The sequence below is a fragment of the Halorubrum laminariae genome (assembly GCF_024494655.1).
GTDB lineage: Archaea > Halobacteriota > Halobacteria > Halobacteriales > Haloferacaceae > Halorubrum > Halorubrum laminariae.
On record NZ_JANHDL010000006.1, the window covers coordinates 1 to 56,007 of the forward strand.

General features: G+C 64.7%; 56 protein-coding genes and 3 pseudogenes (1 of these 59 only partly in view). 36 read left to right on the plus strand and 23 right to left on the minus strand.

The window, feature by feature from the left end; translation table 11 throughout:
• Positions 1 to 398 (minus strand): Fic/DOC family N-terminal domain-containing protein (locus NO887_RS11275; RefSeq protein WP_303652308.1); only part of this gene is annotated, 398 nt, incomplete at its 3' end.
• 170 nt (positions 399 to 568) lie between these two features.
• Positions 569 to 982 carry a hypothetical protein gene (locus NO887_RS11280; protein ID WP_256418395.1) on the minus strand — a complete coding sequence of 138 codons (414 nt, stop codon included), beginning with the start codon at positions 980 to 982 and terminating at the stop codon, positions 569 to 571.
• A gap of 169 nt (positions 983 to 1,151) precedes the next feature.
• On the opposite strand from NO887_RS11280, the pseudogene NO887_RS11285 reads away from it, so the two are divergent.
• Together NO887_RS11285 and sugE are read left to right on the plus strand one after the other, a co-directional pair.
• A pseudogene (locus NO887_RS11285) lies at positions 1,152 to 1,532 on the plus strand (transposase); the annotation flags it as partial.
• A gap of 116 nt (positions 1,533 to 1,648) precedes the next feature.
• Positions 1,649 to 1,972: a quaternary ammonium compound efflux SMR transporter SugE gene (gene sugE, locus NO887_RS11290; protein ID WP_256418578.1), complete on the plus strand. Its 324-nt coding sequence runs from the start codon at positions 1,649 to 1,651 to the stop codon at positions 1,970 to 1,972.
• Between the two features lie 284 nt (positions 1,973 to 2,256).
• Here the strand turns inward: sugE and NO887_RS11295 are convergent, their stop codons facing one another.
• Together NO887_RS11295 and NO887_RS11300 are read right to left on the minus strand one after the other, a co-directional pair.
• Positions 2,257 to 2,892, minus strand: coding sequence for a hypothetical protein (locus tag NO887_RS11295; RefSeq protein ID WP_256418396.1), 636 nt, complete (start codon positions 2,890 to 2,892; stop codon positions 2,257 to 2,259).
• A gap of 231 nt (positions 2,893 to 3,123) precedes the next feature.
• Entirely contained in the window at positions 3,124 to 4,116 is a 993-nt protein-coding gene (locus NO887_RS11300) for a DUF8137 family protein (protein WP_256418397.1), read from the minus strand.
• Positions 4,117 to 4,270: 154 nt separating this feature from the next.
• Between NO887_RS11300 and NO887_RS11305 the strand changes: the two are divergent.
• Positions 4,271 to 5,942: pseudogene (locus NO887_RS11305) on the plus strand (transposase).
• A gap of 253 nt (positions 5,943 to 6,195) precedes the next feature.
• On the opposite strand, the gene NO887_RS11310 reads toward NO887_RS11305, so the two are convergent.
• Together NO887_RS11310 and NO887_RS11315 are read right to left on the minus strand one after the other, a co-directional pair.
• On the minus strand, positions 6,196 to 8,694 hold the full coding sequence (locus NO887_RS11310; protein WP_256418398.1) for a heavy metal translocating P-type ATPase: 2,499 nt from the start codon (positions 8,692 to 8,694) through the stop codon (positions 6,196 to 6,198).
• Positions 8,687 to 9,250 carry a CPBP family intramembrane glutamic endopeptidase gene (locus NO887_RS11315; RefSeq protein WP_303652310.1) on the minus strand — a complete coding sequence of 188 codons (564 nt, stop codon included), beginning with the start codon at positions 9,248 to 9,250 and terminating at the stop codon, positions 8,687 to 8,689. The genes NO887_RS11310 and NO887_RS11315 overlap by 8 nt, the downstream gene beginning before the upstream one ends.
• On the opposite strand from NO887_RS11315, the pseudogene NO887_RS18660 reads away from it, so the two are divergent.
• A pseudogene (locus tag NO887_RS18660) lies at positions 9,143 to 9,394 on the plus strand (hypothetical protein); the annotation flags it as partial. The gene NO887_RS11315 and the pseudogene NO887_RS18660 overlap by 108 nt on opposite strands.
• A 45-nt stretch (positions 9,395 to 9,439) precedes the next feature.
• Here NO887_RS18660 and NO887_RS11325 read toward each other — a convergent pair.
• Positions 9,440 to 10,126 (minus strand): SCO family protein, encoded by a 687-nt coding sequence (locus NO887_RS11325; protein ID WP_256418399.1) that lies wholly within the window; start codon positions 10,124 to 10,126, stop codon positions 9,440 to 9,442.
• A gap of 103 nt (positions 10,127 to 10,229) precedes the next feature.
• Entirely contained in the window at positions 10,230 to 10,733 is a 504-nt protein-coding gene (locus tag NO887_RS11330) for a winged helix-turn-helix transcriptional regulator (protein ID WP_256418400.1), read from the minus strand.
• 167 nt (positions 10,734 to 10,900) lie between these two features.
• On the opposite strand from NO887_RS11330, the gene NO887_RS11335 reads away from it, so the two are divergent.
• Entirely contained in the window at positions 10,901 to 11,251 is a 351-nt protein-coding gene (locus NO887_RS11335) for a DUF7471 family protein (protein WP_303652311.1), read from the plus strand.
• Between the two features lie 40 nt (positions 11,252 to 11,291).
• Here the strand turns inward: NO887_RS11335 and NO887_RS11340 are convergent, their stop codons facing one another.
• The 3 genes from NO887_RS11340 to NO887_RS11350 are packed head-to-tail and all read right to left on the minus strand — an operon-like array spanning position 11,292 to position 15,012.
• On the minus strand, positions 11,292 to 12,158 hold the full coding sequence (locus tag NO887_RS11340) for an ABC transporter permease subunit (protein WP_256418402.1): 867 nt from the start codon (positions 12,156 to 12,158) through the stop codon (positions 11,292 to 11,294).
• On the minus strand, positions 12,155 to 12,970 hold the full coding sequence (locus tag NO887_RS11345; RefSeq protein ID WP_256418403.1) for an ABC transporter ATP-binding protein: 816 nt from the start codon (positions 12,968 to 12,970) through the stop codon (positions 12,155 to 12,157). Before NO887_RS11345 ends, NO887_RS11340 begins: the two co-directional genes overlap by 4 nt.
• A complete protein-coding gene (locus NO887_RS11350; RefSeq protein ID WP_256418404.1) occupies positions 12,967 to 15,012 on the minus strand; it encodes a right-handed parallel beta-helix repeat-containing protein in 2,046 nt (681 codons plus the stop codon). The genes NO887_RS11345 and NO887_RS11350 overlap by 4 nt, the downstream gene beginning before the upstream one ends.
• A gap of 170 nt (positions 15,013 to 15,182) precedes the next feature.
• On the opposite strand from NO887_RS11350, the gene NO887_RS11355 reads away from it, so the two are divergent.
• The 6 genes from NO887_RS11355 (at position 15,183) to NO887_RS11380 (ending at position 21,246) form a co-directional block, all read left to right on the plus strand.
• Positions 15,183 to 15,974 (plus strand): sulfite exporter TauE/SafE family protein, encoded by a 792-nt coding sequence (locus NO887_RS11355; RefSeq protein ID WP_256418405.1) that lies wholly within the window; start codon positions 15,183 to 15,185, stop codon positions 15,972 to 15,974.
• A 167-nt stretch (positions 15,975 to 16,141) separates the two neighbouring features.
• Complete coding sequence (locus tag NO887_RS11360) at positions 16,142 to 16,699, plus strand: nitrous oxide reductase accessory protein NosL (RefSeq protein ID WP_256418406.1); 558 nt, start codon at positions 16,142 to 16,144, stop codon at positions 16,697 to 16,699.
• 80 nt (positions 16,700 to 16,779) lie between these two features.
• Complete coding sequence (locus NO887_RS11365; protein ID WP_256418407.1) at positions 16,780 to 18,363, plus strand: transposase; 1,584 nt, start codon at positions 16,780 to 16,782, stop codon at positions 18,361 to 18,363.
• A gap of 321 nt (positions 18,364 to 18,684) precedes the next feature.
• Positions 18,685 to 19,080: an Htur_1727 family rSAM-partnered candidate RiPP gene (locus tag NO887_RS11370; RefSeq protein WP_256418408.1), complete on the plus strand. Its 396-nt coding sequence runs from the start codon at positions 18,685 to 18,687 to the stop codon at positions 19,078 to 19,080.
• On the plus strand, positions 19,077 to 20,300 hold the full coding sequence (locus NO887_RS11375; RefSeq protein WP_256418409.1) for a TIGR04347 family pseudo-SAM/SPASM protein: 1,224 nt from the start codon (positions 19,077 to 19,079) through the stop codon (positions 20,298 to 20,300). The genes NO887_RS11370 and NO887_RS11375 overlap by 4 nt, the downstream gene beginning before the upstream one ends.
• A gap of 112 nt (positions 20,301 to 20,412) precedes the next feature.
• On the plus strand, positions 20,413 to 21,246 hold the full coding sequence (locus NO887_RS11380) for a geranylgeranylglycerol-phosphate geranylgeranyltransferase (RefSeq protein WP_256418410.1): 834 nt from the start codon (positions 20,413 to 20,415) through the stop codon (positions 21,244 to 21,246).
• A gap of 123 nt (positions 21,247 to 21,369) precedes the next feature.
• Here the strand turns inward: NO887_RS11380 and yciH are convergent, their stop codons facing one another.
• Entirely contained in the window at positions 21,370 to 21,663 is a 294-nt protein-coding gene (gene yciH / locus NO887_RS11385; protein ID WP_004046732.1) for a stress response translation initiation inhibitor YciH, read from the minus strand.
• Between the two features lie 128 nt (positions 21,664 to 21,791).
• Positions 21,792 to 23,132 carry a dihydroorotase gene (locus NO887_RS11390; RefSeq protein ID WP_256418411.1) on the minus strand — a complete coding sequence of 447 codons (1,341 nt, stop codon included), beginning with the start codon at positions 23,130 to 23,132 and terminating at the stop codon, positions 21,792 to 21,794.
• 173 nt (positions 23,133 to 23,305) lie between these two features.
• Here NO887_RS11390 and NO887_RS11395 point away from each other — a divergent pair, with 173 nt between their 5' ends.
• Together NO887_RS11395 and serS are read left to right on the plus strand one after the other, a co-directional pair.
• On the plus strand, positions 23,306 to 23,794 hold the full coding sequence (locus NO887_RS11395; RefSeq protein ID WP_256418412.1) for a DUF8162 family protein: 489 nt from the start codon (positions 23,306 to 23,308) through the stop codon (positions 23,792 to 23,794).
• A gap of 76 nt (positions 23,795 to 23,870) precedes the next feature.
• Positions 23,871 to 25,238: a serine--tRNA ligase gene (serS, locus tag NO887_RS11400; RefSeq protein ID WP_256418413.1), complete on the plus strand. Its 1,368-nt coding sequence runs from the start codon at positions 23,871 to 23,873 to the stop codon at positions 25,236 to 25,238.
• Between the two features lie 13 nt (positions 25,239 to 25,251).
• Here the strand turns inward: serS and NO887_RS11405 are convergent, their stop codons facing one another.
• From NO887_RS11405 to endA, 3 genes are all read right to left on the minus strand, one after another.
• Positions 25,252 to 25,461 carry a hypothetical protein gene (locus NO887_RS11405; RefSeq protein WP_256418414.1) on the minus strand — a complete coding sequence of 70 codons (210 nt, stop codon included), beginning with the start codon at positions 25,459 to 25,461 and terminating at the stop codon, positions 25,252 to 25,254.
• A gap of 69 nt (positions 25,462 to 25,530) precedes the next feature.
• On the minus strand, positions 25,531 to 26,133 hold the full coding sequence (locus NO887_RS11410) for an LURP-one-related/scramblase family protein (protein ID WP_256418415.1): 603 nt from the start codon (positions 26,131 to 26,133) through the stop codon (positions 25,531 to 25,533).
• A gap of 61 nt (positions 26,134 to 26,194) precedes the next feature.
• Entirely contained in the window at positions 26,195 to 27,418 is a 1,224-nt protein-coding gene (endA, locus tag NO887_RS11415) for a tRNA-intron lyase (protein WP_256418416.1), read from the minus strand.
• 119 nt (positions 27,419 to 27,537) lie between these two features.
• On the opposite strand from endA, the gene NO887_RS11420 reads away from it, so the two are divergent.
• From NO887_RS11420 to NO887_RS11435, 4 genes are all read left to right on the plus strand, one after another.
• Positions 27,538 to 29,847 (plus strand): AAA family ATPase, encoded by a 2,310-nt coding sequence (locus NO887_RS11420; RefSeq protein WP_256418417.1) that lies wholly within the window; start codon positions 27,538 to 27,540, stop codon positions 29,845 to 29,847.
• Positions 29,848 to 29,954: 107 nt separating this feature from the next.
• The gene (locus NO887_RS11425) at positions 29,955 to 30,710 is read left to right on the plus strand and encodes a coenzyme F420-0:L-glutamate ligase (protein WP_256418418.1); all 756 of its coding nucleotides are present in this window, start codon (positions 29,955 to 29,957) and stop codon (positions 30,708 to 30,710) included.
• A 2-nt stretch (positions 30,711 to 30,712) separates the two neighbouring features.
• Positions 30,713 to 31,696, plus strand: a complete 984-nt coding sequence (locus tag NO887_RS11430) for a 5,10-methylenetetrahydromethanopterin reductase (protein ID WP_256418419.1) — start codon at positions 30,713 to 30,715, stop codon at positions 31,694 to 31,696.
• Between the two features lie 177 nt (positions 31,697 to 31,873).
• Positions 31,874 to 33,544, plus strand: a complete 1,671-nt coding sequence (locus NO887_RS11435; RefSeq protein ID WP_256418580.1) for a methyl-accepting chemotaxis protein — start codon at positions 31,874 to 31,876, stop codon at positions 33,542 to 33,544.
• Between the two features lie 40 nt (positions 33,545 to 33,584).
• Here NO887_RS11435 and NO887_RS11440 read toward each other — a convergent pair whose 3' ends face one another.
• Entirely contained in the window at positions 33,585 to 34,010 is a 426-nt protein-coding gene (locus tag NO887_RS11440; protein WP_256418420.1) for a hypothetical protein, read from the minus strand.
• An 89-nt stretch (positions 34,011 to 34,099) separates the two neighbouring features.
• On the minus strand, positions 34,100 to 34,339 hold the full coding sequence (locus NO887_RS11445) for a DUF8024 family protein (RefSeq protein WP_256418421.1): 240 nt from the start codon (positions 34,337 to 34,339) through the stop codon (positions 34,100 to 34,102).
• A 113-nt stretch (positions 34,340 to 34,452) separates the two neighbouring features.
• On the opposite strand from NO887_RS11445, the gene NO887_RS11450 reads away from it, so the two are divergent.
• The 4 genes from NO887_RS11450 to NO887_RS11465 all read left to right on the plus strand — a co-directional run bounded on the left by NO887_RS11450 (position 34,453) and on the right by NO887_RS11465 (position 39,184).
• Entirely contained in the window at positions 34,453 to 36,285 is a 1,833-nt protein-coding gene (locus tag NO887_RS11450; protein WP_256418422.1) for a site-2 protease family protein, read from the plus strand.
• A gap of 96 nt (positions 36,286 to 36,381) precedes the next feature.
• A complete protein-coding gene (locus NO887_RS11455; RefSeq protein ID WP_256418423.1) occupies positions 36,382 to 37,632 on the plus strand; it encodes an ornithine cyclodeaminase, nickel-pincer nucleotide-dependent in 1,251 nt (416 codons plus the stop codon).
• Between the two features lie 113 nt (positions 37,633 to 37,745).
• Positions 37,746 to 38,171 (plus strand): universal stress protein, encoded by a 426-nt coding sequence (locus tag NO887_RS11460; protein ID WP_256418424.1) that lies wholly within the window; start codon positions 37,746 to 37,748, stop codon positions 38,169 to 38,171.
• 140 nt (positions 38,172 to 38,311) lie between these two features.
• On the plus strand, positions 38,312 to 39,184 hold the full coding sequence (locus NO887_RS11465; RefSeq protein WP_256418425.1) for a sulfurtransferase: 873 nt from the start codon (positions 38,312 to 38,314) through the stop codon (positions 39,182 to 39,184).
• Positions 39,185 to 39,323: 139 nt separating this feature from the next.
• Here the strand turns inward: NO887_RS11465 and NO887_RS11470 are convergent, their stop codons facing one another.
• On the minus strand, positions 39,324 to 39,659 hold the full coding sequence (locus NO887_RS11470) for a DUF7113 family protein (RefSeq protein ID WP_256418426.1): 336 nt from the start codon (positions 39,657 to 39,659) through the stop codon (positions 39,324 to 39,326).
• Between the two features lie 101 nt (positions 39,660 to 39,760).
• Between NO887_RS11470 and NO887_RS11475 the strand changes: the two genes are divergently transcribed.
• The gene (locus tag NO887_RS11475; RefSeq protein WP_256418427.1) at positions 39,761 to 41,686 is read left to right on the plus strand and encodes an ATP-binding protein; all 1,926 of its coding nucleotides are present in this window, start codon (positions 39,761 to 39,763) and stop codon (positions 41,684 to 41,686) included.
• A gap of 66 nt (positions 41,687 to 41,752) precedes the next feature.
• A complete protein-coding gene (locus NO887_RS11480; RefSeq protein ID WP_256418428.1) occupies positions 41,753 to 42,202 on the plus strand; it encodes a universal stress protein in 450 nt (149 codons plus the stop codon).
• An 81-nt stretch (positions 42,203 to 42,283) separates the two neighbouring features.
• Here the strand turns inward: NO887_RS11480 and NO887_RS11485 are convergent, their stop codons facing one another.
• The 3 genes from NO887_RS11485 to NO887_RS11495 form a co-directional block, all read right to left on the minus strand.
• Positions 42,284 to 42,571, minus strand: coding sequence for a DUF8072 family protein (locus tag NO887_RS11485; RefSeq protein ID WP_256418429.1), 288 nt, complete (start codon positions 42,569 to 42,571; stop codon positions 42,284 to 42,286).
• A gap of 191 nt (positions 42,572 to 42,762) precedes the next feature.
• Positions 42,763 to 43,239 (minus strand): 50S ribosomal protein L11, encoded by a 477-nt coding sequence (locus NO887_RS11490; RefSeq protein WP_256418430.1) that lies wholly within the window; start codon positions 43,237 to 43,239, stop codon positions 42,763 to 42,765.
• Positions 43,240 to 43,441: 202 nt separating this feature from the next.
• Complete coding sequence (locus NO887_RS11495; protein ID WP_004046659.1) at positions 43,442 to 43,636, minus strand: cold-shock protein; 195 nt, start codon at positions 43,634 to 43,636, stop codon at positions 43,442 to 43,444.
• A 149-nt stretch (positions 43,637 to 43,785) separates the two neighbouring features.
• On the opposite strand from NO887_RS11495, the gene sdhC reads away from it, so the two are divergent.
• From sdhC to NO887_RS11525, 6 genes are all read left to right on the plus strand, one after another.
• Positions 43,786 to 44,211, plus strand: a complete 426-nt coding sequence (gene sdhC, locus NO887_RS11500; RefSeq protein WP_256418431.1) for a succinate dehydrogenase, cytochrome b556 subunit — start codon at positions 43,786 to 43,788, stop codon at positions 44,209 to 44,211.
• Position 44,212: 1 nt separating this feature from the next.
• The gene (locus NO887_RS11505; protein ID WP_256418432.1) at positions 44,213 to 44,587 is read left to right on the plus strand and encodes a succinate dehydrogenase/fumarate reductase transmembrane subunit; all 375 of its coding nucleotides are present in this window, start codon (positions 44,213 to 44,215) and stop codon (positions 44,585 to 44,587) included.
• Between the two features lie 4 nt (positions 44,588 to 44,591).
• Entirely contained in the window at positions 44,592 to 45,482 is an 891-nt protein-coding gene (locus tag NO887_RS11510; protein WP_256418433.1) for a succinate dehydrogenase/fumarate reductase iron-sulfur subunit, read from the plus strand.
• A 51-nt stretch (positions 45,483 to 45,533) separates the two neighbouring features.
• Positions 45,534 to 47,363: an FAD-binding protein gene (locus NO887_RS11515; protein ID WP_256418434.1), complete on the plus strand. Its 1,830-nt coding sequence runs from the start codon at positions 45,534 to 45,536 to the stop codon at positions 47,361 to 47,363.
• Positions 47,364 to 47,576: 213 nt separating this feature from the next.
• Positions 47,577 to 47,801, plus strand: coding sequence for a helix-turn-helix domain-containing protein (locus NO887_RS11520; protein ID WP_256418435.1), 225 nt, complete (start codon positions 47,577 to 47,579; stop codon positions 47,799 to 47,801).
• An 85-nt stretch (positions 47,802 to 47,886) separates the two neighbouring features.
• A complete protein-coding gene (locus NO887_RS11525; RefSeq protein WP_256418436.1) occupies positions 47,887 to 48,522 on the plus strand; it encodes a uracil-DNA glycosylase in 636 nt (211 codons plus the stop codon).
• Positions 48,523 to 48,528: 6 nt separating this feature from the next.
• Here NO887_RS11525 and NO887_RS11530 read toward each other — a convergent pair whose 3' ends face one another.
• Positions 48,529 to 49,740: an NAD-binding protein gene (locus NO887_RS11530; RefSeq protein WP_256418437.1), complete on the minus strand. Its 1,212-nt coding sequence runs from the start codon at positions 49,738 to 49,740 to the stop codon at positions 48,529 to 48,531.
• Between the two features lie 112 nt (positions 49,741 to 49,852).
• Here NO887_RS11530 and NO887_RS11535 point away from each other — a divergent pair, with 112 nt between their 5' ends.
• The 7 genes from NO887_RS11535 to NO887_RS11565 form a co-directional block, all read left to right on the plus strand.
• Positions 49,853 to 51,124, plus strand: a complete 1,272-nt coding sequence (locus NO887_RS11535; protein ID WP_256418438.1) for a potassium channel family protein — start codon at positions 49,853 to 49,855, stop codon at positions 51,122 to 51,124.
• The gene (locus NO887_RS11540; protein ID WP_256418439.1) at positions 51,121 to 52,458 is read left to right on the plus strand and encodes a cation:proton antiporter regulatory subunit; all 1,338 of its coding nucleotides are present in this window, start codon (positions 51,121 to 51,123) and stop codon (positions 52,456 to 52,458) included. The genes NO887_RS11535 and NO887_RS11540 overlap by 4 nt, the downstream gene beginning before the upstream one ends.
• A 22-nt stretch (positions 52,459 to 52,480) precedes the next feature.
• The gene (locus NO887_RS11545; protein WP_256418440.1) at positions 52,481 to 52,762 is read left to right on the plus strand and encodes a ubiquitin-like small modifier protein 1; all 282 of its coding nucleotides are present in this window, start codon (positions 52,481 to 52,483) and stop codon (positions 52,760 to 52,762) included.
• Positions 52,763 to 52,804: 42 nt separating this feature from the next.
• Positions 52,805 to 53,875, plus strand: a complete 1,071-nt coding sequence (locus NO887_RS11550) for a deoxyhypusine synthase (protein WP_256418441.1) — start codon at positions 52,805 to 52,807, stop codon at positions 53,873 to 53,875.
• A gap of 63 nt (positions 53,876 to 53,938) precedes the next feature.
• Positions 53,939 to 54,526, plus strand: coding sequence for a DUF655 domain-containing protein (locus NO887_RS11555; protein ID WP_256418442.1), 588 nt, complete (start codon positions 53,939 to 53,941; stop codon positions 54,524 to 54,526).
• A 110-nt stretch (positions 54,527 to 54,636) separates the two neighbouring features.
• A complete protein-coding gene (locus NO887_RS11560; RefSeq protein WP_256418443.1) occupies positions 54,637 to 55,545 on the plus strand; it encodes a 16S ribosomal RNA methyltransferase A in 909 nt (302 codons plus the stop codon).
• 6 nt (positions 55,546 to 55,551) lie between these two features.
• A protein-coding gene (locus tag NO887_RS11565) for a mechanosensitive ion channel family protein (RefSeq protein ID WP_256418444.1) crosses the window boundary here: on the plus strand, positions 55,552 to 56,007 show its beginning. The gene runs 750 nt beyond the window's last position; 456 of the gene's 1,206 nt are visible here — the first part of the coding sequence; it begins with the start codon at positions 55,552 to 55,554; its stop codon lies off the right edge, out of view.

Consider the following 56,007-nt stretch of genomic DNA (forward strand, 5'->3'; position numbering starts at 1 on the left):
TCGCCAGCTGTGATCGCATCCAATCCGTGTGTCAGCGCGTACAGATAGTTCACGACTTCTTGGGTACCCTGCTGTCTGTCTTCGTCGATGAGAGCCTCCTGTCCAGCCTCATAGGCGTAGATGTCTGAGAGGGTCGCATGTGTGCCTTCGATTTGCGAGGATTCCAGCGCTTCTTTTCGGATGAACGGCTCGATTAGGATCTCTCTTGAGCCGACACGTGGGCCGATACCATGGAGTCGACCAAGTGCCTGTGTCGCCTCCGCCAGCGGTGTGATGAGTTGCTCAGTACTAACTGAGGGGGGGAGCGGGTCAGGGCGGAACGCCGAATATGTCCCCTTCGGTGTCGTCGTGGGAACGATTTCACCGGGAGCCGTCTCGTCGAAGTTATCTCGCTCCATTAGTGGCATCCCGACAAATACGCTGGCTGCTATTGGTATTTTTGGTGCTAAATCAAAATAGTAGGATGGGTGATTGCACTGTCACAACTACTCAGAATCTCTGAGGATAGATTTGACCCACATATTCTATTCACTACTTTGCGCATGAAACACCCGCTAGAAAGGACTGCCTATCTAGCATCGTCGTCTTCGTCAACCCATGCTCCGATGAGTGTCTCTTCACCCTCCTGCCGCCACAGGATTTCCACAACGTTCGTTTCCCACAAGAGTTGGAGCCGTATTTTATCGCCATCAATCGTGTCGCTTGGCTCCATCTCATCATCTAACTCAGACCATGCGGTGGTGTCTGTCTCTCGGGACTCCCAATCAACAACAACCTCGCGGAAGTACACATCACCCGCTTGTAGGCTCTCTTGGCCACCCGTATGCTGAACATCTAATCTATTAGCCACATGGTCAGCACCCTGAAACTCAAAAGAAAAACAGGCTACCTCGTCGCATCTCGTTATCTCATAGTAACCAAGAGCCCCGAATCCGACCGTTGCCGCACCGCCCAAGAGAATGGCTCGCCGCTTCAAGGACATACCTGAAACCACATAGTAGTGATAATAGGCTTTTTGACTATTTGTCCTTGTTCCGGTAATTCATTTGATTTGGGCGTCGTTGGTAATTATACCACCTGTATTGACCGATCCGTGAATCTCCCGTGTTGATCGGAACCGGTAGAAATTATCAGTTTCTAAGGATTTCAACAGAGCCAACGCGATTATCGACGTACACGTAACGACGACACGAAAACACGATTCGCAGATTGCGCCGTCGCTCATCAAGCGAAACGCCAGAGAAGTAGCGGTTCTTCTTGGCGATAAGGGATACGACGACCAGAAGGTTCGCGCGTTGGCCCGTGAAGCTGGTGTTCGTCCGCTCATCAAACACCGCGAGTTCTCGTCACTCCACAAAGCGTGGAACGCTCGACTGGACGCCGACCTCTACGGTCAGCGCAGTCAGAACGAGACAGTAAATTCTCGCCTCAAGCGCAAGTACGGCGCATTCGTCCGCTCACGGTGCTGGTGGAAGCAGTTCCGTGAACTCGTTGTCGGTTGTCTCACTCACAACATCGACAAGACACTCTGAACGTTAGATATAGAGGAACTGCTTACCGGTGGATGAATTTGATTCCAACAAAATCGCCACCAGTTCGGTGGATAACGGAAGCTATAGACCGGTTGAAAAAGGAAATGAGAGTTGAGATGTCGTGGTATATTCTGATATTGGCCGCCTTGTTCGAGATTGGATGGGCAATCGGGCTGGAAGCATCAGACGGGTTCTCAAAACCCGTTCCGACACTTGGCACCGTCGTCGCTCTCGTCATTAGTATGGCACTGTTGGCACAAGCCGTCAAAGACCTCCCCATCGGTACGGCGTACGCTGTCTGGACAGGTATCGGGGCTGTTGGGACAGCTTCGCTGGGGATTATCCTGTTTGATGAACCTGCAACCCTTGCTCGGATAGCGTTCATCGGTGTGATTGTTGTCGGTATCGTCGGTCTCCATTCCGTTTCCGGAGCCCACTGAATCTCTGTTGGTGTTGAATGTCTTGTATAAATTCGAACACAGCTATGTTACATACGCACGAACAACCTAACGTCTGTTCCATCATATGAAGTGTCGAATCAATAGGGTTTCAACAGAGCCGTTCGTTCGTATTTTCGGCTGTACAGTTAGTTACGATTCCAGCGGGGGTAGTATACCTGTACAGGCGTTACAGCAAGGTTGGACTGGCATAAACCAATTGTGTGGCTCTGTTGAAATCCTTAGAAACTGATGATTTCTACCCAGTTCCGATCAACACTGGTGATCTACCTATCCTGACGTTCTCTTTCTATTATTTGTTCCAACTCTTTCTGAGTCATGACTGCCGAGAACAGATCAGGGTTTAACCGTTCACCAAGCTGTCGATATGCGCGTTCGGACAACCAATAATACTGTAAGGTGTCGTCAAAGCGTGCCGCAATCGCTTCACCTTCGCTATCTAAGAAGTAGACGTGTGTCAGACCAGGAATATACAACGACAGCACGGCTTCGACTACATCTGGGGTCGCAGCGCATCGCCCCTCAATCGTTCCATCATTGTACTCGCTCTCGACGTACGAGATTTCACTTTCTAGGAGCGTCTTGACGGCCTCTTCATTCCGATTCCGGAGAAATTCATCTATCCCTTGAACTCCGACTGTGGCTACTTTCCGAGGATTTACGTCCAGAACTGCTTCCGTCATCGTTCGTGCGAGTTCGTGGTATCGGTCCGACGGAAGTCCGTCTTTATGGAGGATGTATTTCGTTTCGTCGTCCGGTCCGTCAACGGATTCGTGGAAACCGCCCGCCTTCTTGATGGTCTCCATCCTGGCTTTGATAGCCTCCTCTAATTCGCTCATATCCACCTCTCCTAACACCTGAGCGAGTCGTTCACTTCCACTGGGCTTACTCCAGTTTGACATTATTAGATGCCCGCGTTCTTCACAGATAAGACTACTACCTTTAATCGATAGCGGGTCATTGCTCAGTACGCAGTTCTCATCGACCAGCATTTTCAGTCGAGAATATGTCTGAAGAAGAGGATTCCAACAGAGCCAGGAGTTCTTATTGCTTGAAGAGCACATGCTATGTGACGCTGAACGGCATTACCAGCCAGTATGTCGGGCGGCGGGGAAAGCGTACTGTTAATTCCCTCAAATACCGAGATCGCGGAACGTCCAGTCATTCGAGAGATCGGCATCGAAGCCCACCTCTTCGACGAGGTCTCGGATACGCTGTTCGACTGTCTCGTCGAGTTCGAAGGCGTAATCCAACTCATCGTACCAGTCGTAGTACCGTGGCATCCCCGGCCAGTGGCCGTCTGTTTTCAGTCCGTAGACGCAGTCGAGCAGGTAGCGACAATATGACAGATCGTCACGGGTGACGCGAGGGAGCGTCCCATTGATCGATTCGTCTCGTACCAACTGTCCGAGCAGGTCGACGGCAGCGTACTGGTCAGCGTAGAAGGCGTGTTCGACTGTTGGGTTGACCGAGAAGATGTCCTCCGTCGTACGGGCGTGGAGCTGGTCGACGACCGAGTGGTTTGGATGTCCGATTCCCCACCCATAGACATGTACTTCCTCGCGCGCGACGTCGTCGCTTTCGGGAGCGTTGACCGCGACAGTGTTCAGATATTCGAGTGCCTTGACCGGAATCGCCTCGACACCATCGGTTATCCGCGTTCGAATGAGATATCGCCCGACAGCGTTTGCTATTGTGGGCGTGACGAGCGGAAATTCGTCCTTCTCAGTGGGCTCATGCGCATCGATTACATCCGCAAGGAATGGCCAACCGTATACTTTCGCTGCATCGTCGAGTTCGTTGCTGACGCGCTCGTAGTATGGCCAGAACACGTCCCGAAACGTGTCTCCACTGCTGTCTTCCTCGACTGCAGTCGAGAGTGCTGCTTCGAATTCGACGACTGCGTAGTGTAGGGCATCCACGTCACCGTCAGAGAAACGATCAAGCAGGTTATCGAGTTCGGCAATCTCTTTGTTCCGTTTTTGGCTTGGAGATGAGTCAGATTTAGACCTCCCCGAATCGGTCGAGGTCGAGAACGTGTCCGATTGGACATCGCCACAGTCGTGAAGTCGGAGACGAGTGAGTGTCTCGAACGATTCCCCGCAATCGTCGCACTCGTGAGCCATAGTCCGACTAGAGGCATGTGGAGCAAATATGTTCCCTCTGGAGCCGGATTGCGGAATTAATCTCTCTCCCCTAGCGAGTACCGACCTTCCCCAATCTCGATGTCTCTTATCGAGATGGACGAGGACTTCTGCGTGTCCGAGTCAGTATCTCGTAGTGGCTTCGACTTCCGAGTCTCGTCGAACGATCTTTCGACGTATCGCTCAGCGATCGTACGTTGAGTGGCCGGCGTATGATTCGACACCACTGTATGACCGAACGTCGCTCGCGGGACTGGAATCAGATGTTCGGACGATTTCGGAGACGTGGTTCAGCCACGAGAGCCACAAATCGGTCGAAAAGTTCGTCTGTTCGCTGCCGCTCGCTTACTTCAAATTCGAGACCCATGACCGCTATGCGGGATCGACGAGCTACGAGATGGACACCCTCTTTCGAGTGTTCATGTTGAAAGAACTCCACGGATGGGACCACGAAACAGTACTCGTCGAATTCCTCGAGTGCCACCCTGAATTGCGTGAGCAACTCGGACTTGAGAGCGTTCCGAATCAGTCGACGCTCTGGCGTAGCTGGCACGAGCGCTTCCCGGGTGAGTTACGCGAGACGGTTGAGACGGCTGCCCGGACGGCCCTGATCAATGCCCAAAACGCGGGTGTGAGCGTTCCGCGTGACCCGGACAGGACGCCCCCTCACCGAGGAGACAGTACCGGAGACTCCGACCCGGACGAGCAGACCGTGCTGGAACAGGCGGGAACGATTACGGATCACGTCAGTTGCGTTGTCTTCCCGGCGTTCTCGATGGATCGCGGAGAGAGCTGTGAGATCCACGAGAATGCCTACTGGGACTTACAGACCTATCTCGGCCTCCGCGAGAACTTAGCTGCCAATGAGGGGGCTCGGAGCTTCATTTACGAGTCGACGCGTAGTCGGACACCTCTGGGGCACGCCCATCGTGATCAGATTCGTGACTTCTCGATAGCGGAGATTCGTGAGATGTACCGTCAGGCCGTGAAACGGCTACTGGATGAAGTCGCGGAGACAGAGAAGTTCTTCCGAGTCGGAATCGTGGCCATCGACATCACTGAAGCTGAACCCTTCACCGGTGATAGAACAGGTCACGAGGATAAGATCATCGGGACAAAAGAGAAGACCGACGAATACGCCTATCAGTGGGCGACCGTCCAGCTCGTCGGTAATGCGGTCCCGATTGTCTTAGACGCAAGGCCGGTGCGGCGTGGCGAGAGTCGGCTCGAAATCGTCGAGGATCTACTTGACTCGGCTGAGGACCTCGTCCACGTCGACAGCGTGCTGATGGACAGAGAATTCGACAGCCAACACGTCTTGGAGATGATTAGCCAACGCGGGCTCACGTACGTCGTTCCAAAGCGGATGCACACGAGCGAGAGAGCCCAGGCGAAACGGCTCTTGAAGAGTGAATCGATACGTGAACGACCGTAAGCTCCACTTGGGCAAGAATGAGTGGCACCAGACGGCGCTCGTGTACCGCCGAAGCGAGAATTCTGAGCACACTGACCACCGGCAGTATTCGGTGTTCATGTGAAATGGTAATGTGGGACTGCTGAGTGAGTACGGCTATCGCTGGGAGATCGAGAGCGGCTACCGGAGCATTAAGCGGTTCATGGCCGCGACAACCTCGAAGAACTTCGTACTGCGATTCTTCTATTTTGCGTTCGCCTGTCTGCTGTACTCAGTCTGGCGGGCCGTCGACCTCCTCGTGTAAGTTGAGTTGACGGGCGAGTACGAGCATTCTCCGATTGTGACTGCGGACAATACGCTCACACTGTTGAAGAAAGAAACTGGAGTCGGGTAATCGCTGATATTGAGCCAGTGAGAACAGGGGTAACGAGCGGCAGCGCTGTTCTGATCTCTTCAAATACGCAGTTCTAGCTGGGATACTAACTGGACGTGGTGTCCCGACCCGAGTGTGAACCGTGTCAAGTTCGGTGATTCGGCTGATATCGTGCATACCAGCGGTGCTATAGCCGCCGTAGTCTCAACTTCACGCTGTTCAACTACCAGAGACGGGACGTGCTCTACGCGATATGAAAACGCGAGAATTCGTTTCAGAAGAGGGTCCGAGACGAATTCACGCCGAGGAGTCCGCCACACACGGCGACTGCGGCCGCTGCTGTCACGGGGTTGAATAAGCCAACAATCGCGGCAGGGATCGCGACCGCATTGTACGCGAAGGCTAGTCCAACGTTCTGCCGAACGCGGCGCCGCGCTGTTTGAGCGAGTTCGAACGTGGTCTCAACAAGCGAGAGGTCATCGTCGACGATCGCGATGTCAGCCGCATCCGCAGCGAGTGCTGTTCCGCTGCCCAACGAGATCCCGAGGTCCGCTTGTGCCAAGGCAGGCGCGTCGTTGGTCCCGTCGCCGACCATCGCGACGCGCCGGTCGCGTTGGAACCGTCGGATCGCCTCTGTCTTTCCCTCGGGCGGTACGTCCGCGAACACGTATGAGACCGCATCTTGTTCCGTGAAGAAGTCTGTCGCCTCCTCGTCGTCGCCCGTGAGGACGGCAATTTCGATCCCGCGTTCATGGAGTCTGGTAACCGTGTCCAGCCACCCCTGACGAGGGTTGTCGCCGACCACGACGATCCCGTCTGCTCGCCCGTCACGGCCGATCACGACCGGAAGCCGGCCGAACCCACGAGCTTCACCCGCTTTTTCCTGAATCTCGGAATTGACCGTCCAGCCCTGTTCGGCGAACAGATCGAGGTTCCCCACGAGCACGTCGCGGCCGTCGACGGTTCCGGAGACGCCCGTCGCGTGCGTCTGGAAGTCACACACGTCGCGGCCGGCAGGCGTCGTCTCGGTGTCGTCATGGCAGCTACCGGTGTGGCCGCCGTCGGTATGAACCTCCTCTGCGTCGCCAGCCATCGACTCGACCGCGGAGACGATCGCGGCCGCGGCCGGATGCGCGGCGCGGCGTTCGAGCGCAACCGCGTCGGCCAGCGCCTCGTCCGATACATCGACGTCGATGACTTCCATCTCGCCCGTCGTGAGCGTTCCAGTCTTGTCAAACACGACCACATCGATATCGCGGAGTCGTTCAAAGATCGTATCGTCGAGCACGACGACGCCGCGCTTCATCGCGTCACGGATACTCGTGGCGACCGAAAGCGGTGTCGCGAGGCCGAGCGCCCACGGGGTCGCGACGAGCAGCGCGAGCAACACGCCCATGACGCCCGCAGACAGCGGTCCGCCACCGGCGACAGTCCAAACGCCGACTGTGACCGCGACGACGGCGACGAGGACGACGAGGCGATACGCGAGTTCGTCGGCGCGGCGCTGAATCCCGTGATCGGCGCTCTGGATCGACCATAAGGAGTCGGTGATACGGTCGACGCTGCTCGTCACCGGATCACCGACCTCGACGACTGCGGCGCCGTCAGTGACGACCGCGCCGCCGACGATCTCGTCGCCCGTTCGCTTCGCGACAGGAAGCGCCTCGCCGGTGACGACTGCCTCCTTGACGCTACAGTCGTCGCCGACCAGTATCCCGTCGACCGGGATCCGTTCACCCTCGTGGACGAGGATCCGATCGCCGGGAGCCAGAGAATCGACAGATACCTCCGTTGTGCCGTCGCCGTCGTTGAGCCGTCGGGCGCTGTTCGCCTGCGAGACGGTGAGTTCCGTAAGTCGTTCCAGCGCCCGCTGTTTGATCGAGGTCTCGTAAAACGAGACGCCAGAAACGACCGCTGCGACGACGAGCGTCAGATCGTAGAAGATGTTGTTGTCCCCGAGAAGTACTGCGCCCGTACCGTAGCAGAATGCGCTGACGACAGTGATTGCGACGAGAAGATCCGTCGTCGGGCGACGCATCTTCAGGCTGATGTACGCGCCGCGTAACACCGGCATTCCGGTGAAAAACAGCACGATTGCGGTCAACACGAAGTAGATACGTAAGAACAGGAAGCCGCTGCTTCCACTCAGTTGGAACGCACCTTCGAAGGCGTCGAGGAACGTGGCGTCGAGATATGGAGCCAGATGAGCCGGATACATGATAGCCACATACGGGACCATCAGGAACGCGCCGAATACGATCCCAGTCGCGTAGCGGAGACCGAGGACCTCGTCGCTCCGACGTTTCCGGAGGCCGTCCGCCTCCCGCGACCGACGCGTGCCGCTCGCGTCGCCGTCCGCGCTCGCGTCAAATCGGAGAAACGCGGTGTAGCCGGTCCTACTCAACGCGTCACGGAGGTCGTCTGCCGACACCGTGTCCGCGACGTGATCCACGCGAATCGTCTCGGTGACGTAACTCGCCTCTGCGGCGACCACTCCGGACTGCGTATCAGCAATGTGTTCGAGATACGCTTCACACGTCGGCGAGTACATCCCGTCGATTCGGAAGAATGTCCGCGTGACGCCATCAGGGAGCGAACGATCGGTATCCAACTCCGTCGCCGGACTGTCCGTCGTGTCGGTATCCCCGAGCAGTCGGTGAATGTCTCGACACCCGGTGCTACAGAACAAGCCATCGGAATCTCCCGTGATCGAGTCACCAGCGATCGGCTGGTGACAAACGTCGCACTCGCCGGTCGGACTGTCGTCACTCATTCAGACTCCTCACGGAAACAGTATCGATCGATTCTGAGAGCATGGAGACGGTTCGTTGAACACATTCGCTCTGTCGGTAGATCAGGACGATACCCGAAATACTTGCTAGGATCATGATCTCGATCCAGCCGCCGAGCGGGGTCTGTGAGGCTACGGTCGACGGGATGGAGTCAGTCGACGACATATAGATGAACGCGTACTGTACCGCGTTGTAGCCGCCGTGAGCGATCGCTGGAACGACGATACTACCAGTGTACTCGTAGAGGGTGCACAAAACGATGGCGAGAACGAACACCGTCGCGATATAGACCAATTTTCCGTCTCCTTGGAGTGAGGGAAGATGCATCCCAGCAAACACTGCGCTGGCGAGTACGGCTGCTTTCGCCGCCGAAAACTGGGTTCGAAGCGTTCCTTGTACGACGCCACGAAACAGGACTTCTTCACCGGGACCCACCAAGAGGAACGAAAGTGGGATCAACAACAAAAACGCGGTCGGATCTCGTCGTCCGAGTTCGACAACTCGGTTTGCGGCAGACTCGATCCCGATGGCAGTCATTACAACGCAGCGAAGAATATCGGTCTGAAATATCTCCGCGACCAGCAAAAGTCTGAGCGTGGAGGCGCACCCGTAGACGTGCGCTTGAACAGCGGGATGTTGAATGCGAACGGCGAGTATTCGTCTACTGCTCTCAGCAGTTAGAACGGGAGTCTACGCTGAATGCCACGCCCTTCAGGGCGTAGTAGCTTACTCGGTGGTGACCTGTTCGACATCGTTCACGAGCCGTTCGATGTCCGTTTGCGGCCCTCTCGGGTACGCGCGCTCGACGATCCCCTGCTTATTTGCGAGGAGGATCAGCCCATAGTGCGGGAATTGGTACTCAAGATTCTCGTACTGATCGGCCGGCGCCTTCTCAATCTTGAGCCCAAAATGCTTGTCTAACAGTTCCTGACCTCGTTCATAGTTTTCCGGGCGGAGGAAGTGCCAATTACTCGAATTGAGGTTCACTCCCTGCTGGCCGGCGTACTCACGGAGCGTTTCGGCGGTGTCGCGCTCGGGGTCGAACGTCTGTGCGAGGAATACTGCCTCATCGCCGTATCCATCTTCGGTAGCAGCTTCTTGTGCGCGACGAAGTCGGAGGATGAGCGCGGGACACACTCCGTCCGGGCAGTTCGTATAGAACGATGTCCAGAGGATGGCACGCTCACCCTCATACTCACTAATTGATATCTCTTCATTCGTGATCGGGTCCGGGACGGTGAAATGTGGCATTTCATCGCCGTAGCTCGGATGGGCAGCTTCGCTTAAATCCTGTTCGGGTGGACCGAGGATGGTTCCTTCAGCACCTCCGTCACCGAGCACGCCGAGACAACCGGCGGTACCGATGGTCGCACCGATTGCTCCAGTCGATTTACAAAACGTTCGTCGGTCCATACTCGATCGTGGTCGATCTGATGACTTGAGGTATTTGGTGTGATCCTCGAATGCGTGTTCCCGCATCCGATCTGTGCGTATTGTTAACTCGCGAAGACGGTCGTCACTCAAAGAGCTCGTCGACGGTCCGGACGAACCGATCGACGAGCCGGTCCGGTAGCGACGGCGACACTATCTCGATGAGTTCGGCCGTGCGGTCCGGACGGTTCAACGCGAGCGTCATCGGTCGATCGTCGGACTTCTCGACGATCCCGTTTTCCGCGAGCGTCGAGACGTGCCACGAGATCGTACTTCGTGCGAGGTCGAGATCGCTCGCGAGCGTTTTCGATCGCTTCGGGCCGTCGATACGAAGCCGGACGAGGATCTCCCGTGGGGTCTCTCGTCTGAGAAACGCGAGCGCCCGTCGTTCCCACGGATCGAACGACGGGTCGAAGTAGTGTGTGCGGCCGCCGATCCGCTCGACGGCGAGTTCGTCGTTACGGACGAGACGACGGAGATGGTACTGTACCTGTCCGGTCGCGATATCGAGGTCGCGACCGACCTGGTTGAAGTGGACACCGGGCGTGTCGCGAACGTGGCGTCGGATCCGCGTCCGGGTGTCCGACATCTGTGGTCAGCCATCGTAACCGGTACCCGAGTAAAACGTGTGCGTTCGTTATCTCTGCCTGGGAACGGACGAAACCGCGGCGTTAGCCGACAAATCGGGTCGGAACTACACGGAAGTCCCGATCGAAGGGTCGTTTTCTTATTCGTCCCCGTTCAAAGCCCGTTGTGATGCAGCCAATCGCCCTCCTGTTGTCCGCGATCGATGGGTGGTCCGTGGAGGGATCACTACTGCTGCTCGCGGCTGCACTCGTCGCCGGAATGGGTACGGGTATCCTCTTCGTCGTCAGCGTCGTCGCGTATCGTCGTCGTCAAGGGGCACAGTACCAGCTGATAGCTGTCGCGGTCAGCATGCTGTTGTTCCGATCGGTTGTGGGCACTGGAACGATCCTCGGTATCGTGCCGATGCCGGTCCACCACTTCCTCGGACACGGTCTCGACTTTCTGATCGCAGCGATCATCCTCTACACGGTGTACACGCATGCGCCGGGATCGGTCGGGAACGATACCGTCTCGGATTGAACGGCGATATTGCCGAAGCGACTGGGAATCGAATCCCGTCTCAGTGTTCTCCGAACCGCTCCCGGGCCCGCTCGACGACGACGGTAACCCGAGCGGCGTACGTGAGCGTCGTGACAGCGACCGTGATCCCGGCGAGGATCCAGCCGACGAGTGAACCGACCGCGCGACCGGTTTGAACGAACCTGCCATCAGGGGTGAAAGCGACGCCGATAACGTGTTCGAAGACCAGCCCGCGAAACGCTCCGTTCGGCGTCAGTGCGAGCGATCCGGCGATCTCGGCCGAAGACATACCGCCCGCCAGCGACCAGAGGATCGCGAGGTCGCCGCCGAGGACGCCGACGAGCAGTGCGAGGAGACCGAGTGCGATCGCGCTCCGTCGGCTCGACGCCAGCGCCGAGACCGCTGCCGACAGCGACAGGTACGCAGTCCCGAAGAGGAGGACAAACGCGAGGAACCTCACGAACAGAAGCGACGAGTCTACTCCGCTGTGCGTCGCGAAGATTCCTGTGTCCGGCGTCGCAGTTATCCAGATGTATAGCCCGACCAGCGCGAAGGGAAGACCCACGATCGCGACGAGCGCCGCGATACGCGCCAGTAACACGCCGAGAACGTAGCCGACGGTACTCACAGGATAGGTCCGAATCACAGCGAACTCGCCGCTCGTGCCGTCCGTGAGCAGCGCACGGTACCCGAGCACTATCGCGAGAAGCGGGACGAGTAGCTCTGTCGGGAGCAGAAGATCGACGACTGCCGGCACGAACCCGGTTCCCCCGCCACCACCGACCGCGACGAGTCCGCCAAGCACGATGAGAAGTCCGACCGCGAGGACGGCGTAGCCCGGAGTCCGTCGAACGGTTACCAGTTCGCGACGGAACACGGTCCCGATATCCACGAACAACTGACTCACCGGTCCGACACCCCAGTGACGTGGACGGACTCCGACGCGGTCTCATCCGCATCCTTCGGGCCGTCCTCGCCGTCTGTGCCGCCGGTGTCGATATCGCTCTCGGCGCTCGCCCTATTGCTGACGACCGCGCGGTACAGCCCCTTCACGTTGTCGACGCCGTAGTCATCGATCAGGCGATCGCGGGAACCCGCTGCGGCCACGCGACCGCGGTCGAGTATGACAACGTCGTCGGCGTACGCGTCGACGAGGTCGAGGTCGTGGGAGCTGACGACGACGGCAGTGTCGTCGCTCGCACGGGCCGCTGCGGCTCGGAACGCTCGCTCGCGCATCTCCGGATCGAGCCCGCTCGTCGGCTCGTCGAGCACCGCGACCGCCGGGCCGCCGAGCGTCGCCTGTGCGATCCCGAGGAGGCGTCGCATTCCCCCCGAGAGCGCCGAGACGCGCCTGTCACTTGCGTCGGCCAGTCCTACGTCCGCCAACGCCGCGTCGGGGTCGTCACCGACGAGCGACGCGTAGAAGCCGAGGGTTTCTCGGGCCGTGAACTCACCACGGAACGGGACCCGTTGCGGGAGATAGCCGATCCGCTTGTCACTCCCGTCGTCAGTACTGCCCTCGTGAGCGTACCGTACCGCTCCTGCGGCCGGCTCAACTGCTCCCGCGAGGACGCTGAGCAGCGTTGACTTCCCGGAGCCGTTCGGACCGACGACTGTGGTGATGCCGGAAGTGATCGAGAGCGAGACCTCGTCGAGAACCCGGATCCCGCCGTAGGACCGAGTCAGGTCGACGACCTCAGCGAGCGCGTACTCACTCATCTGTAATCACCCACTCTGGCGCTGTTCCGATTTGTCGTATTCTGGTTCGTCGTGTTCTCATGAGTCGTGTCTTGCTCGTCGATGAGCGAACCGAGTTCTGCTCTCCAGTCCGCGTGGATCGATCCTTCGCGTTCGGCATCGGGTCCAGTCACCGCGCCGATTCGTTCGGGATTGTATGGCTCAGACGCCGGTATCGGGTCAATAATGCTCCCGGAGCGGGCACCGGGTACGGTGCCGCGGAGTCGATCGAGTAGAACTGCCGCGGGCGACTCGCGCACGGTAACGGCCGATGCCTCGCGGTGGAGGGCGGAATCAACCGGTGAGGTCGGGCGATACGCTCGCTCGCCGAACGAATGCCGCCCAACATTCGCTCCCTCCCAGTAGTTACCGCGATCATCGTCAGCCCAGACGCGGAGCGCGCCCGCACCGGCGGCAGCGTGGTTTTCGTTGCCGACGAAGTCGTTTGCCACGACACGACTCGACGGGACGATCGTCGTCGCACGCGCGCCGAGTTCGTTGTCGACGACCACGTTGTGTTCGTACAGAGACCCGCGCGCACTCGTCGAGAACCCGAGTTCGTTACCGACGAGTGTGTTGTACCCGATGTACGTTCGCGTTCCCGACGACTGGATTCCCGCACTAGAGTTGCGCACGTCGTTGCCGACGATTGCGTTCCCTGAAGGACGGGTCATCACGGTGATCCCCGCGAACAGCTCGTTGCGGGCGGTATTGTCCGCGACTAGCGCGTCGCCGGTGAACATGAGATGGATGCCGTATCGGTTGTCCGTAAACGTCGAGTTCCGGATGATCGAGTCGTCTGCGCGGTGGAGGTAGATTCCGTCACGGCCACCGTCGAACCGGCTGTCAGTGACGGTCACGCGTGACTCCATCCCAGTAATCCCCATGAATCCGTCCTGCCAGGTGTCGGCTCCGTTGACACGGAGGTCACGGACGACCGCGTGCGACCCCTCGCGCAACAGAAGTCCGCTCGCGTTCGTTTCGATCACGACGTCGTCGACGACGAGCCCCGGCGCGTCGATCGCTCGGATCCCAGCGTCACCGTGACCGTACCCGTTCTGGATGTTCGCGTCCCACGCCTCGTCTTTGGAGGTCGGTGCCGCCTCCGCATCTCGCGTCCGGTTTCCGACACCGTCGATCCGGAGTCCCCGTATGGCGACATCGGCCGCGCGAACGGTGACGACCGATCCGTTGCCGTCGCCGCTGATCCGCGCGCCGTCGCCCGCGATAGTTACGGATTCGTTGACCGTCACCGTCTCACGATATACTCCCTCCGGGACGACGACCGTCGTGTTCGACGGTGCCTCCTCGACCGCCGCGTCGATCGTCGGCGCGTCATCGCCGACGACCACTGAAACGGGGCGGTCCGCAGTCCGCTCTGCCCTCGCGATCCGATCGTTGGCCTCCTGCCACCGACTCGGTGCGAGCGACCGCACCGTCGTTGCGGAGTCGACGTCGAACGAGCGGTTTCGGATCGACTTCCAGTCGACTACCGTTCCGCTGTGGTCGGCCGCGAACGACTCGGCCGCCTCTCGACTTCGGAAGGGGATCACGGCCTCGCCAGCCGGCATGCGGGCGTCGCTGTCGACAACGTAGTGCGCTTCCTCGGCTGGAGTCCACCCGCCGGCTCCGGTCGCCGTGAACAGCCCGTCGCTGGTCGTGTCCGGATTTTGGTGATCGAAGGTCTCGACGTACGCAACGAGCGGGTAGCCGAACTGACGCTCGGTCCGTCCATCCGACAGAGATGTCACGAACGAGCCGATCCCGTTGTATCCGACGACGTACTGTAGCTGCGAGTAGAACACCTGCGTCCGCGGGAGCGTTGCGTTTCCGGCCATCATCGCGTCAGTCTCCGACGAGAGCCCCAGTTCGGTGGTGTCGTCGTACGCCACCGGATCGGGAACCGACTCGGCCGGATCAACGACGAACGTGCCCGCAGTTACAACCACAGCGAGGGCCATGATCGCGGCGATCGCGAGGCGAATATGTCGCGACTGGTTGTCATCGGGAGCGAAAACTGCCACACGATAACGTCGATCTGCGGGGACTTATCGAATCTGGTGTGACTCTCGAATGTGGACGGTTGCGGGGTCCACAGAGTACCGATTCCCAACTGTCTTCGCAGCACTCGACCGGATCTGTTTGTCGAGGATCGCACCAGACGACACAAGCCGGTCGGTAATTGACACTACGTATGATCGAGTCGCTGTTCCGGATCGACGTCGCGCTGTTCGTTCTCATCGGCGTCCTCGGCGGCGCACACTGTATCGGAATGTGTGGTCCGCTCGTCACGATGTACTCGAAACAGATGACGCCGCAGCCGGACGGCGGCACCGCGACGGTCGACGACGGACGGGCCGGTCATCTCACGACCTACGAAGTTCGACAGCACTTCCTGTTCAACGTCGGCCGGGCGACGACGTACGCGATCCTCGGGGCCGCCTTCGGTGCGCTCGGGAGCGTCGTGTTCGTTACCGCCGACCAGCTGACGCCGGTCGCCGACGTCCTGCGAGGTACCGTCGGCCTCGCGGTGGGCGGGTTCATCGTGGCGACAGGGGTTCGGTACGTTATCGGGGGGAGCGGCGGCGATATTCGCATACCGGGCGTCCAGCGCGTGACATCGTGGCTCGCGGCGCGAGTCCACCGTTACGTGAACAGCCCGAGTATCGTCGGTCTCGGCGCTGTTCACGCGTTTCTCCCCTGTCCGATGCTGTATCCCGCGTACCTGTTTGCCTTCGCGAGCGGCTCCCCGACGACCGGCGGGATCGCTCTCGGTGCCCTCGGTGTCGGAACGATCCCGGCCGTCTTCCTCTACGGAACCGTCATCCAGTCGATCGACGTCGCCCACCGGCGTCGCGTCCATCGCCTGCTCGGTGTCGTGTTCGTCGTGCTGGGATACGTCTTGTTCGCACACGGACTGATGGCGCTCGGCGTCCATCTCCCGCACCCGATGTTCCCCCACTACCAGCCGCTCGGCGGGATGTGACACTGACACGTTCTGTGGGTCACTCGCCTCAGTAAGCAGCCGGCGTTCGACGGCCGCACCAGAATGGTATTCGGTGCGTGGCCGAACGGTGGCGTATGGATCTCAAATTTGGCCAGCGTTCGGTGTCGCGTCGACACGCTGTTCATGCGATCGGTACAGGAGTTGCGATGGGTCTCGCCGGCTGTCTCGGTAGCTCTGACGAGTCGGCCCCCGAACCGGTGGATCTGTCGGGGCAGAAAACGGACTACCAAGGCGGAATGGTGATCGGAGATCATGGTGGACCGAACGGACAGGTCTTCTACGCCGACGCACACCCGGAACCCAGACAGGGACCCGCCGAGGACGCTGAAGAGACAGCCCACCTCGCTTGGTTCCACACGCTCGCGCACGGGCTCTTTCCGTATCACTTCGACATGGTGGATGACGGTGCGGAGGCGACCGCGATCTACGTCACGGACTACTCGCGCGTCGACTGGGAGATCTCTAAAGGAACTGAACGGAAGAAGATGCCAGCGCCGACTACATCCGATACCTTCGCGGATGCGACTGATCTCACCTACGCCGTCGAAACGGACGTGATGGGGGGAATGGGTCCGGACCTACTGCCGTTCTCTGACAGTGATGAAGCCGAGACGTTCGCGAATAATCACGGTGGGCGCACTCTCGGGTACGACGATATCGACAGATCACTCGTCGAGGGGATCCAAATGACTGGGATGGAGTAGGTCAGCCTCTTCACCCTCATCTCCACCTCAGCAATGCTATGAACGGTTTTGATGGTCAGGCTTGTAGCGAGCACCCGCGAATGCACTCTTTGTGCGAAGCGTATCAACTCGGGATCGCCATCCGGAACGAACTCGGAGGATCGGACCTCGTCACTGCGTTCGAGACCCTCGACCACTCGATTGACGCGATCGAAGACGGGTATCCAGCGTGGCATCCTGCGCCACTCTCCTTTCGCGCGATGGTCTTTTCTTCTGTCTTCATGGAGATTACGGGTGATTCCTACGCAGAGTTCACTCGGCGACTCACACGGCAACCAGAAGTAGCCAGTATCCTCGGCTTCGGTCGAGTGCCAGACGAATCAGCCTTCTCGCGGGCGTGGCAGAACCGGTTCAACGACACAACCCACGAATATGTCCACGCCGCCGCCAACTTCGTTGTCAAAGAGGTCCACGATCGCAACATCCTAGCGCCCGAGGTTCGGCCAAAGGCAGAGATCGTCGACGATACTGAGGAATCCGCAGACTCAGGAGAAGACGAATCCTTCTCACAGGAGAAAATTGGCCAGATGACGCGCCTCGCACGCGACCACGCCTTCGGTCAGTTCAACTCTGACCGGGCCTCAAACGCCTCTTACGAGGACACACAATTCTTCGAGTTACAGACGTTCATGGGGATGGTTCGGTGCGGAACCGCGCAGGGAGCGACTCGCTTCCAATATCGCCGTGGCGAAGAGTACGGCCCTCACGGTGATACTCATCTCCGCGCGGTCAAACAGTTCGATCCCGAAGAGCTCGTGAGCGGATTTAACGAGACGACGGATCGCTTACTCTCCGTGATCGCCTCTGAAGCATCGTTCCGGCGACCAGTCACAGCCGCAATCGACATCACGACTATTCCCTATTACGGAGAAGTCGAAGGAATGCCGATGGTCAGCGGGACCAAGGACAGAGACGGGCGAGCGTTCAAATTCGCTACGCTCTCAATCATTGGACAGAATATCCCGCTCGTTCTCGCCGTTGAGCCGGTCCGAGAGAGCTCCGAGTGGGATGAGAACCCGTCGAATCAGATCCATCGTACTGTGCGGCGACTGGTTCGACGGGCGAAAGAGCTCGTCCCAATTGAGACGGTGCTCTGTGATCGGGAGTTCGATTCGATACGCGTGTTTCAGACGCTCTCAAACCTCGATGTGAACTACCTCATCCCGAAGCGGGTCTCCAGCTCCGAACGGGATGTACTCGAACAGATGGAGGAAGATGATCAAGAGGTTGCTGTTGAGTCGGCTTCTGTCCATGTGGAATCTGGATCGCATCCAATGCGGCTGCTGTACGTGCCGTCGACGAGCGGTGAGGGGACGGCCGTCTTTGCGACGAATCTCCGAGTCGGTCCGGAGGAAGCCGAGTCGTTCTGTCAGCGCTACAGCCGCCGGTGGCAGATCGAGAGTGAGTACAAGAGCATCAAGCACGATTTCCTAGCGAAGACATCGTCGAAAGACTACCGCGTTCGCTTGTTTTACTTCGTGTTCGCGGTACTCTTGTACAATATCTGGCGGCTCACCGACTTCTTGCTGAAAGCAGGTGTGGGGGGTGAGATGGACTACGCACCCGTACTTACCGCAGGTGAGTGTGTTGAACTCGTTGCCTCGGCGTTGATCCCGCACGACTGATCGGCTGAACCCCGCTGAGTCTGCCGATCGTGAGTGACAACCCTGTTCAGCAGCGTCAAAATCCACGCAATTTCGCACGTTCGCCTGATAGATGCGACCAAGAGAGCCCGACATCAGTACCTGATCGGTGAGAAGGTCCACGAATTGATGCCAATTCAAACCAAAACTGGCCTATCCTCCGAAACGGTGGGCCAAGTCTATTTTGATATTTTGTATACCGATATATTGTGTATATATTCGGGACGCCCACGTGTTCGGTCGCGTTGCACGACCGTGAGAACCTGCGAAACGTCGTTTGGGTGGTCGGTCGTACACGGGCGTATGGTCGAGAAGACGGACCGGACCCCTGAGGACGGATCGCGTTCGACGGACGGCCGGCGGTTCGAGATCTTCGTCCGGGAGGAGGAAGCCGATCCGCTCCGGCACGTCGGGAGCGTCGCGGCATCCACGCCGGACGCCGCCCACGAGGAGGCGAGCGCGCTCTTCGCGTGGTTCGCCCGCGACGTCTGGGTGTGTCCCGCCGAGGAGACGCACCGGTACTCCGCCGAGTCGCTCGCGGACGAGCGCGGTCGCGACGGCGACTCGACGGGTGACGAGAGCGGCGACGGCGACGCGGACGCCGCGAGCGACGGTGAACCGCGCGTGTACGAGGAGACCGAGGGAACGCCGGCCGTTGGGGACGGTCCGCGGGCGAGCGACGCGGAGGGGTCGCGATGATCTCCGTCAGCAAACTGCTGTGCGGACTCGACGCCGAAAGCGACGGGCTCAGGTACGACGCGGCGGACGGCTCGAAGGAACCACAGATCACCGAGAAGAAACAGCGCCGGCCGGTCGTCGTCTGGAACACCACGAAGCAGTGTAACCTCTACTGCGAGCACTGCTACGCGGGCGCGGACTGTCAGGGGGCGAAAAACGAGCTGTCGACCGCCGAAGGGAAGGCGCTCATCGACGATCTCGCTGACTTCGGCGCTCCCGTTCTCCTGTTTTCCGGCGGCGAACCGCTGGTTCGCGAGGACCTCGCCGAGCTGATCGCCTACGCCGACGACGCCGGGATCCGCCCGGTTCTCTCGACGAACGGCACGCTGCTCACTTGCGAGCGCGCCCGCGAACTGAAGCGGGCGGGACTGCAGTACGCGGGCGTCTCCGTCGACGGGCTCCCCGAGCGCAACGACCGCATTCGCGGGGAAGAGGGCGCGTTCGACGCCGCGGTCAGCGGGATCGAGGCGTGTCTCGACGTCGGGCTCAAGACGGGGCTCCGGTACACGATCACCGAGCACAATGTCGCTGACTTGGCCGGCGTCGTCGACCTCCTCGTCGACGTTGGCATCGACCGATTCTGCTTTTACCACCTCGATTACGGCGGTCGCGGCGCGGACATCTCGGACGTGGATCTCTCGCCCGAGGCGACCCGGCAGGCGGTCGCCGACCTGTGCGACCTCACCCGCGAGTACCACGACGCGGGCGAGGAGATAGAGACCCTGCTCGTGGGCAACTACGCCGACGCGGGATACCTCGTCGAGTACGCCGACCGCGAACTGGGGACCGGCCGCGCGCGACTGATCTACCGCTACCTCGAACGCAACGGCGGAGACCCGACCGGCGAGCGCGTCGCCGACGTCGACCCCGTCGGAAACGTCCACCTCACGCAGTTCTGGCAGGGGTACTCGCCCGGAAACGTTAGAGACCGCTCATTCGGCGCGATCTGGTCCGACGAGTCGAATCCGCTCTTGGCCGGGCTCCGCGATCGCGAGGACCACCTCTCCGGGCGCTGTGCCGACTGCGCGTATCAGTCGATCTGTCGCGGCGGATCGCGTCTGCGGGCGCTCGCCGCACACGGGGACCCGTTCGCGCCCGATCCGAAGTGCTACCTGACGGAACGCGAACGCGAGGGCGCGGCGGCCGCGAGCCGGCTCGGCGGAGAGTCGCTGGCGGACTAAGGGTCGCCGGCAGACTAAGGGTCACCGGCGGATTAATCGACACCGGTGAACGGTGCCGGCGCGGTCGGATCCCGGGTCGTTTATGTGGTGGCCGGCGGTGGACGGAGACGACGTGCACGACACAGCGCGCGGGATCGTCGAGCTCGCACGCCCGGGAAACTGCGTCGCGGCCGCGGTCCTCACGGGGACGGGCGCGTTCGTCGCTGGGATCGACGCGGCCGTCGGACCGACCGCGGTCGCGATGGTCGTCACCGCGGTCGCCGTCGCCGCGGGCAACGCGATCAACGACTACTTCGACCGCGAGATCGACGCCATCAACCGCCCGGATCGACCAATACCACGCGGCGCGGTGTCACCGCGAGGCGCGCTCGCCGTCTCGGCGGGGTGGTTCGCACTCGCCGTCGCGCTCGCGGCGCTGCTCCCGCCGCTTTCGATCGTCATCGCCGCCGTCAACCTCGTCGCACTCGTCACGTACACGACCGTGTTCAAGGGGACGCCGGGGCTCGGAAACGTCCTCGTCTCGTATCTCGTCGGATCGACGTTCCTGTTCGGCGGCGCGGCGGTCGGCAGGCCGACCGCGGTCGTCGTGCTCGCGCTGCTGGCCGGATTGTCGACGTTCGTCCGCGAGGTCATCAAAGATGTCGAGGACATCGCGGGCGACCGCAAGGAGGGGCTCTCGACGCTCCCGATCGCGATCGGCGAGCGGCGGGCACTGTGGCTCGCGGCCGTCGCGCTCGGCGTTGCGGTCGCCGTCAGCCCCGTCCCGTATCTCACGGGAACGTTCGGCAGGATCTACCTCGTCGGCGTCGCCGCCGCCGACGCGGTCATGCTTTTCGCCTGTTACGAGAGCTTCGACGATCCCGCGACCGCACAGCGGCGGTTCAAGTACGGAACGTTCCTCGCGACCGTCGCGTTCGTCGCCGGTCGCGCAGTGGTGCTGGTCTGAACCGGCGGCGGCAGTGGTTCTGATCCGATCGACGATATCCGACGGCACCCTTACAGTGACGGCGCAGCGGCTCTGCGGACAGGTCGCGAGAAAAACGCTCGACGGCGGACGGTTAGGTGACGGTCACGCGACGTTGAAGCCCTTGTCGCGGAGGAAGTCCTCCACGCGACCCGAGTGATTGCCCTGCAGTTCGATGGCACCGTCTTCGACGGTACCGCCGCAGGCGAACTTCGACTTGAGGTCCGACGAGAGCGAACTCATGTCGACGTCTTTCGGGTCGAATCCTTCGATGACCGTTACCTCCTTACCGTACCTGCGCTCGTCGATGCGGATGCTGATCTGCTGGGACTCCTTCGCGACGTCTTCGCAGACGCAGAGTTCCTGGGGCAGTCCGCACGTCGAGCAGACTTCCGACATTACGGTCGAAGGTACATGGTGCCCGTATTAAATAGTGTCGGGAGGGTCACCACGGTGGACGGCCTATCGCGGATCACGCCCCACTCACGCGTCGCGGACGTTGTGTCCGATCGGAAATCACGCTCCGGTCACTCGCCGCGGACGTTGCGGCCGACCGGCTCGCCGAACGACTCTGCACCCGTGATCGGGTCGCGCTCGTAGACCACCGATCCACGGACGACGGTCAGTTCCGGAAACACGCCCTGAAGCCCCTCGAACGGCGTCCAGCCGCAGGCGCTGTGGAGTGCGCCGGCCTCGATCTCCCGCGGATCGGTCAGGTCGACCAACACGAGGTCGGCGTCGGCCCCCTCGACGATCCGCCCCTTGGCGGGGAGCCCGAAGATCGATGCGGGGTTGGCGGCGGCCACGTCGCGAACCCGCTCCATCGACAGCTCGCCGTTGCGGACCGATTCGAGGAGCAGCGGGTACAGCGTCTCTACCCCGGGGACACCGCTCGGCGCGTCCGTGAGGCCCTGTCGCTTCTCCGCGACGGTGTGCGGCGCGTGGTCGGTCGCGACCACGTCCACGTCGCCGTCGCGGAGCCGTTCGAAGGCCGCAGATCGCCGCGCCTCGGAACGGAGCGGCGGGTTCATCCGACCGAACGTCCCGAGGCGGCCGGCGTTCTCTCGCGATAAGAAGAGGTGGTGCGGCGTGACCTCACAGGTCGCCGCGGCGTCGGCAGCGTCGCTGGCGGCACGGGCCTCGGTGACCGCGTCGATCGCCTCCGGCGTCGACGTGTGCGCGATGTGAACTTGCGCGTCGGTCCCGGCCGCGGCGTCAAGCGCGCGCTCGACGGCCGCGACCTCGGCGTCGGCGGCCCGGTAGGCCGACCACGCGTCGGCGGTTGCGGCGGTCCCTGCGCCGCCGAGATCCCCGTCGAGGGCCGCCGAATCGAACAGCGCCTCGTCTTCGGCGTGGACCGTGACGGGAACGTCGCGGGCGGCGGCCTCGGCGAGCGCGTCTTCGAAGAGGCCCACGGCGATCCCCATGTCGCCGGTCGAGTCCGCGAGGAACACCTCGCCGAGCGCGAACAGCGGGCGGTCGAACAGGCTATCGGGGTCCCACTCCGCGGTGACGCCACCGTTTATGCCGTAGTCGACGAGGGAGGCGTCCGCGAGCGCGCGCTTCTCGTCGAAGGCGTTGCCGTCGATGGTCGGCGGCGAGGTGTTCGGCTGGTCGACGACGCAGGTGACGCCGCCCGCGGCGGCACTCTCCGAACCCGACCGCCAAGTTTCCTTGTGGTTCGCGCCCGGCTCGCGGAAGTGCACGTGCACGTCGATCGCGCCGGGGAGGAGGTGACGGCCGCGGGCCTCGACGATCCGCTCGCCGGCCGCGGCGTCGAGTCCCGTCGCGACCCGCTTGATCGTTCCGTCTCGGATCCGGATGTCGCGCACCCGTCCGTCCGCCAGCTCCGCGCCCGTGATGAGCATGCGTACGCGCTCGCATCGCCGTACATAAACCGTGGCGGTTCGGGACCGAAATCGGATCGACTCGCCACTTCGGCTGCGTCCGCCAGCGTCCACCGGCGTCTACCGGCAAGTCTCCGGCAAGCACGTCGACGCGCACCCAAAACGGTTTGTCGCGCGCGGATCCCTTGGTGGACATGTTCCCTCCCGTCCTCGCTGTCGACACCGCCGTCGGTTGGATCTCCACGCTCGCGCTACTGGCGACGCCCGGTGTCGTCGCCGCGGTCCTCTGGTTGCCGTTCCTGCTTTCGGCGCGGTTCAGGGCGCTGTTCCGGGCGCTGCCGCCCGCGGGCCGACCGGCCGTCTCGTACGTCGCCGTCGCGCTCGGGCTCTCCGTCCCCTACCTCGTCGGCGTCCTGCTCACGGTCAGCTTGGTCGACCCGTCGGGAGCGGACTGGAGCAACGCGCTGATCGAGACCGCGTTGGTCGGCGGGCTCTGCACCGGTTTCGTCGCTCCCGTAGTCGCGATAGTCGGCCTCCCCCGGCTCGGGATCGACTGGGACCCGACCGGATACGGACCGTCGACGTGGGCGATCGCGGTGGCCGCCGGGCTCTGGTACGCGCTCGTCGCCGCGATCCCGCTGTTCGCGCTTGCGATCGTCTTCGCGCTTCCGGGTGGGTACTGATGTCCACGTTCGCTCCGTGTCGACCGCTGCCGACGCTCCGATACGGTTTTGGGTCGCCCGGCGGAACCCCAGACAAATGCTGTCTCGACAGTTCGTCCGGGAGAATCCCGAGGTCGTCCGCGAGACGCTCGACAACAAGGGCGTCAACGTGGACCTCGACCGGATACTCGACATCGACGAGGAGTGGCGGGAACTGAAAGGGTGCGGGGACGACCTGCGACACGAGCGCAACGAGGTCTCTTCGACGATCGGCGAGTTGAAACAGGCCGGCAAAGACGAGGAAGCCCAAGAGGCGATCGAGCGCTCACAGGACCTCAAGACGGAACTGCAGGAGATCGAGGAACGCGCCGACGAGCTGGAGGCCGAACTGGAAGAGTCCCTGCTCGAACTCCCGCAGATCCCCCAAGAGTCGGTCCCCGTCGGCGAGGACGAATCGGAAAACGTCGAGGTACGTCGCGAGGGGTTCGACGACCTGCGCTCGCTCCCGGCCGAGGTGGAGCCGCACTACGACCTCGGTGAGGAGTTGGAGATCCTCGACTTCGAGCGCGGCGCGAAGGTCGCCGGCGGCGGCTTCTACGTCGCGAAGGGCGACGGCGCGCGCTTGGAGCACGCGCTGATCCAGTTCATGCTCGACGTGCACCGCGAGCAGGGGTACGAGGACGTGTTCCCGCCAATACCGGTCAACTCCGCCTCGATGCGCGGCACCGGACAGCTCCCGAAGTTCACCGAAGACGCCTACCGCGTCGAGGGGTCGAACGCCGATGAGTACGACGACGACGACCTCTGGCTGCTCCCAACCGCCGAGGTCCCCGTCACGAACCTCCACCGCGACGAGATCCTGCTGGGCGAGGACCTTCCCCTGAAATATCAGGCGTACACGCCGAACTTCCGACAGGAGGCGGGCGAACACGGCACTGAGACCCGCGGAATCGTCCGCGTCCACCAGTTCAACAAAGTGGAGATGGTGAATTTCGTCCGACCAGACGAGAGCGACGAGCGTTTCCACGGGCTCGTCGACGAGGCCGAGGAGGTGCTCCGCCGCCTCGAACTCCCCCACCGTATCTTGGAAATGTGCACCGGCGATCTTGGATTCACGCAGGCGAAGAAGTACGATATCGAGGTGTGGGCTCCCGCGGACGACATGGATGAGGGGCCGGCAGAGGGGGGACGCTGGCTGGAGGTCTCCTCCGTCTCGAACTTCGAGGACTTTCAGGCGCGGCGCGCGGGAATTCGGTACCGCGAGGAGCACCACGAGTCGGCAGACCATCTCCACACGCTCAACGGCTCGGGACTCGCGGTCCCGCGGGTCGTCGTCGCAATCTTGGAGTACTACCAGAACGACGACGGGACCGTCACCGTCCCGGAAGCGCTACGCCCGTACATGGGCGGGACCGAGGTGATAGAGGGTCACGACTCCGTCGGCGAGACGAAGCTCGGGGACTGAGCGTAGCTCCGAGTCACTCGTCGGCGTCTGGAACGCCGAGTTCTCCCGTCACCGCGTAGAAGACGATAATGACCACCGCCATGATACCGCCGGTAGCGACGCCGAGGAGGACGCTCCCGCCGATGGCGTACGTCACTATCGCGAAGACCGCACAGAACGCCACGAGGTACACGAGCGCCTGTCGAGCCGCCAGCGATCGATCGAACGTCTCCGGCAACACCATGAGCGAACGCTCGTCTCGTCTCTGTTTAGCTCTTTCCTCTCTTGACGTGGCTGCGTCAGTGGACGCTCGCTACTTGTTCTCTAAGGCGTCGAGGATACACGCAGCCGCGACAACCGCCTCTTTCGGGACATCGGTCGCGTCGTCGATGGTGACCGTGTAGGCGTCCCGGAGCGAGAACTTCCCTTCGATACTGCCGACGTGGTCGCCGTCGGCGTCAGCGATCTCGTACTTGTTCGGGACGAGGTTCGCGAGGCCGACGAGGTGTCGGAGCGCCGAGAGCAGTTTGTTCTTCGACCGGATGGTCGCCAGCGGCGCTCCGGTTTCGGGGTCGCGAACCGTCCAGTTCTCGACGAAAAGCGAGAAGTCTTCGTCGAGGACGACGACTTCCTCTCCGGTGCCCGCGTCCCTGATCGCGTAGTTCCCCGCAACGTCCATGATTCCGCCCGCCTTCACCGTGAACGCGTCCCCGCCGTCGCCGGTGACGAACGGGAACTCCTCTTTCAGCTTGAACATCTTCTGTTTCCCGCGCAGGACGACGGTGCCGTCGCCGTCGCGGACGGTGTACTTGTTTCGGATCACCGACTGTTTCACCTCGTATCGGTCGCCGTCGAGCGCGACCGTGGAGATGTCGTAGGCGGCCGATGTCGAATCGAACGTGGGGGACTCTGTCACGGACAACAAGAGACGCAGGCGTCAGAAAACGGTTCCGTTCGCCGTACGAACGGTCGCCGACTCACGGCGTCAACCGACCGACCGAGAGCCACTCCACGTCGGCGTCTGTGCGTCCACGGCTGTCGGTTCCGGCCCAGCCGCCGGCTCCATCCGTTCCATCGCCGACTCCCGTCAGCGCGAACACCATCTCCTTGCGGACGCCGCCGGCGAGCCGCACGTCGAGCGAGAGTTCCCGAGGCGAAAAGCGGTGGTCCGGCTCGACGACGCGCACGAGGTGTTCTGAGTGCGGCAGGTCGTCGACGGTCTCCACGTCGAGATAGGTCCGGAAGTCGGCCCCGAACTTGAAGCCGGTCTTCGGGACCGCGTCGGCCTCGCGCAGCGATCGGTACACCGCGAGCCGGCGGTCGAATCGCTCGCCCTCCACGGCGCGCCCCCGAGCGACGATCGCGGCCGCCGGGCCGTCAGGGGTCGTCTCGTCGGCGGTGCCGTCTGATTCCGCGCCTCCCCGTCCGGCGGCGTCGACGGACGCCGACAGCGACAGTCGTCCGTCGGCCGCGAGCGCCGCGGCTTCGACGAGCGAGAGCTGAAGCGCGCCGTCGACCGCGGCCGCGCGGCCCGTGAGCGGCTGGCCGTAGAAGCCGCGCTCGTAGAGGTCTGCGGGCGCGTCCCAGACGACGACGCGGTCGGCGAGGAGCACGCCGGTCGTCTGAGCTGGCGGTTCGTACGCCGTGTCGCCCTCGATCGCGCCGTCGTCGGCGGCGAAGTAGGTGATGTCCGACTCCTCGTCGACGACCGCGAGGGTGCGTCCCGCGAGCCCCGCCGCCGGGACGGACTCGCGCTCGCCGACGACCTGGACGGGGTACTTCACGTCACCGGTGTCGGGCGTCGATCCGCGCTCGTAGGCGACGAAGTCGACCGCGTCGGCGACGGCGGCGTCGCCGCCGGGCCACGGCTCGCGGGCGGGCGAGAGGTAAAAGCCCCGGTCGCGCAGATCGCTGTAGACGAGGTACCGGACCGCGAACCGATCTGCGGCGGCCGCGCTCTCGACGAAGAAGCGCTCGAAGCCGACCTCGCGGTCGTCGCCGGAGGTCGCGTCAGTCTCCTCCCCGTCGAGGACGACCCCGGACAGGTCGCCGCGAAAGAGCAGGTGCGCGGCCTCGACGCGAGAGAGCGCTATCTCGTCGCCCGAGAGCGGTCGACCGTACCCTCGGGAGTCGTAGAATCGCTGGCGGGCGTCGCCCGCGACGCGGACGAAATCGCCGCGGAGGTGCCCTGTCGGTTGCATGCCCGACATCGGGAGGGGACGAGGGAAGGGGGTTGCGGTCGGCGGTCGCGGTGGGGAGTCGCGGTCGCTTGCCGGCCTCACCGGACAGAGTAAAGGGTGCGGCGACCGCAGCGACTGGCATGAACGAGACAGGCGGACTCCGACTCACCGTCCGCGCCGCGGAGAAGCGCGACGCGGGTCGGGGTATCGCTCGGCTCCCCGAATCCGCCCGGCAGCGGCTCGGCCTCCTCAGCGGCGACACCGTCGAGATACGCGGCGACCGCACCGCCGTCGCGAAGGTGTGGCCCGGCGGTCCGGACGCCGCCGACGGCTCGGTCCTCATCGACGCGGACACCCGTGCGAACGCGGGCGTGAAGGTCGGTGACACCGTCACTGTGGGGGCCGTCGATGTCGACGACGCCCGTCGCGTCGTGCTCGCCGCGCCGGCCGAACTCGCCGACGCTGACGTGAGCCGAGAGGTCGTCGAGCGCGCCCTCGCACGCGACCTCCGCGACCGCCCCGTCACCGCCGGCGAGGCCGTCCACGTCGAGCGGCTCGGGGGGATACGGTTCGTCGTCGACGAGACGGAGCCCGCGGGGACGGTGCGCGTGACGGACCGCACGACCGTCTCGGTGGCGTACGCCGACGACGAGGCCGGAGAAGCGTCGGACTCCGGCGGGCCGTCAGACTTCGAGGATGGGTCTGACTTCGGCGAGGGGTCCGACTCTGACGCGCGCCGCGGCCGCGTCGATTCAGGCCGCACTGGCTCGGACGGTCCCGGGGGTATGGCCCCCCGATCCGACGCCGGAGCCGACGATGGGAGGAGAGACGCGCCGCCGGAGGCGCACACCGCGGGCGCGACCTACGAGGACATCGGCGGGCTCGACGAGGAGTTGGAGCTGGTCCGCGAGACGATCGAGCTGCCGCTCTCGGATCCGGAGGTGTTCACCCGGCTCGGCGTCGACCCGCCGAAGGGCGTCCTGCTGCACGGGCCGCCGGGAACCGGGAAGACCCTCATCGCGCGCGCGGTGGCCAACGAGGTCGACGCGACGTTCATCACGGTCGACGGACCGGAGATCATGTCGAAGTACAAAGGTGAATCGGAAGAGCGGCTCCGAGAGGTGTTCGATCGCGCGAGCGAGGACGCCCCGGCGATCATCTTCTTCGATGAGATCGACTCGATCGCGGGAAAACGCGACGACGGCGGCGACGTGGAGAACCGCGTCGTCGGCCAGCTGCTCTCGCTCATGGACGGGCTCGACGCCCGCGGCGACGTGATCGTCATCGGCGCGACGAACCGCGTCGACACGCTCGATCCCGCGCTCCGTCGCGGGGGCCGGTTCGACCGCGAGATCGAGGTCGGTGTCCCCGGCGAGGCCGGTCGCCGGCAGATCCTCGATGTCCACACCCGCCGGATGCCGCTCGCAGACGACGTGGACCTCGACCGGATCGCGAGCCGGACGCACGGATTCGTCGGGGCCGACATCGAAAGCCTCGCGCAGGAGGCGGCGATGACCGCGCTGCGGCGCGCCCGGACCGCGGACGCGGCCGCGCTCGACGACGTGACCGTCACGAAGGCGGACTTCGAGGCGGCCCACGCCGCGGTCGAACCGAGCGCGATGCGCGAGTACGTCGCAGAGCAACCGACGACCGACTTCTCCGATGTCGGCGGGCTCGACGACGCCAAGGAGAAACTGGAGCGCGCGGTGACGTGGCCGCTCACGTACGCCCCGCTGTTCGAGGCGGCTGACGCCGACCCGCCGACCGGCGTCCTGCTTCACGGCCCGCCGGGGACCGGGAAGACGCTGCTCGCGCGGGCGATCGCGGGCGAGAGCGGCGTCAACTTCATTCAGGTCGCCGGGCCCGAACTGCTCGACCGGTACGTCGGCGAGTCAGAGAAGGCCGTTCGCGACCTCTTCGACCGCGCGCGACAGGCGGCACCCGCGATCGTGTTCTTCGACGAGATCGACGCGATAGCGGCCGACCGCGACGGTGCCGGCGGGGACGGCTCCGGGGTCGGCGAGCGCGTGGTATCACAGCTTCTCACGGAACTGGACCGCGCGAGCGACAACCCGAACCTCGTCGTGCTCGCGGCGACGAACCGACGGAACGCGCTCGACCCGGCGCTTCTTCGACCGGGACGGCTGGAGACGCACGTCGAGGTGCCCGCCCCCGACCGTGACGCGCGCCGGAAGATACTCGCGGTTCACACCGACTCGAAGCCGATCATCGACGGTGTCGACCTCGACGCCCTCGCCGACGAGACCGAGGGCTACTCCGGTGCGGAGATCGCGGCGCTCTGTCGGGAGGCGGCCCTCGTCGCCATCGAGCGCGTCGCCGACGAACACGGCGCGGCCGCGAACGACCACGCCGACGAGGTCGCGATCACGCACGAGGACTTCACGGCCGCGCTGGCGTCGGTCCGCCCGGCCGCCGACACGCGGTCGTGACGGCCGCGAATAACGTCTCTCTCGACGACGGCGATCGGCTTCCGCGAGTACTGTCAAACCGTCCCGGTACCGGCGGGGTTTTTCGTCGCCGACACGCAGTGAGGCGTATGGAGCTGTTCGCGGTGCCTGACCTCCCGGAGATTCGGGAGGGAGACGATATCGCAGCCATGATCGGCGAGCGCGTCGACCTCCGCGCGGACGACGTGGTCGTCGTCGCAAGCACCGTCGTCTCCAAGGCCGAAGGTCGCGTCTTTGACCTCGACGACTTCCCGGCGAGCCCGCGCGCCCGAGAGGTTGCGGACCACCTCTCCGAGATTGCAGATGAGGAGAAGGACCCGCGGTTCGCGCAGGCCGTCATCGAGGAGTCGACCGAACTGATCACGGAGGCTCCGTTCCTCCTCACGGCGACTCGCTTCGGACATATCGGCGTCAACGCCGGTATCGACCGGTCGAACGTCCCCGACGGCGACCTGCTGCTGCTCCCCGAACGGCCCTCGGAGAGCGCGGCGCGGATCCGCGAGGGGCTGGTGGCCGACCGCGTCGTCGTCAGCGACACCTGTGGACGCCCCTTCAGACACGGCCAGCGCGGCGTCGCGATCGGCTGGGCGGGGATGCCGGCGAGCCGTGACTGGCGCGGCGAGCGCGACCGCGACGGCCGTGAGATGGGCGTCACCGTGCAGAACGTGATCGACGAGTTGGCGGCGGCTGCCAACCTCGTCGCCGGCGAGGGTGCGGGCGGCACGCCGGTCGTCGTCGTTCGCGACTGGACGTTCGGCGACCACGACGGCTCGGACAGCCACTTCCGCGCGGTCGACGGCGACTTCGTGCGGCAGGCCCTCCGGCAGTGGACCTTCGACGAATAACCATGCTCGGAATCGAACTCACCCCCGAACACGACCTGCACCGCCTCGTCGACCTCGGCGTCCGCGCCGAGGCGGCCGGCTACGACGCCGTCTACTCGACGTGTCACTACAACAACCGCGACCCGTGGGCGTTCCTCTCGCAGCTCGCGACCGCCACGGACTCCGTCCGACTCGGACCGGGCGTCGCCAACCCCTACGAGACTCACCCCGTCACGCTCGCCTCGCGGGTCGCCACTCTCGACGAGCTGTCGGAGGGCCGCGCCGTCTTCGGGCTCGGCCCCGGCGACCCCTCGACGCTCCGGAACCTCGGGCTCGAAGACCAGCGGGGTCTTCGACCCGTGTTAGAGGCGTTCAAGACGGCGCAGGCGCTGTGGACCGGCGAGCGCGTCGACCACGAGGGGACCTTCGACGCCAGCGAGGCCGGTCTCAACTACGAGCCGCCGCAGGGCCCGTCGATTCCGGTCCACGTGGGCGGCGAGGGGCCGCACATGTGCCGGATGGCGGCGAAACACGCCGACGGCCTGCTGTACAACGGCTCGCACCCGAAGGACCTCGCGTGGGCCCGCGAGCAGGTCGACGACGGGCTCGACGACAGACCGGATCACCGGGGGGACTTCGATCTCATCGCCTACGCCGCGGTGTCGATCGACGAGGACGAGGCGGCCGCCCGCGAGGCCGCCCGGCCGCCGGTCGCGTTCATCGCCGGCGGCGCGGCCCCGCCGGTGTTGGATCGCCACGGGATCGACGCCGACGCGGCCGCGGCCATCGGCGATCACGTTTCGGCGGGCGAGTTCTCCGCCGCCTTCGAGCGCGTGACGCCCGCGATGATCGACGCGTTCTGTCTGGCCGGCGCTCCGGATACGGTCCGCGAACGCGCCGCGGCGCTCGCCGACCACGCCGACGGGCTCGTCGTCGGGTCGCCGCTCGGTCCGGATCTGGAGGCCGCCGTCGACCTCGCCGCCGAGGCGGTCGACGGTCTCTTCTGATTCGGGTCGGGACCGCGCTCACCACCGCGGTTTCTCACCGCTCGGGAATCGAGAATCGATCCTGAGAACTTCGCCACGACATTCATTACCCGCGTTCGCGGAGGTCGCGGTATGTCGACCACACGACAGCGACGCTCGGGGCTCCGCGGGCGGTACGAGTCCGCGCTGTGGCGGACGATGGACCTCCTCGGCGTCGACGAGTCGATAGAGCGGAAGGTCGTCGCGGCGGTCGGGATCCAGTTCCTCGTCACCGTCGGGATCTTCCTCGCGCCGTTCGCGCTCTCCGGGACCGCCCTGTACGTCGTCTCCGGCGGGCTCTTCGTGGGCGCGGTCGTCGCGATCTACAACACGCTCCTCATCGTTCGGCGCGATTTCGTCGCGCCGATACGACGCCTCGAAGCCGGGGCCGACGCGATCGCGGCGGGCGACGTACACGCGCTTGAATCGGAGGCCACCGACGGCGACGGGGAGGGCCTCGCGCTCGTCGGCGGCGACCAGCCGGACGAGATCGGCAGCCTCGTGGGTTCCTTTTCGGCGGTGCAGGCGTATCTCACGACCGTCTCGGCGCAGGCGGAGGCGCTCGCCGCGCAGTCGTTCGACGACCCGGCGCTCTCCGAGGACGTGCCCGGGGCCTTCGGCGAGTCGCTCGCGCTCATGGCGACGAACCTCGAATCGTACACGACGGAGTTGGAGTCGGTCGTCGACGCCTTCGACGACGCCACCGAGCGCGCGCGGGACGGCGACCTCACGGCGACGATCGACGCCGACGGGCTGGCGACCGACGAGGACCGCTACCTCGAACTCGTCGACAACTACAACCGGCTCGTCACCACCCTCGGCGGCACCGTCGGCGAGGTCCAGTCGTTCACGGGCGACGTGGCGGCCGCGAGCGACGAGGTGCGCGCGAGCATGGACGAAGTCGACGGCGCGAGCGAGGAGGTTGCGCGCTCGGTCCAGGAAATATCAGACGGCGCGGCCGACCAGACGGCGCAGGTGGAGTCCGTCTCCGGCGAGATGAGCACCCTCTCGGCGACGGTCGAAGAGATCGCGGCGTCCGCCGACGACGCCGCGCGCACCGCCCGAAACGCCGCCGAGCGCGGACAGGCGGGCCGCGAGGAGGCGGCCGAGGCGATCGCGGAGCTGGAGACGCTCGAAGCCCGGATCGGCGAGACCGCGACGGCGGTGGACGACCTCGTGGAGCGGGTCGCCGAGATCGACGAGATCGCCGCCGTGATCGACGACATCGCCGAGGAGACCAATCTGCTCGCGCTGAACGCGAGCATCGAGGCCGCCCGGGCCGACGGCTCCGGCGACGGCTTCGCGGTCGTCGCGGACGAGGTGAAGGCGCTCGCGGAGGAGACTCGCGCCGAGGCGGCGGAGATCTCCGGACGAATCGACGAGGTACAGGAGGCGTCGGCGGGGACCGCCCGCGACGTGGACGCGATGGAGTCGCAGGTGTCGGCGTCCGTGGAGACGATAGAGGAGACGCTCCGCGAGTTCGAGGAAGTCGTCGAAGACGTGACGACCGTCGACGAGACGGTCCAGGAGATAAGCGACGCGACCGACGACCAGGCGCGCACGACGCAGGAGGTCGTCGACATGGTCGACGAGATCGCGGCCGTGAGCCGCCAGACCGCGACCGAGTCGGAGAACGTGGCCGCGGCCGCGCAAGAACAGACCGCGACCGTCTCGGAGGTGACCCGTCGCGTCCACGCGCTCTCTGATCAGTCCGACGAGCTGCGGGCGACGCTCGACGAGTTCGAGGTACCGGCGGCGACAGATGCGGACGGTGGGAGTCCGTCCGCGACCGCGCCCGCCGGATCGGCAGCCGCGGACGCCGACGACTGACATCGGGTACCGGCCGTCGCCGACGATCGCTGTCGAGTCGTCACCGTGTTGAGGAACCACCGGCAGCGGTACCAGCCCACTCGTGGAGCGCGACACCGCCGCTGATCGCCGCGATCGCGAACAGCGGCAGGAACCCCTCGAACCACCCCGACGCACGATACACGTACAGCCCGACCCCGATCAGCGCCACGCCGACGACCGGCTTGCCGATCTCGTAATACAGGGGGAGCGCGAAGACCACCGCGGCACCCAAGGCGACGATTGCGACGAACGCGAACAGTACGAACGCAAGCGCCGCGAACCCGGCCGCGTCGCCCTGGTCGGATCCGATCCGGGCGGCGGCGACGATCCCGACGATAGCGACGGCGAACGACCCGACGGTGTACGCCGCGGTCAAGCCGACGAGCAGCTTCCACGACGCCCGCCACGACCCGCTCGTGAACGCTGTCCACGCTCTCTGGAGCATCCCCTGTTGCGCATCACCGCGGCGGGTGATATAGCACGGGGCCGGAATTCACCGGAAACTCACCTGTCTGCCGGAACTCCGTATCCCGTCTACTCCGCCGGGCCGCGGCCGCCGAGCGACGGGAGCGTGACGCCGATCTCGCCGAGGAGTGCGCCCACCGCGGCGTATCCGAGCACGGCCACCGACGCGATGAGGAGCACCTGTCCGACGACGACGAGCAGCGCCGAGACCGGGTCGCCGGCACCCAAGATCAGGTCGTTCAGGAAGATGTCCACGAACCGCCCGACATCGCCGACGAGCCGAGAGACGAAGTCAACGAGCGCTATCATGGGCGGTCGTTGTGCCGCCGGGTACTTGGGTGTTGAGTTCGCGGCCGAATCTCGTCGCTCCCGGGTTACGCTAACCGAACGCCTTACACCCGACCGACACGGAACACCTCGGCATGAACACGCTGTTTTGGATCCTCACGGGGATCCTCGCGTACTCCGCGGCCATGTTGTGGCTCGACAACCGCGGGTCCCTCCCCGACTCGGTCCGTGTTTCCGGCCCGGTACTGACGCTTCGCACCCTTCGCGGGCGGATCTTCCTCGACCGGCTCGCCCGGCCGAAGCGGCTCTGGCGAGCGGTCGCGAACCTCGGGCTCGGCGGGGCGCTCGTCGCCATGGTCGGCTCGTTCGTTCTCATCATTAACTCCGCGCGCACGACGCTCGACACCGCCCAGCCGGCCGCGATCCAACAGCCGCAGAACTTCCTCATCATCCCCGGCGTCAACGAGTTCCTCCCGCTGTCGGTCGCCTTGGAGATCGTCGGTGGCCTCGCGATCGCGATGGTCGTCCACGAGGGCGCACACGGGCTCCTCTGCCGCGTCGAGGGGATCGACATCGAGTCGATGGGGCTCGTGTTCTTCGCGCTGCTGCCCGTCGGCGCGTTCGTCGAGCCGGACGAGGAGGCGACGCAGGACGCCTCCCGAGGCGCTCGCGCGCGGATGTTCGCCGCGGGCGTCACCGCCAACACGGTCGTGACGATCCTCGCGTTCGCGCTGCTTTTCGGTCCCGTGGTCGGTGCCGTCTCGCCGGCTCCCGGCTATGCCGTCGGCGAGGTGAATCCCGGATCGCCGGCCGCAGCGGCCGACATCACGCAGGGCGACCGGCTCGTCGAGGTCGCCGGGACACCGGTCGACACCGCCGACGAGTTCGAGACCGCAATCGCCGACGCTGGCGAGACAGTGACGGTGACCGCGGACGACGGCGACGGCGAGCGGACCGTCGAGGTGGATCGAGACCTCCAGATCGTCGGCACCGCCGGCGAGAATCCGCTCGGAGTCACCGTCGAGAGCGAGCCGCTTTCGGTCGACTCGGTGAACGGACAGTCGGTGGCGACCGAGCGCGAGTTCGTCGAGGCGGTCGGCGACGCAGAGCGCGCGACGGTGACGGTTTCCGGCGACGACGAGAACGGCTCCGTGACCGCCGAGATCCCCGTCGGCGCGTACGCTCTCGGTGTGCAACCGGACGGTCCCCTCGACGCGGCGGGCGCGACCGCCGGCGAGCCCCTGACGATCGTCTCCATCGACGGCGAACGAATCCACGACGACCGCGCGCTCTCGGCGGTGCTCTCGGAGCGCGACGCCGGTTCGACCGTCGAGGTCGTCGCGTACGACGCCGACCGCGAGCGCGAACCGTACGATGTCGAACTCGATCCCCATCCGAACCGCGAGGGGGGCTTCGTCGGCGTCTCGGTGTTCCCGGGCGCGAGCGGACTCGCGCTCGACGACTTCGGCGTCTCCGAGTACCCGGCGGGCGCGTACCTCGAACTGCTCGGCGGCGACGGCGGCGAGGCCGGATCCGACGGCGTCCCCATCGGCGCGCTGGGCAGCTCGCCACTCGGGCTCGCGTTCGTCGCGCTGCTGCTCCCGCTCGGGAGCCTGTTCGGACTCCCGTACAACTTCGCCGGCTTCACCGGCCACGTGACCAACTTCTACGTCGTCGACGGGGCGTTCGCGGTCCTCGGCGGCGGAACGTTCCTGCTCGCGAACCTGCTGTTCTGGACCGGCTGGATCAACGTCCAGCTCGCGCTGTTCAACTGCCTGCCGGCGTTCCCCCTCGACGGCGGCCGGATCCTCCGGATGGTCGCCGAGGCTGTCGTCAGCCGGACACCCGTCTCGAACCGCCACGCCGCGGTTCGAACGATCACGGTCTCCTCGGGGCTGGTGATGCTCGCCGGACTGGTGGCGATGATCTTCGGCAACCAGATCCTCACGGCGCTCGGGTTGGCCTGAGGGGGGCGCGGTTCCGGCGCGCGTCGCAGCCGGCGGCGACACCACCGCTAGCTCCGACGGGGAAACCGGTTTCTCTCCGGGGCGAAACGAGAGAGTATGACTCACTCGCGAACCGTCGAACTGGAGGGCCACATCATCGACAGTGGAACGCTCCAGCGCTGCTTCGGCGCGGTGATGGATCTCGGCGGCTCCTTCGACGTCGAGCGGTTCGACGTGGGAAAACACGAGACGGAGGAGTCGTACTGCCGGCTGACCGTCACGGCCGACGACGCCGAGACGCTGCGGGCCATCCTCCACGAACTGCACCAGAACGGTGCGGTCCTCGAAGATCCGAGCGATGTCGAACTCGTCGCCGCACCTGCCGACAGGGTCGTCCCGCCGAACTTCTACTCCACGACGAACCACCCGACTGAGGTGCTGTACGACGGCGAGTGGATCGAGGTCGAACGCATCGAGATGGACTGCGCGCTGGTCGTCGACCCCGGCGGCGGCTCCGACGATCGACCGCGCGCGTACACGAAGGTGCTCAACGCGGTCGAGGCGGGCGACCTCGTCGCGACCGACCAGTCCGGAATTCGCGTTCGACCGCCCGAACGACCGCGAAGCGGCGGCGGCGCGTTCGGGTTCATGCAGGGCGGCGTCTCCGCCGAACGCCCCTCGCAGTCCACGATCCGGGAGGTCGCGGCGGAACTGCGGGAGGTGAGCGAGACCGGCGGAAACGTGATGGTCGTCGCCGGACCGGCGGTCATCCACTCGGGCGCGGGCGACGCGCTCGCAGACCTCGTCGAGGCCGGCCACGTCGACGCGCTCTCGGCCGGCAACGGCTTCGCCACGCACGACCTGGAGCGGTCGCTGTACGGCACCTCGCTCGGGATGGACGTCGAGACGCTCGAACACCCCCGGAAGGGACACAAACACCACATCTGGACGATCTCCGAGATCATCCGCGCCGGCGGTATCGAGGCCGCCGTCGACGAGGGGATCGTCACGGACGGCGTGATGTACCAGTGCGTCGAGAACGACGTCGACGTGGTTCTCGCGGGCTCGATCCGCGACGACGGGCCGCTCCCGGACACGATCACCGACGCGATCGAGGCGCAGGACGCCATCCGCGACCAGGCCCACGAGGCCGACATCGTGCTCATGCTCGCCACCCTCCTGCACTCCGTCGCTGTCGGGAACTGCCTCCCGTCGACGACCAAGACCGTCTGCGTCGACATTAACCCCGCGACCGTCACGCAGCTCCTCGACCGGGGCTCGGCGCAGGCGGTCGGGATGGTAACCGACATCGGAACGTTCGTCCCGGCCCTCACGGAGTTCGTGCTGGAGGGCGCGGAAGACGCCTGAGCGTCGCTCGCCGCGCTCGGGTCACCGTCGACGCTTCGAGATCCACCCACGGAGTCCCCGCGGCGCGAGAACGCTCGACAGGTGTTATGTGGTCCCCGGATCTACCTTCTCGCATGAGCTATCTAGTCGCGACCGACGGATCGACGGAGAGCGACGAGGCCGTCAGATACGCGGCCCGGCAGGCGGTCGCGTTCTACGAGACGTTAGAGATCGTCCACGTGTTGACGCCGGAGTCGGAGCTCGTCGACGGGACGATCGTCCTCCCCGGCGAGGAGGCGGCCGTCGAGTCCGGAGAAGCCGTTCTCGACACCGCCCGATCGATCGCGGCGGAGGCCGTCGGCGACGAATCGATCGACATCGAGACGCAACTGCTCACCGGACGGCCGGCAACCGCGCTCACCGAGTACGCCGACGAAAACCCGGTCGAGGCGATCTACGTCGGTCACCGGGGCCTCACAGAGGAGCGCGAGCAGGTCGTCGGCAGCGTCGCAAAAAGCGTCGTCGACAAGGCTGATGTTCCCGTGACGGTGATTCGATAGCAATCTCCGACGAAACTGGCCGTAGAGGTCTTGAAATGTACTTCATTGGGACATACAGCGCCGAGAAAGTGCGTCACAGCCGGCGGCAACGACCGCCATGACCGGTCGTTCAAAGGTCGTGGAGTCTGTAGGATAAGTCGATGACAGAGGACGCACTCGTTACGGCGGACTGGGTAGAAGACAACCTGGACGCGTTCCAGGACGACGACTCGGACCTCCGACTGGCCGAGATCAACAACCCGACAGTCACGGACGACTCGGACTATACCCCCTACGAAGAGGGACACATCCCCGGCGCGATCAACTTCCCGTGGGACGAGGTCTTCACCGACCCGACCGAGCGCGACATCGTCTCGAAGGAGAACTTCGCCGAGCGAAACGGCGAGGCCGGCATCGACGCCGACACGACAGTCGTCGTGTACGGCGGCGGCCGCGTTCCGAACTGGTTCGCGCTGTTCGGCTACTGGATCTACAAGTACTACGGTCACGAGGACGTACGCGTGATCGACGGCGGGAAGGGCTACTGGGTCGACAACGATTACCCCCTCTCGACCGAGGAACCCGACTTCACGCCGCGCGACTACGAGGCTCGCGGTCCCTTCGAGAGCGTCCGCGCGTACAAAGACGACATCGACAACGCGATCGAAGACGGACTCCCGATGGTCGACGTTCGCTCGCCTGAGGAGTTCTCCGGCGAAGTCATCGCGCCCGAGGGCCTCATGGAGACGGCCCAGCGTGGCGGTCACATCCCCGGTGCCAGCAGCGTTCCCATCGGCACCACCCTGAACGAGGACGGCACGTTCAAGAGCGCCGACGAACTGCGCGAGCTGTACGCTGACGCCGGCGTCGACGGGAACGAGTCGACGATCACCTACTGCCGCGTCGGCGAGCGCTCGTCGATCGAGTGGTTCCTCCTGAGCGAACTGCTCGGCTACGACGACGTTCGAAACTACGACGGTTCGTGGACCGAGTGGGGCAACCTCGTCGGCGCGCCGATCGAGACGGGCGAGTAACCCCGATCCGATCGCGTACCGTTCGGTACGCGACTCGCTTCACCGACACAATTTTTCGCGCTCGTCGATCTCGAAGCGCCTGCGATCCTCATGTGAACAGCCGAGCGGGGCGAGGTCGATCGATGACCGCGCGTTGCTCTCAGGCCGGATCGGCTTTCGTCACTTCGACCGTGACGGTTTCGGGATCGACGCCGATCCGGGCGAACTGCGTCCTGACATGGTCTTTCGCGGCGTCGATCGCCGCGGACTTGGTGTCGAACCCGCGCGGCATCGGTTCCTCGAAGGCGACGCGGATCTCCTCGCCGTCGACGCGCAGCGCTGACCCGCCGCTTTCGACCTGATAAAAGGAGTCACACACCCAGACGTACGGTGCGTCCTCGTCGGGGGCCCCTTTGTAGGTAGGCGGATCCTCGCCGCGCTCGAACACCGTCCCGGTGAGATCGGTCCCACCACCGCTGCCGCGAACGAGTATCATGTCATCGATACGGTCCCAACACTGAAAAGGAGTCCGCGGCTCGAGGCCGCGGCAGCGCTGGCAGGGGAAACGCTTTCGGTGTGGACGGCGGTGGATATCACATGACGCTGGAGGATTTTACCGAGTTCGGCGAAGACGCCGCGGATGCCGACGATTTCGACGATGCCGACGGGTCGGTGTCCTCGGACCGCGACGACACCGACTCGTCGGCAGGCGTCGGCGACACCGCTGTCGACCCGAACGCAGAGGCTGCCGACTCGAACGTGGAGACCGCCGCCGACCCGGATCTCGACACCGACACGACTTCCGACGCGGACACCGAGTCGTTCGCGGCCTACGACGTGGAGCCCGCCGGCGACGACAGGGGGCTCGGCGTCGTCTCCGTCTCGCAGGGCCTGCGAGTCGCCGAGGAAGCCGACGAAACGACGCTGAAGGCGTTCGTTACGACGGGGAACCGAGAGGCCGTCAGGCTCGGGACGTATCTGTTGGTCCCGTATCCTGACGGCGAGCGTCTCTTTTGCCGGATCACGGGATTGGAGTACGCTCAAGAGTTTCAGTCGGACGACGCCACGGAGATCCACGCCCGGCGGCAGATGCGTCGGGACGACTTCGCCGAGCGCGACTACAAGTTCATGGCCGAACTGGAGCCGATGTCGGTGATATACGGCGACGGCGACGACATGAAACGTCGGATGACGGACCGGGTGCCGAAGCCGGGCGCGGTCGTCGAGGAGGCGGCTGACGACGCCGAGATCAAGACGGGGCTCAAGATTCCCGACGAGGGCGTCTTCCTCGGGCATCTCTCCGTGGGCGGCGAGAAAGTACGGACCGCCGCCCAACCGCCCACGGTCGACTACCGGGTAAAAGACGACTACGCCGACGGCGATCCGCTCGCGTTCCGGCACACCCTCGTCGCCGGCGGCACCGGGTCCGGGAAGACCCACGCGTCGAAGAACGTCCTCCGCCAGTACCTCGACGACGACCGAACCTACCCGACCGGTGACGGTCGGGAGTCGCGGATGGCGGTCGTCCAGTTCGACCCGCAAGACGAGTACGCGCAGATGCACGACGACAACCCCGCGATCGACGCCGACACCGCGCGACGGTTGGAGCGCGAGGGGATCGCTCACGGCGGCCACGACGACACCGTCGCGCTGGTGCCGCGCGTCGCGAACGCGGCGTATCCGGGCGAGGGTCACCGCGCGGAGCGCGTCGAGTTCACGATCCCCTTCTCGCTCGCGCGCGACATGCCGTGGCTCGTCGCCGGCTCCGGGCTCAACGAGAACCAGTATCCGGCGCTTTTGACCCTCCTGAACCGCTTCTTCCGCGACTACGGCGACTCGGGAACCTACAGTCAGTTTCTCTCGTACCTCGACGACCCGGCGCTCAAAGAGGAACTCGACGAGAGCGGGAGAGTCCACGAGGCGACGTTTGACGCCGTGAAACGCCGCGTTCGGGGGGTTCCCGGCGGTGTGTTCGACCAAGACGCGAAGCCGATCACGGAGCTTGACCACACGCTCGTCCGGCCCGGCGGGCTCTCCGTGATCCCGACCTACCACCTGCCCACGTCGCGACAGAAGGAGATCGTCGTGCTCGCGGTCGCGGGGCTGCTCGTCGACGACAAGCTCTCGAACGACCCCGAAAGCGACCGGATCGAAGAGACGCCGCTACTCATCGGAATGGACGAGGCCCACAACTTCCTCTCCGACGCCGACAACGTGCAGGCCCGGAAGGTCGTCCAGAAGTTCACCGAAGCGGCGAAGCAGGGCCGAAAGGAGCGGCTCGGCCTCTTCTTGATCACTCAGGATCCGCAGGACATCGCCGAGCCGGTGTTCAAACAGGTGAACACGAAGGTCGTCTTGAACCTCGGCGACGAGGACGCCATACAGAGCGTGAACATCCCCTCGAACCTCGCCGGGAAGGTCCCGTACATGGAGAAGGGACAGATGGTCGTCTACTCGCCGGACAACTCCGAACCCGTGGAGCTGATCGGCCTCGCGACGTGTGTGACTCGTCACGGGAGCTAGCCGGAAGCTAGTCGAGGGTGTGGCCCGCCACGGGACCTTTTTCAGGCAACCGGCCGAACCGCCGGTATGGCCAAGCGCATCCTCGTGGCGATCGACGGATCGGCGGAGGCGGTCGAGGCACTGTCGTTCGCGGCGACGGAGTGGCCGGACGCCGACCTGACGGCACTCCACGTTATCAATCCCGCAGATTCGACGACCGGCGCGGAGGGCGGATTCCCCGGCGCGGTCGACCAGTGGTACGACAGCGCCAAGCAGCGCGGCGAGCGAATCTTACGCGAGGCGACCGATGCCGTCGACCGCGAGGTCGACACCAGACTGGAGGTCGGCAGACCGACGGGGACTATCCTCGCCGTCGCCAACGGCGAACAGGCGATCGGCGACGACGAGGAGCCAGCGCCGTTCGACCACGTCGTGCTCGCGAGTCAGGGCCGGACCGGCCTCTCGCGGGTACTCCTCGGGAGCGTCGCCGAGGGCGTCGTCCGACGTTCGGAGGTGCCGGTCACGGTCGTGCGCTGACGGCTCGTGCGGTCACTCACGTAGTGATCCTCGGGTCGCCTGCGCTCGCTCCGTTTCTCGCCCCGCTCAGTCTCCCCGTACTCACTCTTCGGCTCGTTCGGCGGCGACGACTTCACCGACCATCGTCCAGCCGTCGTCGTCGGGACCGGATCGGCCAAGCAGGATCCGCTCGTAGTCGTCGGAAGATATCAGGCGGAAGTCGGCGTCCGCGTCCTCGTCCGTCCGCGCGCCCTCGCCGCGGAACTCTCTCTGGAAGAACTCTGTTGAGGTGAACTCGAAGACGCCAACCTCGCCGTCGTCGAACTCCAGCCGCACTAGGCGCGGCTGAACGTTGTGAATCCGCTTCGCGACGGGATTGAGGTCGGGCATGTCATCGACTCAGCGCGTGTCGGATAAAAATCCGATGGCGACCACGAGTCGGAATATCGTGGCACGGAAGCGCCCTCGTGTGGAAGTGACGCTGCACAGCGATACCCTCACTCGGAGGCAACGCTGCGCGCGGAGAAGACACTACGCCGAGACACATCAATACCGCCGGGAGAAACCGCGGAGGACCGAAGTTAGGCGGCGAGAACGTCGTCGTACTCGCCGGCGTCGACGCGGTCGTCGAACGTCCGGGCGTCCTCGCCCTCGATCGTGACACCGAGGGAGGCGCAGGTTCCGCCGACTTCCTTGGCGGCGTTTTTCGTGTCGTACGCGAGCAGGTCGCTCGACTTCTGCTCTGCGACTTTCTTCACCTGTTCGACCGACATGTCCGCGACGAAGTCCTTCTGGGGCTCACCGGAGCCGGTCTCGAAGCCCGCTTCGTCTTTGACGAGCTCCGCAGTCGGCGGGACGCCGACCTCGATCGTGAACGAGCCGTCGTCGTCGTACTCGATCGTGACGGGGACTTCCATCCCGTCGAACGCAGCGGTCTCCTCGTTGATCTGGGACACGACATCCTGTACGTCCACCGGCGTCGGTCCGAGCTCGGGACCGAGCGGCGGGCCGGGATTGGCCTGCCCGCCGGGGACGAGCGCTTCGATAGTTCCAGCCATGTCCGTACGAACCCGGTGACGACTTTTAACGGTTGTTCTTTCGGGCAGCGGGCGATAGCGGTTCGCACACGCCGTTCGTCCAGTCGGTCGTCGGTTTGTTTTCGGCACACTCCGCTCTCCGATCCGGACGCGGCCAGCTGTCGCTATGGGAAGTAGAACAGTCGAAAAGCCGATACAACCTATCGAACGCCGCTGTCAGCGGTTACAGACGGGTGACGTTCGTCGCGCGCGGACCCTTGTCCGCTTCCTCGATGTCGAACTCGACTTCCTGACCCTCTTCGAGGTCCGGGCCGCCGACGTCCTCCATGTGGAAGAACACGTCTTCGTCTGCGTCGTCAGTCTCGATAAATCCGTAGCCGCCAGTGTCGTTGAAGAAGTCAACTTCGCCTTTCGCCATTGCGTCTGTACAGGCGGGCGGACCACATAAAAGCCTTCCGTGAGCACTGCCAGCGTGCGAGTCGTAACCACGAGAGGGATCCGCACGAAAAACGCCGGAGTCCGCCGTGTTAGTAACTACTATACGACCCCGGTTCAGAACCGTTAGGTATGAGTCAGTCGTACAATCGAGGCCTCATCGAGGACTTCAGCCGCTGGCGGGAGTTCGAGGCCGGAATGTGGGCGTGGATTTTTCACAAGTTCACGGGGTGGGTGCTCATCGGCTACCTGTTCACCCACATCGCCGTGTTGAGTACCGGAATCCCGGCGGCAGGCGCGAGCGAGGCCGTGCTAATGGCGGGCGAAGACGTGTACACTCAGACGATCGTCAGTTTGGAGGGGCTGCTCTTGGTGCGGATCCTCGAAGTCGGTCTCCTCGCGGTCGCCGTCTTTCACATGCTCAACGGCGCGCGGCTCCTCCTCGTCGATCTGGGCGTCGGGCTCGACGCGCAGGACAAGAGCTTCTACGCGTCGCTGCTCTTGACGGGGGCGATCACGGTCGCGTCGGTGCCGACGTTCATCGGGGGTGCGTTCTGAGATGGCCGAGCGCTACTCCTCGTTCCAGTCCGGCAGCCGGATGTGGCTTCTCCAGCGCGTCACGGCGGCGTTCCTGCTCGTGGTGTTGGCGTTCCACTTCTTCCTGCTCCACTTTGTCCACCACGCCGACGAGGTCTCGTTCCTCGCGAGTTCGGCGCGGATGGAGACGCTGAGCTACTACTCGCTGATGATCCTGTTCCTCGTGACGGCGACGTTCCACGGCGTCAACGGCGTGTACAACGCGCTCGTCAATCAGGGGTTGACCGGTACCAAACGGACGGTCATCAAGTGGACGCTCGTCGCCGCGAGCGCCGTGCTGGTGTTCCAGGGGATTCGAACCGCGAACGCGTGGGCGGGCGGCTTCCCGCTCTTGTAAGACAATGAGTACGCAGATACCACAACAGACCGAGGAATCGAGTGAGACGGAGACAGAGCCCGAGGCCGCCTCGAAGGGCGACGAGCGACGCGCGGAAAAACGTCGCCGGGCGGCCGAGGAGCGCGAACGCAAACAGGCCGAGGAGGCCGAAAAGGCGGCAGCGGACGACGAAACTATCGAGCTGAAGGTGTTCCGGTACGACCCCGAAGTGGAGGGCAAACAGGAGCCGCGGTTCGACACGTTCCACGTCCCGTTTACGAAGGGGATGACCGTCCTCGACGCGCTTATGTACTCGCGGGACACGTACGACTCTTCGCTCACTTTCCGGCACTCCTGCCGGCAAGCCGTCTGCGGCTCCGACGCGATGTTCGTCAACGGCGGACAGAAGCTCGCGTGCAAGACCCAGATCGCCGACCTCGAACAGCCGATTCGCGTCGAGCCGCTCCCACATGCGGACGTTCGAAAGGATCTGGTCGTCGACATGGAGCACTTCTACGAGCAGATGGAGGCGGTCGAGCCGTACTTCCAGACGAACGAGTACCCCGACGGCGAACTCGAAGAACAGCGGCAGACGCGGGAGAACCGCGAGAAGGTGAAGATGTCCACGCGCTGTATCTGGTGTAGCGCGTGTATGTCCTCGTGTAACATCGCTGCGGGCGACAACGAGTACCTCGGTCCCGCCGCGATCAACAAGGCGTACCGGTTCGCCATGGACGAGCGCGAGGGAGAAGAGATCAAACAGAAGCGGTTGGAGATAATTGAGCAGGAACACGGCGTCTGGCGGTGTCAGACGCAGTTCTCCTGTACGGAGGTCTGTCCCAAGGACATCCCGCTGACCGAGCATATTCAGGAACTGAAGCGCGAGGCGGTCAAGAACAATCTGAAGTTCTGGTAACACTGAGAGACACGCTCAAGGGACTCTGGAACTAATCACCGATATATTACAATGTACGAACACGACGTCATCGTGGTCGGCGCTGGAGGGGCTGGACTCCGGGCGGCGATCGCGGCACAGGAAGCGGGGGCCGACGTGGCCATGGTCTCGAAACTCCACCCGGTCCGCTCTCACACGGGAGCGGCCGAGGGAGGCATCAACGCGGCGCTGCGCGACGCCGACTCGTGGGAAGACCACGCGTACGACACAATGAAGGGGTCGGACTACCTCGGCGACGCGCCCGCGGTCGAGGCGCTCTGTCGGGAGAGCCCCGAAGAGGTCATCCGGCTCGAACACTGGGGAATGCCCTTCTCGCGCGAGGACGACGGGCGCGTCTCACAGCGACCGTTCGGCGGGCTCTCATTCCCGCGGACGACGTACGCTGGCGCGGAGACCGGCCACCAGATGCTCCACACGATGTACGAGCAGGTGGTCAAACGGGGAATTACGGTGTACGACGAGTGGCACGTGATGGATCTCGCCGTCACCGACGAGGACGATCCAGCCGACCGGACCTGTCACGGCGTCGTCGGCTACGACATCCAGACGGGCGAGGTCAGCGGCTTCCGTGCGGAGAACGGGGTCATCCTCGCGACCGGCGGGATGGGGCAGGTGTTCGATCACACCACGAACGCGGTCGCGAACACCGGCGACGGCGTCGCGATGGCGTACCGCGCCGGCGTCCCGATGGAGGACATGGAGTTCATCCAGTTCCATCCCACGACGCTGCCGTCGACGGGTGTCCTCATTTCGGAGGGTGTCCGCGGCGAGGGCGGAATCTTATACAACGAGAAGGGCGAGCGGTTCATGTTCGAGCACGGCTACGCGAACAACGACGGCGAACTCGCCTCCCGCGACGTGGTCTCGCGCGCCGAGCTAACCGAGGTCAACGAGGGTCGCGGCATCGAAGACGAGTACGTCCACCTCGACATGCGTCACCTCGGTGAGGAGCGCATCCTCGACCGACTGGAGAACATTCTGCACCTCGCGGAGGACTTCGAAGGCGCGGACGGGCTCACGGAGCCGATGCCGGTCAAGCCCGGCCAGCACTACGCGATGGGTGGTATCGAGACGAACGAGCACGGCGAAACGGTCATCGACGGGCTGTACGCGGCCGGCGAGTGCGCCTGTGCGTCCGTCCACGGCGCGAACCGTCTCGGGGGTAATGCCCTGCCTGAACTCATCGTCTTCGGCAAGCGCGCCGGCCGCCACGCCGCCGGCGAGGACATGGGCGCGGCCGAGATCGAGACCGGCAAGTCGGGCGAGTGGGAGCCCGCGGACTACGAGTTCGAGATCGAAGTCGGCGAAACCGGCGGACGCGGTCCCGCCGCGGCCGACGGCGGAGCCGTGACCTCGGACGCGGACGGCGTCCTCGCGACCGCTGTCGACCGCGCGCAAGAGCGCGTCGAGACGCTGCTGTCGCGGAGCGGCCGCAACCACGCGGAGATTCGCTCGAAGGTCCAGAAGACGATGACGGCCAACGTCAATGTGTTCCGCGAGGAGCCAGGACTCAAAGAGACGCTCGGTGACCTCCGAGAGGCCCGCGAGGAGTACAAAGACGTCGCCGTCTCAGACCCCTCCCGGACGTTCAACACGGACCTCATTCACACGATGGAAACCCGGAACATCCTCGACATCGCCGAGGCACTCACGATGGGCGCGCTCGCGCGGAACGAGTTCCGCGGCGCACACTGGCGCAAGGAGAATCAGATCCGCGACGACGAGAACTGGCTGAAACACACGCTGGTCTCGTGGAACGACGGCGAGCCCGAACTCTGGTACAAGCCGGTCATCCTCGAAGGCGAGGACAAAAAGTACGAGCCAAAGAATCGCTCGTACTGATCGTCACGGTCGACACCGATCTATCACGATTCTGTCTGCGTCGTTGGTCGAATTTCCGCACTCTTTCACGTGACGATCGGCGTGTGATCTACCCGGATTCGCTCGGTAATTACCCTCCCTTGAGCCGGACGCACCTGAGATCTCTAGCCCGCAGAATTTCGACGAATGTTGAATAGGGGGTTTATTATCGTCGAACTACTCATGTCGAACAAGATGATGAAGACTGAACCAGCCCGCGCGGCTCCCGCACTGCCGACGGACCTGCAGTCCCCTCGCGCGAAACTCGTGTACCTGTATCTGACGACGAATGGCGACGCGACGGTCTCAGAGATGGGCGATTCGCTCGGCATGAAGAAGCTCTCGCTGTACAGTATCCTCAAGACCCTTCGACAGGAGGGCATGGTCGACTGCGAGGGCGACACCTACGCGCTGAACTAGATTGCCGATCGTCACCACCGACGCTGTCGGATCCATTCTCATCAGCCAGCGGTGCGTTTAGGAGGGGCGAGAACGCAGAGAAGCCGTGGACGCGAACCAACAGAAGTTCCGGAACCCGTTCGGGATGGACGAGGCGTGCGAGAACTGTCCCGATCTCTGCGGCTCGCGCGAGCACGTCGTTCACGGCTACGGCGACGTAGGCGCGGAGTTTCTCGTGGTTGGTACGCGGCCGACGGCGGCCGCCGAGGCCAATGGCGTTCCGTTCACCGGCGCGGACGGCGGCGAGGTCGTCCAGTCGATCTTCGCCGACCTCGGCTTCGTCCGTTCGCCGTCGGACGCGACCGAACCCGACGTGCAGAACGTCTTCTTTACCAGCCTCACACGGTGTCGCCACCCGGACCGCGAACCGAACGACCGCGAGGTGGATACTTGTGAACCGTTCTTGAACGCCGAGATCCGCATGATCAACCCGCAGATCATCGTTCCGGTCGGCGAACGGCCGCTTCGGGAGCTGGCGGTCGAGTACACGACCCGCAGACCGGACTCGTTCGACATCGAGGCGGAACACGCGACGACGATCCGCGGGCGCGGTTTCGAGTTGGTACCGATGAAAGAGCCGACCGAGATGAGCGACGACGAGGCGGACGCGTTCACGACACACCTGCGCCAGAACGTCTTGAGCCGTGACTATCGGCAGACGAAAGGCCGGCAGAGCCGCTGATCCGCCTCAGACGGTGGTGTCGCCGTCGGAGAGGTCTCGGTTCGCTTCCCCGTCCAGCGCGCCGCCGAGGAGTTCCTCTGTTGCCTCGTCGCTGTTCGAGCCGAACGCGCAGTCGATGAGGATGTGTCCCCCGAGCGACGACGGCGAAATCACCTGATTCGCTCCAGCCCGACGGAGCTTATTGACGTTCTCCCGCTGGGTCGCCGCGGCGACGATCCGGATGCTAGGGTTGAGCTGACGCGCGGTCAGAATCGCCAGCGCGTCCTGCGCGTCGTTCTCGGTGGCGACGACGACCGCTCTCGCGTCCGCGATATGGGCCCGTTCGAGGGGTTCGACGTCGCTCGAATCCGCGGTGAGCACGGGAACTGACCGTTCATCCAGCCGCTTGGCGGCGGTTTCGTTGGTCGTCACCACGGCGTAGGTGGTGCCGTCGCGGCCGTCGAGTTCTTCGAGTATCGGTTCCGTCAGGTCCCCGTAGCCGAGAACGAGGACGTGGTCGTCGAGGAGGTCTATCTGTTTTTCGGTCATCTTTCCGAGTGCCTTGGAGAGTTGCGCCTCGATCGCGGGAGTGAGTAGGACACCGAGCGCCACCGCGAACGCGGCGACGTTCATCACGAGTGCGGAGAGCACGAACAGCTGTGCGATGTCGGACTCGGGACCTGCGCCGGGGTGAACGTCGCCGTATCCGACCGTCGAGGCGGTGACGACCGTGAAGTAAAACGCGTCGACGATCGTCTCTATTCCCTCGAACTGGTCGCGCAGTGCGTAGGACCCGACCGTTCCGTACGCGACGGCGCTCACGAGCGCCGCGCCCGCAGCGAGTTGCGTCGGCGACGGGGAGTACGTCCGGTCGAACCGGCCGCGGTTGATCACGAGGGCCGGTACCGAAAGCACCGACAGCGCCACGAGCGGGAGCGACAGCACCGACGCCTGCATCAGTCCTTGGATCGCCGTCAGCGGGAGCAGAACAGCGGTCGAATACCAGCCGACGCGGTAGCCGTTTCGCAGCGCGAACCCGCTGCCGAGCATCGCGAATCCGGTGATGGTCCCGGTGAACCCGACAGTCTGTCGGATCACGCTTGGAACATACGGGGCCAGCGGGCCGTCGACGCCGAGGCCACCGATCTGCGCGAGCCCGGCGAGGATCGACAGCACCGCGACCGCGAACGTCAGGACGATCGACGCTCGCACGGTCACCCAGTCCCGAGTCAGCTCCATACCCTTCCGTCAGCTAGGCCGAACTTAAGCTTCGCGAGCCGCGGTCGGTCGGATCGCGGTGACAGCCTGCGAGCGCCGACACACGTTTAACGGCCGCGTCGGTTGGGTCCGTATGGCACTTCCCGTCGAGATACTCTTCGGCATCTACCTCGGGGCCATCACGGGGATCGTCCCCGCGTTGGTGGCCGGCGTGCTGGGGTTCATTTTCAAGTACATAACCGACGTGACGATCCCCGGGCTTGGGGTCGTCGTCCTCTCGCTTGCCATCGCCGGCATCAACGGCGGGCTCCTCGCGCTCAACGACGAGACGATTCGCTCGTCGGAGCACGCGCCGGCGCTTCTCACGGCGATCGTCGTCATTCTGATGCTCTCGCTGTACGCCCACGCGCAGGGCGACAAGCTCGGTGCCAGCGTGCCGAAGCGGATCTCTCTCAAGCAGCTTCGAGACCGCACCCTCTCGTCGGACGTGATCGAGCTGGTCGGCGGCCGCGGTCGCGTCACCGTCGAGATCGCGGGCGAGGTGAACGACATGGAGGGGTACCCGTCGCTGCCGGTCGAGACCCGCAGCGCGATCGTCGAGGGCGAGTGGACGTTCCCCGCGGACCTCCCGCTCGTCGAGTTGGAAGACCGACTCGCTGAGCGGCTCCGGACGGAGCTCCATCTCGCGGACGTGTCCGTCCGAATCGACGAGCAGGCGCGGGCGACGGTCGCCGCTGCGCCGCCGACCGGCGCGCTCTCGAAGCGCGTTCCCGCAGGCAAACGCGCCGTGTCGATCCCGGCGCTCGTTCCGACCGGTATCGCTCGGGGCGACCTCGTCCGCGTGCTCACCCCGGACCTCACCGTCGAGGGGACGGTGCTCGCGGCGCGCTCAAGTGGGGCGGTCGACGCGGGGAAATCGGGGAGCGCGGCGACCCCTCCGAGCGGCGAGATCGATGACGGCCGAGACGACGCCCGAACCGACGGCGGCGAGTCGACCGCCGCGACGCCGACCCCGGCTCCGTCCGTCGCCCCGACGACGACCGGCGGTGAGGGGCGCGTGACCGTCGCGGTCGACCGCTCCGCGGCGACGAAACTCGTCGGAGCCGACCGTGGCCGCGTGCTCGTGCTCTCCCGCGGCACCCGACGAGAGTACGAGCTGACGAGTCTCCTCCGCCGCGCGGGCAAGCGGTTCCGCAAGGTGTCCGTCGTCGCCGGCGGTCCGCTCGACGGACACACGATCGGCGAACTCGAGATCCGCGAGACATACGGCGTCGCCGTCCTGGCGGCGCGACACGAGTCGTGGACGGTCGCACCGGGCGGGTCGCAGTCGCTGTCGGCGGGCGACGACCTGTTCGTCGTGGGGAGCCGTGACGCCATCGACGGCTTCGCGGAGGTCGCGCGATGAGCCCTCTCGCCGCGTCGCAGCTCGCCGTCCTCGCCATCGAGGGTCCGGCCATCGAGGTCGGGTTCGCTCGCCCCCGACAGGCGGCCGCCGCGCTCGTCACGTTCGCGATCCTCGCCGCCCTCGTCGCCGGCTCGGCAGCGCTGACGTACCGGTGGTACTTCCGCGATGCGATCCCGGAAGGGGTCGCCGCGCTGCTCGGCGTCGCGGTCGTGGCGCTGTACCTCAACACGACCTCGCTCGGCGCGATAGCCGCCGGAGAGAGCCCGGCGCTGTTCGAACCGGAAAGCGCGTTCTTCAACGTCGTCGCGCTCGGGACGGCGGCGGTCACGGCCCCGATCGGCCGGTACGCGGGCGATCGGCTCGCAGTCGACGTGTTCGCGCTCTCGGGTGCCAGACAGTTGGACGGCGAACTGAGCGGCGTGGTGCGGGCTGTCGGACGGTTCACGGCAGTCACGCTGCCGGAGGCGACCGCCATCGAGGACATCGACACGTACGATCCCGTCTCGCCCGAAAAGAAGGCGGAACTCGCGGAGAAGACGTTGCTGTTCCCGAAGAAGCTCTCCGCCAAGGAGCTTCGAGAGCGTCTCGTCTCCCGGATCAAGAGCGAGTACGGCGTGGGGTACGTCGACGTCGATGTCGCCGCCGACGGGACCGTCGAGTACTTTGCGGTCGGCTCTCGGGCGGCCGGGCTCGGTCCGACGCTCGCTCCGGGGTCGGCCGCGATCGCGATCGCGGCCGACCCGCCGAACAACGCCACGGCCGGCGACACGGTTCAGGTGTGGCAGGCGAATCCGGAGCCGAAGCGCCTCGCGACGGGCGAACTTCGGGGCGTCGCCGGCGACGCCGTGACAGTCGCGCTCGACGAGTCCGACGCCGAGGCGGTGGCCGCGGAGAGCGGGTACCGTCTCGTGACGTTGCCCGCGGAGCCGCAGGCGGACCGCGAGTTCGCGTCGCTACTACGGAACGCCGACGAGACGATGGCCGCGGTCACTGTCGGGGATGGAAGTCGGCTTGCCGAACGAACCGTGGGCGACGTCGAGACGGTCGTCGCCGCGGTTCGACCGGCGGCGGGTACCGTTCAGCCGATCCCGCCGCGTTCGTACGCCTTCGCTCCCGGCGATCAAGTGTACCTTGTCGGCCGACCCGACGCGCTCCGGCGGATCGAAGCCGATGCGACTGCATCCGGCGACGACGGCAACTCTGGCGATGGCGATGAGTCTGGCGGAGGATCCGGCGGCGGTGGCGCGGACAGTGCAGCGACTGGCGACGACGGTACTGCACCCGAAGACGGCGATACCAACGACATATCGGGGGGCGGGACGCAACGCTCTTGAGGCGTCCGCACGCGGTGTCAGTATGGAGTGGAAGCTGTTCGCTGACCTCGCGGAGATCGCTGGCGACCGCGTGATCGCGGTGGACACGGAGGCGGGTGACACCGTTGGCGACGCGCTCGACGCCCTGCTCGATGCACACCCCGATCTCCGAGAGCGCGTGATCGAAGACGGCACGGTCGCAGATCACATCAACGTCCTCCGAAACGGCCGGAGCGTCCATCACGATGGCGGGCTCTCGACGACCCTCGAAGACGGCGACGAACTGGCGCTTTTTCCTCCCGTCAGCGGCGGCCGATCTGACTGACGGATCGGTCGTTTCAAACGGTCACCCGACACATCAAGACGCATGAGCGACAGCGAGGACGAGCGTGACGCGGGCAGCGAGAGCGACGCCGACGGCGCGGCGGCCGACGGCGACCACGACGAGCCGCACCGAGAGGAATTCCACGAGGACCCGGTCGGGCACACCCGTGCGACGGCGGGGATGACCGTCGGCGAACTCGTCGACGGGTACGGCGACGCCGGCATCGGCGCGGCGTCGGTCAACGAGGCCAGCGACGTGCTCGCGGAGATGCTCGCGAACGAAGACTGCACCGTGTTCCTCTCGCTCGCGGGCGCGATGGTCCCCGCCGGGATGCGCCGGATCGTCGCCGACCTCATTCGCGACGGCCACGTCGACGCCTTGGTGACGACGGGTGCGAACCTCACGCACGACGCCATCGAGGCGATCGGCGGGAAACACCACCATGGCCGAACCCACGATCCCGAAAAAACCGCGCGCGAACACGACGAGGGGCTCCGAGACGAGGGTGTCGACCGAATCTACAACGTCTATCTTCCCCAAGAGCACTTCGCACATTTCGAGGGACACCTGCGCGAGGAGGTGTTCCCGGCGCTCGAAGGGGAGTCGGTTTCCATCGCGGATCTCACCCGAGAGCTGGGACGCGCGAACAGCGAGGTCAACGAGCGCGACGACATCGACGAGGGTCCCGGTGTCGCCGCCGCCGCCTACGAGTGCGACGTGCCGGTCTACTGTCCCGCCGTGCAAGACTCCGTCCTCGGACTACAGGCGTGGATGTACGCCCAGACCGCCGATTTCACGCTCGACGCCTTGGCCGACATGACGGCGCTGACCGACCTCGCCTTCGACGCCGACGACGCCGGCTGTCTGCTCGTCGGCGGCGGCGTCCCGAAGAACTTCACCCTCCAGACGATGCTCGTCACGCCGCGCGCGTACGACTATGCGGTCCAGATCACGATGGATCCGGAGGCGACCGGCGGGCTGTCGGGCGCGACGCTGGACGAAGCGCGATCGTGGGGAAAACTCGAGAAAGACGCGCGAAACGCCTCCGTGTACGGCGACGCGACGGTCATGCTGCCGATGCTCGTCGCGGCCGCCCGCGAACGGATCGAGTGACGGCCGGATCGCTGCCAGTCCGATCGCCAGCGGTTTTTTGCCCGTTCGGAGCGACCGAGAGGTATGAGCGACTCCGATACCGACGCGCCCGAGACGGGTGACGGCGACTCCGGATCGACCGTCGTCCTCCTCGACGTGTTGCCGAACGGGCGGCCGGATGACGACCGCCCGGCACACCAGAAGTCACCGGTCGCGTACGGGCTCGGAACGGCCGACTTCCGACTGTACGAGCTCGCGCTCACGGAGTCGGCAGATGTCTCCGTAAGCGATTGGATCGACCTCGACGGACCGTCGGTCGGTCGCTACCGCGAGGTCGAATTCGACGATCTCACGCGGAACGCGGCCGCCGAGATCGAGTACGCGGTGGACGACATCGTCGACGCCGACGAGCGTCGGTTCGTCGACTTCTACAACGAGGCAGGGGCGATCACCCTTCGACTCCACCGGCTCAACCTCCTTCCCGGGATCGGCAAGAAACTGCGAAACAACCTCCTCGACGAGCGGAAGCGCGGGCCGTTTGAGACGTTCGAGGAAGTCTCGGAGCGCGTCTCCGGACTGCACCGGCCTCGGGAGGTAATCGTCGAGCGGATCGTCGAGGAGATCCGCGAGGACGATCTGAAGTACCGGACCTTCGTCGGCACCAAGGAGTGAGTCGTGTCGGGTGCGAGCCGCGATGAACGACCTCGGTCGACGGCCCGGAGACCGGCCCCGCGGACGCCACGAAACGGGACTTTTACCCGGAGCCGCGGAGTAACGCGGCCATGACCGACACATCGACGGGTCCGGAGGCGACGTACGGGGGCCGCGATCCCGATGCCCTCGCGCGTCGCGCCGGGGCGCGGGCGAACCCCGACCGCGACCAGCACTTCCTCGTCGACGACCGCGTCCTCGACCGGATCCCGACGTACCTCCCGGACGACGCGGACACCAGCCACGTACTGGAGATCGGCGGCGGCGCTGGCGCGCTCACCGACCGCCTGCTGGCCGTGGTCGCCCGCGGTAGCGGGAACGACGACCTCGAATCCGGCGTCCTCTCGGTGATCGAACGCGACGGTGCCTTCGCCGACTTCCTCCGCGAGGAATTCGCGGGCGCGGTCGACGCCGGGCTCCTCGACGTCGTCGAAGGCGACGCACTCGACATCGAACTCCCGCCGTTCACCGCCTGCGTCGCCAACCTCCCGTACGGCGTCTCCTCTGAGATCGCCTTCCGGCTGCTCCCCGAAAAGCGACCGCTCGTGTTGATGTTCCAAGCGGAGTTCGCGGATCGAATGGTGGCGTCGGCCGGCGAGTCGGCGTACGGCCGGCTCTCCGTGTCCGCGCAGCACTACGCCGACGTGGAGATCGCAGAGCGCGTCCCGAAGGAGGCGTTCGACCCGCAGCCGGCCGTCGAGAGCGCGGTCGTCCGGTGCACGCCGCGAGACCCCGAGTACACCGTCGGCGACGAGGCGTTCTTCCTCCGGTTCGTGAAGGCGCTGTTCACGCAGCGACGCAAGACGGTTCGCAACGCGATCCGGAACACGTCCCACATCTCCGGACTCGACGAGCCCGAGGCGGTCGTCGACGCCGCAGACGAGGACCTGCTCCGCCAGCGACCGGGAAACTTGGAGCCGAAGTCGTTCGCCGCGCTGGCGGAGTTGGCTCGCGAGTGCGGATCACCGACGGAGGCGTGAGGACGGATGCCGGTCGCGATCTCGGGTCTCACGACCGACCCGCAAAGTGTCGTCGCGGGCAACGTCGAGCGGCTCGCGGTGTCGGCGCTGATCGTCGCGGTCGTGCTCGCCGCGCGGTATCTCACCCGTCGGCTGAAGCGTCGGGACGATGAGCTCTCGTCGACCCGTCGGCTACTGTTGTCGACGAGCGTCGCTGCCGTCACGGCGGCCGGCGCGATCGCGCTGATCGGCGTGTGGGACCGGAGCGGAGCGCTCCTCGAGGCCGTCCGGTCGGCGGCGATCGCAGACCAGCTGTCGAACGTCGTGCTCGCGGTGGTGTTACTTGCCATCGCGTACGCGGTCACGGACTTCTTCGGCGGCGTCATTCACGAGGTCGGGGCCGAGAGCGCGTCGATCTCCGACCACCAGCAGGAGGTGATCCTCCGGATCACACAGCTTTCGGTGTACACGGCCGCCCTGCTC

Coding starts and splice junctions, on each gene's coding strand:
- NO887_RS11465 (WP_256418425.1), top strand. CDS start 38,312: ATGACAGAGGACGCACTCGTTACGGCGGACTGGGTAGAAGACAACCTG.
- NO887_RS11510 (WP_256418433.1), top strand. CDS start 44,592: ATGAGTACGCAGATACCACAACAGACCGAGGAATCGAGTGAGACGGAG.
- NO887_RS11370 (WP_256418408.1), top strand. CDS start 18,685: ATGGTCGAGAAGACGGACCGGACCCCTGAGGACGGATCGCGTTCGACG.
- NO887_RS11515 (WP_256418434.1), top strand. CDS start 45,534: ATGTACGAACACGACGTCATCGTGGTCGGCGCTGGAGGGGCTGGACTC.
- NO887_RS11405 (WP_256418414.1), bottom strand. CDS start 25,461: ATGGTGTTGCCGGAGACGTTCGATCGATCGCTGGCGGCTCGACAGGCG.
- NO887_RS11355 (WP_256418405.1), top strand. CDS start 15,183: ATGATCGAGTCGCTGTTCCGGATCGACGTCGCGCTGTTCGTTCTCATC.
- NO887_RS11335 (WP_303652311.1), top strand. CDS start 10,901: ATGCAGCCAATCGCCCTCCTGTTGTCCGCGATCGATGGGTGGTCCGTG.
- NO887_RS11360 (WP_256418406.1), top strand. CDS start 16,142: ATGGGTCTCGCCGGCTGTCTCGGTAGCTCTGACGAGTCGGCCCCCGAA.
- NO887_RS11460 (WP_256418424.1), top strand. CDS start 37,746: ATGAGCTATCTAGTCGCGACCGACGGATCGACGGAGAGCGACGAGGCC.
- serS (WP_256418413.1), top strand. CDS start 23,871: ATGCTGTCTCGACAGTTCGTCCGGGAGAATCCCGAGGTCGTCCGCGAG.
- NO887_RS11280 (WP_256418395.1), bottom strand. CDS start 982: ATGTCCTTGAAGCGGCGAGCCATTCTCTTGGGCGGTGCGGCAACGGTC.
- NO887_RS11490 (WP_256418430.1), bottom strand. CDS start 43,239: ATGGCTGGAACTATCGAAGCGCTCGTCCCCGGCGGGCAGGCCAATCCC.
- NO887_RS11455 (WP_256418423.1), top strand. CDS start 36,382: ATGACTCACTCGCGAACCGTCGAACTGGAGGGCCACATCATCGACAGT.
- NO887_RS11325 (WP_256418399.1), bottom strand. CDS start 10,126: ATGGACCGACGAACGTTTTGTAAATCGACTGGAGCAATCGGTGCGACC.
- NO887_RS11450 (WP_256418422.1), top strand. CDS start 34,453: ATGAACACGCTGTTTTGGATCCTCACGGGGATCCTCGCGTACTCCGCG.
- NO887_RS11520 (WP_256418435.1), top strand. CDS start 47,577: ATGATGAAGACTGAACCAGCCCGCGCGGCTCCCGCACTGCCGACGGAC.
- NO887_RS11470 (WP_256418426.1), bottom strand. CDS start 39,659: ATGATACTCGTTCGCGGCAGCGGTGGTGGGACCGATCTCACCGGGACG.
- NO887_RS11295 (WP_256418396.1), bottom strand. CDS start 2,892: ATGTCAAACTGGAGTAAGCCCAGTGGAAGTGAACGACTCGCTCAGGTG.
- NO887_RS11440 (WP_256418420.1), bottom strand. CDS start 34,010: ATGCTCCAGAGAGCGTGGACAGCGTTCACGAGCGGGTCGTGGCGGGCG.
- NO887_RS11395 (WP_256418412.1), top strand. CDS start 23,306: ATGTTCCCTCCCGTCCTCGCTGTCGACACCGCCGTCGGTTGGATCTCC.
- NO887_RS11430 (WP_256418419.1), top strand. CDS start 30,713: ATGCTCGGAATCGAACTCACCCCCGAACACGACCTGCACCGCCTCGTC.
- NO887_RS11540 (WP_256418439.1), top strand. CDS start 51,121: ATGAGCCCTCTCGCCGCGTCGCAGCTCGCCGTCCTCGCCATCGAGGGT.
- NO887_RS11535 (WP_256418438.1), top strand. CDS start 49,853: ATGGCACTTCCCGTCGAGATACTCTTCGGCATCTACCTCGGGGCCATC.
- NO887_RS11530 (WP_256418437.1), bottom strand. CDS start 49,740: ATGGAGCTGACTCGGGACTGGGTGACCGTGCGAGCGTCGATCGTCCTG.
- NO887_RS11365 (WP_256418407.1), top strand. CDS start 16,780: ATGCACTCTTTGTGCGAAGCGTATCAACTCGGGATCGCCATCCGGAAC.
- NO887_RS11435 (WP_256418580.1), top strand. CDS start 31,874: ATGGACCTCCTCGGCGTCGACGAGTCGATAGAGCGGAAGGTCGTCGCG.
- NO887_RS11375 (WP_256418409.1), top strand. CDS start 19,077: ATGATCTCCGTCAGCAAACTGCTGTGCGGACTCGACGCCGAAAGCGAC.
- NO887_RS11330 (WP_256418400.1), bottom strand. CDS start 10,733: ATGTCGGACACCCGGACGCGGATCCGACGCCACGTTCGCGACACGCCC.
- NO887_RS11550 (WP_256418441.1), top strand. CDS start 52,805: ATGAGCGACAGCGAGGACGAGCGTGACGCGGGCAGCGAGAGCGACGCC.
- NO887_RS11315 (WP_303652310.1), bottom strand. CDS start 9,250: ATGACTGCCATCGGGATCGAGTCTGCCGCAAACCGAGTTGTCGAACTC.
- NO887_RS11505 (WP_256418432.1), top strand. CDS start 44,213: ATGGCCGAGCGCTACTCCTCGTTCCAGTCCGGCAGCCGGATGTGGCTT.
- NO887_RS11425 (WP_256418418.1), top strand. CDS start 29,955: ATGGAGCTGTTCGCGGTGCCTGACCTCCCGGAGATTCGGGAGGGAGAC.
- NO887_RS11480 (WP_256418428.1), top strand. CDS start 41,753: ATGGCCAAGCGCATCCTCGTGGCGATCGACGGATCGGCGGAGGCGGTC.
- NO887_RS11420 (WP_256418417.1), top strand. CDS start 27,538: ATGAACGAGACAGGCGGACTCCGACTCACCGTCCGCGCCGCGGAGAAG.
- NO887_RS11345 (WP_256418403.1), bottom strand. CDS start 12,970: ATGAGTGAGTACGCGCTCGCTGAGGTCGTCGACCTGACTCGGTCCTAC.
- endA (WP_256418416.1), bottom strand. CDS start 27,418: ATGCAACCGACAGGGCACCTCCGCGGCGATTTCGTCCGCGTCGCGGGC.
- sugE (WP_256418578.1), top strand. CDS start 1,649: ATGTCGTGGTATATTCTGATATTGGCCGCCTTGTTCGAGATTGGATGG.
- NO887_RS11545 (WP_256418440.1), top strand. CDS start 52,481: ATGGAGTGGAAGCTGTTCGCTGACCTCGCGGAGATCGCTGGCGACCGC.
- NO887_RS11495 (WP_004046659.1), bottom strand. CDS start 43,636: ATGGCGAAAGGCGAAGTTGACTTCTTCAACGACACTGGCGGCTACGGA.
- NO887_RS11310 (WP_256418398.1), bottom strand. CDS start 8,694: ATGAGTGACGACAGTCCGACCGGCGAGTGCGACGTTTGTCACCAGCCG.
- NO887_RS11300 (WP_256418397.1), bottom strand. CDS start 4,116: ATGGCTCACGAGTGCGACGATTGCGGGGAATCGTTCGAGACACTCACT.
- yciH (WP_004046732.1), bottom strand. CDS start 21,663: ATGTCGGAAGTCTGCTCGACGTGCGGACTGCCCCAGGAACTCTGCGTC.
- NO887_RS11485 (WP_256418429.1), bottom strand. CDS start 42,571: ATGCCCGACCTCAATCCCGTCGCGAAGCGGATTCACAACGTTCAGCCG.
- NO887_RS11445 (WP_256418421.1), bottom strand. CDS start 34,339: ATGATAGCGCTCGTTGACTTCGTCTCTCGGCTCGTCGGCGATGTCGGG.
- NO887_RS11560 (WP_256418443.1), top strand. CDS start 54,637: ATGACCGACACATCGACGGGTCCGGAGGCGACGTACGGGGGCCGCGAT.
- NO887_RS11555 (WP_256418442.1), top strand. CDS start 53,939: ATGAGCGACTCCGATACCGACGCGCCCGAGACGGGTGACGGCGACTCC.
- sdhC (WP_256418431.1), top strand. CDS start 43,786: ATGAGTCAGTCGTACAATCGAGGCCTCATCGAGGACTTCAGCCGCTGG.
- NO887_RS11390 (WP_256418411.1), bottom strand. CDS start 23,132: ATGCTCATCACGGGCGCGGAGCTGGCGGACGGACGGGTGCGCGACATC.
- NO887_RS11475 (WP_256418427.1), top strand. CDS start 39,761: ATGACGCTGGAGGATTTTACCGAGTTCGGCGAAGACGCCGCGGATGCC.